Annotated in this window: 48 protein-coding genes and 1 pseudogene (2 of these 49 running past the window's edge); 32 read left to right on the forward strand and 17 right to left on the reverse strand. The window is 72.8% G+C overall.

All coding sequences use genetic code 11. From position 1 onward, the window contains the following. Positions 1–896, reverse strand: partial view of a sensor histidine kinase gene (locus tag ACFQO7_RS06070; RefSeq protein ID WP_376805475.1) — the 5' portion only. It extends 394 nt beyond the left edge of the window; 896 of the gene's 1,290 nt are visible here — the first part of the coding sequence; it begins with the start codon at positions 894–896; the stop codon falls past the left edge of the window. A 160-nt stretch (positions 897–1,056) separates the two neighbouring features. On the opposite strand from ACFQO7_RS06070, the gene ACFQO7_RS06075 reads away from it, so the two are divergent. After that, complete coding sequence (locus tag ACFQO7_RS06075; protein ID WP_376805476.1) at positions 1,057–1,851, forward strand: ABC transporter ATP-binding protein; 795 nt, start codon at positions 1,057–1,059, stop codon at positions 1,849–1,851. Next, positions 1,851–4,373, forward strand: a complete 2,523-nt coding sequence (locus ACFQO7_RS06080; RefSeq protein WP_376805477.1) for an ABC transporter permease — start codon at positions 1,851–1,853, stop codon at positions 4,371–4,373. The genes ACFQO7_RS06075 and ACFQO7_RS06080 overlap by 1 nt, the downstream gene beginning before the upstream one ends. A gap of 133 nt (positions 4,374–4,506) precedes the next feature. Here ACFQO7_RS06080 and ACFQO7_RS06085 read toward each other — a convergent pair whose 3' ends face one another. After that, complete coding sequence (locus tag ACFQO7_RS06085) at positions 4,507–5,850, reverse strand: RICIN domain-containing protein (protein WP_376805478.1); 1,344 nt, start codon at positions 5,848–5,850, stop codon at positions 4,507–4,509. A gap of 231 nt (positions 5,851–6,081) precedes the next feature. Here ACFQO7_RS06085 and ACFQO7_RS06090 point away from each other — a divergent pair, with 231 nt between their 5' ends. Together ACFQO7_RS06090 and trxA are read left to right on the forward strand one after the other, a co-directional pair. Further along, entirely contained in the window at positions 6,082–6,468 is a 387-nt protein-coding gene (locus ACFQO7_RS06090) for a MerR family transcriptional regulator (protein WP_361056477.1), read from the forward strand. Next, a complete protein-coding gene (gene trxA / locus ACFQO7_RS06095) occupies positions 6,444–6,785 on the forward strand; it encodes a thioredoxin (RefSeq protein WP_376805479.1) in 342 nt (113 codons plus the stop codon). Before ACFQO7_RS06090 ends, trxA begins: the two co-directional genes overlap by 25 nt. A 7-nt stretch (positions 6,786–6,792) precedes the next feature. On the opposite strand, the gene ACFQO7_RS06100 is transcribed toward trxA, so the two are convergent. Next, positions 6,793–7,248 (reverse strand): hypothetical protein, encoded by a 456-nt coding sequence (locus ACFQO7_RS06100; protein WP_376805480.1) that lies wholly within the window; start codon positions 7,246–7,248, stop codon positions 6,793–6,795. Positions 7,249–7,343: 95 nt separating this feature from the next. Between ACFQO7_RS06100 and ACFQO7_RS06105 the strand changes: the two genes are divergently transcribed. From ACFQO7_RS06105 to ACFQO7_RS06120, 4 genes are all read left to right on the forward strand, one after another. Further along, entirely contained in the window at positions 7,344–8,048 is a 705-nt protein-coding gene (locus ACFQO7_RS06105; protein ID WP_376805481.1) for a class I SAM-dependent methyltransferase, read from the forward strand. 60 nt (positions 8,049–8,108) lie between these two features. Continuing rightward, positions 8,109–8,618 carry a GNAT family N-acetyltransferase gene (locus ACFQO7_RS06110; RefSeq protein ID WP_376805482.1) on the forward strand — a complete coding sequence of 170 codons (510 nt, stop codon included), beginning with the start codon at positions 8,109–8,111 and terminating at the stop codon, positions 8,616–8,618. A 57-nt stretch (positions 8,619–8,675) separates the two neighbouring features. Next, positions 8,676–9,512: a PhzF family phenazine biosynthesis protein gene (locus ACFQO7_RS06115; RefSeq protein WP_376805483.1), complete on the forward strand. Its 837-nt coding sequence runs from the start codon at positions 8,676–8,678 to the stop codon at positions 9,510–9,512. Positions 9,513–9,613: 101 nt separating this feature from the next. Next, the gene (locus tag ACFQO7_RS06120; RefSeq protein ID WP_376805484.1) at positions 9,614–10,687 is read left to right on the forward strand and encodes a hypothetical protein; all 1,074 of its coding nucleotides are present in this window, start codon (positions 9,614–9,616) and stop codon (positions 10,685–10,687) included. A 121-nt stretch (positions 10,688–10,808) separates the two neighbouring features. On the opposite strand, the gene ACFQO7_RS06125 is transcribed toward ACFQO7_RS06120, so the two are convergent. After that, a complete protein-coding gene (locus ACFQO7_RS06125) occupies positions 10,809–11,648 on the reverse strand; it encodes a hypothetical protein (RefSeq protein WP_376805485.1) in 840 nt (279 codons plus the stop codon). Between the two features lie 263 nt (positions 11,649–11,911). Between ACFQO7_RS06125 and ACFQO7_RS06130 the strand changes: the two genes are divergently transcribed. Continuing rightward, positions 11,912–12,631 (forward strand): YcnI family copper-binding membrane protein, encoded by a 720-nt coding sequence (locus ACFQO7_RS06130; protein ID WP_376805486.1) that lies wholly within the window; start codon positions 11,912–11,914, stop codon positions 12,629–12,631. Positions 12,632–12,815: 184 nt separating this feature from the next. On the opposite strand, the gene ACFQO7_RS06135 is transcribed toward ACFQO7_RS06130, so the two are convergent. After that, entirely contained in the window at positions 12,816–13,400 is a 585-nt protein-coding gene (locus ACFQO7_RS06135; RefSeq protein ID WP_376805487.1) for a sigma-70 family RNA polymerase sigma factor, read from the reverse strand. Between the two features lie 127 nt (positions 13,401–13,527). Here ACFQO7_RS06135 and ACFQO7_RS06140 point away from each other — a divergent pair, with 127 nt between their 5' ends. From ACFQO7_RS06140 to ACFQO7_RS06165, 6 genes are all read left to right on the forward strand, one after another. Continuing rightward, a complete protein-coding gene (locus ACFQO7_RS06140) occupies positions 13,528–14,310 on the forward strand; it encodes a zf-HC2 domain-containing protein (RefSeq protein ID WP_376805488.1) in 783 nt (260 codons plus the stop codon). Between the two features lie 112 nt (positions 14,311–14,422). Then, positions 14,423–15,571 carry an RNA-guided endonuclease InsQ/TnpB family protein gene (locus ACFQO7_RS06145; protein WP_376805489.1) on the forward strand — a complete coding sequence of 383 codons (1,149 nt, stop codon included), beginning with the start codon at positions 14,423–14,425 and terminating at the stop codon, positions 15,569–15,571. Positions 15,572–15,710: 139 nt separating this feature from the next. Continuing rightward, complete coding sequence (locus tag ACFQO7_RS06150; RefSeq protein ID WP_376805490.1) at positions 15,711–17,588, forward strand: ABC transporter ATP-binding protein; 1,878 nt, start codon at positions 15,711–15,713, stop codon at positions 17,586–17,588. An 865-nt stretch (positions 17,589–18,453) separates the two neighbouring features. Continuing rightward, entirely contained in the window at positions 18,454–21,291 is a 2,838-nt protein-coding gene (locus tag ACFQO7_RS06155) for a PQQ-dependent sugar dehydrogenase (protein ID WP_376805491.1), read from the forward strand. A gap of 125 nt (positions 21,292–21,416) precedes the next feature. Continuing rightward, positions 21,417–23,456: a ThuA domain-containing protein gene (locus tag ACFQO7_RS06160; protein ID WP_376805560.1), complete on the forward strand. Its 2,040-nt coding sequence runs from the start codon at positions 21,417–21,419 to the stop codon at positions 23,454–23,456. Between the two features lie 130 nt (positions 23,457–23,586). Continuing rightward, positions 23,587–24,345 (forward strand): hypothetical protein, encoded by a 759-nt coding sequence (locus tag ACFQO7_RS06165; RefSeq protein WP_376805492.1) that lies wholly within the window; start codon positions 23,587–23,589, stop codon positions 24,343–24,345. A 123-nt stretch (positions 24,346–24,468) separates the two neighbouring features. Here the strand turns inward: ACFQO7_RS06165 and ACFQO7_RS06170 are convergent, their stop codons facing one another. Next, positions 24,469–25,650, reverse strand: coding sequence for a DUF6891 domain-containing protein (locus ACFQO7_RS06170; RefSeq protein ID WP_376805493.1), 1,182 nt, complete (start codon positions 25,648–25,650; stop codon positions 24,469–24,471). 110 nt (positions 25,651–25,760) lie between these two features. On the opposite strand from ACFQO7_RS06170, the gene ACFQO7_RS06175 reads away from it, so the two are divergent. Both ACFQO7_RS06175 and ACFQO7_RS06180 read left to right on the forward strand, forming a co-directional pair. Continuing rightward, positions 25,761–26,486 (forward strand): M23 family metallopeptidase, encoded by a 726-nt coding sequence (locus tag ACFQO7_RS06175; RefSeq protein ID WP_376805494.1) that lies wholly within the window; start codon positions 25,761–25,763, stop codon positions 26,484–26,486. Between the two features lie 120 nt (positions 26,487–26,606). Continuing rightward, positions 26,607–27,308 (forward strand): class I SAM-dependent methyltransferase, encoded by a 702-nt coding sequence (locus ACFQO7_RS06180; protein WP_376805495.1) that lies wholly within the window; start codon positions 26,607–26,609, stop codon positions 27,306–27,308. On the opposite strand, the gene ACFQO7_RS06185 is transcribed toward ACFQO7_RS06180, so the two are convergent. Next, positions 27,295–28,032: a TioE family transcriptional regulator gene (locus ACFQO7_RS06185; RefSeq protein WP_376805496.1), complete on the reverse strand. Its 738-nt coding sequence runs from the start codon at positions 28,030–28,032 to the stop codon at positions 27,295–27,297. The two genes, ACFQO7_RS06180 and ACFQO7_RS06185, sit on opposite strands and share 14 nt — an antisense overlap. Positions 28,033–28,150: 118 nt before the next feature. Between ACFQO7_RS06185 and ACFQO7_RS06190 the strand changes: the two genes are divergently transcribed. After that, positions 28,151–29,413, forward strand: coding sequence for an erythromycin esterase family protein (locus ACFQO7_RS06190; RefSeq protein ID WP_376805497.1), 1,263 nt, complete (start codon positions 28,151–28,153; stop codon positions 29,411–29,413). Positions 29,414–29,501: 88 nt separating this feature from the next. On the opposite strand, the gene ACFQO7_RS06195 is transcribed toward ACFQO7_RS06190, so the two are convergent. After that, positions 29,502–31,052 (reverse strand): DUF1349 domain-containing protein, encoded by a 1,551-nt coding sequence (locus tag ACFQO7_RS06195; protein ID WP_376805498.1) that lies wholly within the window; start codon positions 31,050–31,052, stop codon positions 29,502–29,504. A 109-nt stretch (positions 31,053–31,161) separates the two neighbouring features. Between ACFQO7_RS06195 and ACFQO7_RS06200 the strand changes: the two genes are divergently transcribed. Both ACFQO7_RS06200 and ACFQO7_RS06205 read left to right on the forward strand, forming a co-directional pair. Continuing rightward, a complete protein-coding gene (locus tag ACFQO7_RS06200; protein WP_376805499.1) occupies positions 31,162–32,322 on the forward strand; it encodes a sensor histidine kinase in 1,161 nt (386 codons plus the stop codon). Beyond that, on the forward strand, positions 32,319–32,987 hold the full coding sequence (locus ACFQO7_RS06205; RefSeq protein ID WP_376805500.1) for a response regulator transcription factor: 669 nt from the start codon (positions 32,319–32,321) through the stop codon (positions 32,985–32,987). Before ACFQO7_RS06200 ends, ACFQO7_RS06205 begins: the two co-directional genes overlap by 4 nt. A 21-nt stretch (positions 32,988–33,008) precedes the next feature. On the opposite strand, the gene ACFQO7_RS06210 is transcribed toward ACFQO7_RS06205, so the two are convergent. Beyond that, positions 33,009–33,512: a hypothetical protein gene (locus ACFQO7_RS06210; RefSeq protein WP_376805501.1), complete on the reverse strand. Its 504-nt coding sequence runs from the start codon at positions 33,510–33,512 to the stop codon at positions 33,009–33,011. 109 nt (positions 33,513–33,621) lie between these two features. After that, the gene (locus ACFQO7_RS06215) at positions 33,622–35,229 is read right to left on the reverse strand and encodes an ABC-F family ATP-binding cassette domain-containing protein (RefSeq protein WP_376805502.1); all 1,608 of its coding nucleotides are present in this window, start codon (positions 35,227–35,229) and stop codon (positions 33,622–33,624) included. A 240-nt stretch (positions 35,230–35,469) separates the two neighbouring features. Between ACFQO7_RS06215 and ACFQO7_RS06220 the strand changes: the two genes are divergently transcribed. Continuing rightward, the gene (locus tag ACFQO7_RS06220; protein WP_376805503.1) at positions 35,470–37,431 is read left to right on the forward strand and encodes a PASTA domain-containing protein; all 1,962 of its coding nucleotides are present in this window, start codon (positions 35,470–35,472) and stop codon (positions 37,429–37,431) included. Between the two features lie 3 nt (positions 37,432–37,434). Here ACFQO7_RS06220 and ACFQO7_RS06225 read toward each other — a convergent pair whose 3' ends face one another. Continuing rightward, the gene (locus ACFQO7_RS06225) at positions 37,435–37,974 is read right to left on the reverse strand and encodes a hypothetical protein (RefSeq protein WP_376805504.1); all 540 of its coding nucleotides are present in this window, start codon (positions 37,972–37,974) and stop codon (positions 37,435–37,437) included. 341 nt (positions 37,975–38,315) lie between these two features. Here ACFQO7_RS06225 and ACFQO7_RS06230 point away from each other — a divergent pair, with 341 nt between their 5' ends. The 6 genes and pseudogenes from ACFQO7_RS06230 (at position 38,316) to ACFQO7_RS06255 (ending at position 45,783) form a co-directional block, all read left to right on the forward strand. Continuing rightward, the gene (locus tag ACFQO7_RS06230; protein ID WP_376805505.1) at positions 38,316–40,730 is read left to right on the forward strand and encodes a hypothetical protein; all 2,415 of its coding nucleotides are present in this window, start codon (positions 38,316–38,318) and stop codon (positions 40,728–40,730) included. Then, positions 40,727–41,389 carry a hypothetical protein gene (locus tag ACFQO7_RS06235; RefSeq protein ID WP_376805506.1) on the forward strand — a complete coding sequence of 221 codons (663 nt, stop codon included), beginning with the start codon at positions 40,727–40,729 and terminating at the stop codon, positions 41,387–41,389. Before ACFQO7_RS06230 ends, ACFQO7_RS06235 begins: the two co-directional genes overlap by 4 nt. Continuing rightward, a complete protein-coding gene (locus ACFQO7_RS06240; RefSeq protein ID WP_376805507.1) occupies positions 41,386–42,333 on the forward strand; it encodes a hypothetical protein in 948 nt (315 codons plus the stop codon). Before ACFQO7_RS06235 ends, ACFQO7_RS06240 begins: the two co-directional genes overlap by 4 nt. A 93-nt stretch (positions 42,334–42,426) precedes the next feature. Further along, a pseudogene (locus tag ACFQO7_RS06245) lies at positions 42,427–42,537 on the forward strand (DNA-binding response regulator); the annotation flags it as partial. A gap of 91 nt (positions 42,538–42,628) precedes the next feature. Next, on the forward strand, positions 42,629–45,283 hold the full coding sequence (locus ACFQO7_RS06250) for a DUF4118 domain-containing protein (RefSeq protein ID WP_376805508.1): 2,655 nt from the start codon (positions 42,629–42,631) through the stop codon (positions 45,281–45,283). A gap of 47 nt (positions 45,284–45,330) precedes the next feature. Then, the gene (locus tag ACFQO7_RS06255) at positions 45,331–45,783 is read left to right on the forward strand and encodes a hypothetical protein (RefSeq protein ID WP_376805509.1); all 453 of its coding nucleotides are present in this window, start codon (positions 45,331–45,333) and stop codon (positions 45,781–45,783) included. Positions 45,784–45,808: 25 nt separating this feature from the next. Here the strand turns inward: ACFQO7_RS06255 and ACFQO7_RS06260 are convergent, their stop codons facing one another. After that, positions 45,809–46,414: a class I SAM-dependent methyltransferase gene (locus ACFQO7_RS06260; protein WP_376805510.1), complete on the reverse strand. Its 606-nt coding sequence runs from the start codon at positions 46,412–46,414 to the stop codon at positions 45,809–45,811. A 105-nt stretch (positions 46,415–46,519) separates the two neighbouring features. Next, the gene (locus ACFQO7_RS06265) at positions 46,520–47,035 is read right to left on the reverse strand and encodes a GbsR/MarR family transcriptional regulator (protein WP_376805511.1); all 516 of its coding nucleotides are present in this window, start codon (positions 47,033–47,035) and stop codon (positions 46,520–46,522) included. Positions 47,036–47,114: 79 nt separating this feature from the next. On the opposite strand from ACFQO7_RS06265, the gene ACFQO7_RS06270 reads away from it, so the two are divergent. Both ACFQO7_RS06270 and ACFQO7_RS06275 read left to right on the forward strand, forming a co-directional pair. Next, positions 47,115–48,008, forward strand: a complete 894-nt coding sequence (locus ACFQO7_RS06270) for an ABC transporter ATP-binding protein (protein ID WP_203692342.1) — start codon at positions 47,115–47,117, stop codon at positions 48,006–48,008. Then, positions 48,005–49,615: an ABC transporter permease gene (locus ACFQO7_RS06275; RefSeq protein ID WP_376805512.1), complete on the forward strand. Its 1,611-nt coding sequence runs from the start codon at positions 48,005–48,007 to the stop codon at positions 49,613–49,615. Before ACFQO7_RS06270 ends, ACFQO7_RS06275 begins: the two co-directional genes overlap by 4 nt. 156 nt (positions 49,616–49,771) lie before the next feature. Here ACFQO7_RS06275 and ACFQO7_RS06280 read toward each other — a convergent pair whose 3' ends face one another. The 3 genes from ACFQO7_RS06280 to ACFQO7_RS06290 all read right to left on the reverse strand — a co-directional run bounded on the left by ACFQO7_RS06280 (position 49,772) and on the right by ACFQO7_RS06290 (position 51,908). Next, the gene (locus ACFQO7_RS06280) at positions 49,772–50,452 is read right to left on the reverse strand and encodes a DUF4166 domain-containing protein (RefSeq protein ID WP_376805513.1); all 681 of its coding nucleotides are present in this window, start codon (positions 50,450–50,452) and stop codon (positions 49,772–49,774) included. Next, on the reverse strand, positions 50,449–51,012 hold the full coding sequence (locus tag ACFQO7_RS06285; protein WP_376805514.1) for an SRPBCC family protein: 564 nt from the start codon (positions 51,010–51,012) through the stop codon (positions 50,449–50,451). Before ACFQO7_RS06285 ends, ACFQO7_RS06280 begins: the two co-directional genes overlap by 4 nt. Positions 51,013–51,107: 95 nt before the next feature. Then, entirely contained in the window at positions 51,108–51,908 is an 801-nt protein-coding gene (locus tag ACFQO7_RS06290) for a DUF6597 domain-containing transcriptional factor (protein WP_376805515.1), read from the reverse strand. A gap of 42 nt (positions 51,909–51,950) precedes the next feature. On the opposite strand from ACFQO7_RS06290, the gene ACFQO7_RS06295 reads away from it, so the two are divergent. Further along, positions 51,951–52,517, forward strand: a complete 567-nt coding sequence (locus ACFQO7_RS06295) for a TIGR03086 family metal-binding protein (RefSeq protein WP_376805516.1) — start codon at positions 51,951–51,953, stop codon at positions 52,515–52,517. A gap of 45 nt (positions 52,518–52,562) precedes the next feature. On the opposite strand, the gene ACFQO7_RS06300 is transcribed toward ACFQO7_RS06295, so the two are convergent. After that, positions 52,563–54,626: an NPCBM/NEW2 domain-containing protein gene (locus ACFQO7_RS06300; protein WP_376805517.1), complete on the reverse strand. Its 2,064-nt coding sequence runs from the start codon at positions 54,624–54,626 to the stop codon at positions 52,563–52,565. 178 nt (positions 54,627–54,804) lie between these two features. On the opposite strand from ACFQO7_RS06300, the gene ACFQO7_RS06305 reads away from it, so the two are divergent. Together ACFQO7_RS06305 and ACFQO7_RS06310 are read left to right on the forward strand one after the other, a co-directional pair. After that, positions 54,805–55,491 carry a response regulator transcription factor gene (locus tag ACFQO7_RS06305; RefSeq protein WP_376805518.1) on the forward strand — a complete coding sequence of 229 codons (687 nt, stop codon included), beginning with the start codon at positions 54,805–54,807 and terminating at the stop codon, positions 55,489–55,491. After that, positions 55,488–56,766, forward strand: partial view of a sensor histidine kinase gene (locus ACFQO7_RS06310; protein ID WP_376805519.1) — the 5' portion only. It continues 362 nt past the right edge of the window; the window shows 1,279 of its 1,641 coding nt (coding positions 1–1,279); the start codon lies at positions 55,488–55,490; its stop codon lies off the right edge, out of view. Before ACFQO7_RS06305 ends, ACFQO7_RS06310 begins: the two co-directional genes overlap by 4 nt.

Raw genomic sequence — 56,766 nt, forward strand, 5'->3', positions numbered from 1 at the left:
CGGTCCAGGTCGGCGAGCGTGGGCTGGGGTGCGAGTTCCGGGGCCGTGCCGTCGGTCAGGTCCGGTGCGCGCAGCATGCCCAGCACCTCGCGCAGTTCCTGCATCGCCTCCCGGCCGGTGGTGCGGATCAGCGCGGCCTCCTCGGCGGTGCGCGGGTCGGCGGTGCTGACCTCCAGCGCCCCGGCGTGCAGCACCATCAGCGCCACCCGGTGCGCGACGACGTCGTGCATCTCCCGGGCGATGCGGCGGCGCTCGTCGGACCGGGCCCGCTCGGCGCGCTCATGCTGCTCACGTTCGAGCCGCTCGGCCCGCTCCCGCAGCTGCTCCACGACCTGCCGCCGGGCGCGCACCCACAGCCCGAAGACGAACGGGAGCACGACGGTCATGCCGACCCAGAACAGGGCGGTGAGGGTGCCGCCGAAGATGACGCCGCCGGTCATGCCCTCGTACAGCAGGTCGCTGTGCACCGCGCTCCAGCCGACCGGCACCCCGACGAGGATGCTCGCGACCAGGAAGAACGGCCAGGCGCGACCGGGGTTCTGCGGCCGGCCCGGACGGCCCGCGCCCGCGTAGTAGGACGCGACGAACAGCGCGGCCATCATGCTCAGGGAGAGCCACGTCACCAGCGCGACGACGAACAGCGGCCGGCGCGAGCGGCGGATCAGCGCCGCGCTGACGCCGGCGACCAGCATCATCAGCACGGTCAGTGCCCAGGGCGGCTCGCCCGGCAGGCCCTCGAACATGTAGATCGGCGGCCGCTGCGGGGTGGCCAGGGAGAAGAGAGTCACCGTGCAGCCGAGCGCGAACGGGTACAGCCAGCGCGCGAACCGGCGCAGCGGGCTGCCCGGCTGCAGCCACGACGGCAGGCCGGGGACCCGCGCCACGCTGTGCTCCACGCCCCACCTCCCGTTCCGCCACCGCGCCGGTGATGAGCTTAGGCAGGTGCACACCGGCGGCGGCCACTACTTCCGTCTTCGCCGCCTGCTACTTAAGTAGCGGGTGTTGATCTACTCCTGCCGGAGGGCACGGCCGCCGTCGGGCGGCAGCGTGTCGGCCATGACGAACTTCGACGCCGCGGTGAGCGCGGAAGACCTCACCAAACGGTACGGCTCGGGCGACGCGCAGGTGACCGCGCTGGACGCGGTCACGGTGGCCTTCGGCCGCGGCGAGCTCACCGCGATCATGGGACCGTCCGGGTCCGGCAAGTCCACCCTGATGCACTGCCTGGCCGGCCTGGACACACCGACCGCGGGCCGGGTGTGGCTGGACGGCTCCCGGCACGGCAGCGCCGACCGGGTCGAGCTGAGCGGCCTGCGTGACGACGCGCTGACCGCGCTGCGCCGCGACCGCATGGGATTCGTGTTCCAGGCGTTCAACCTGCTGCCGACGCTGACCGCGTGGGAGAACATCACCCTGCCGCTGGATCTGGCCGGACGCCGCCCCGACCAGGCGTTCGCCGACACCGTGATCGACGCGGTGGGGCTGCGCGACCGGCTGCACCACCGCCCGGCGCAGCTGTCCGGCGGCCAGCAGCAGCGGGTCGCCTGCGCCCGCGCGCTGATCAGCCGCCCGGACGTGGTCTTCGCCGACGAGCCGACCGGGGCCTTGGACTCCCGGGCCGGCGCGGAGGTGCTCGGCTTCCTGCGCCGCAGTGTCGACGAGCTGGCGCAGACCGTGGTCATGGTCACCCACGACGCGGTCGCGGCCTCGTACGCCGACCGGGTGCTGTTCCTGGCCGACGGGAGGATCGTCGACGAGCTGCGCGAGCCCTCCGCCGACCGGGTGCTCGACCGGATCCGCTCGCTGGAGTCCGTCGCGCGCGGCCGCACGGCCGTCGGGGCGGGTGCCTGATGCTGCGGGCGATGCTGCGCGACCTGCGCGCACACCTGGGCCGGGTCGCGATGACCCTGGCCGCGATCGTGCTCGGGGTGGCCTTCGTGGTCGCCACCTGGGTGGTGTCGGACTCCGCCGCGGCCACCGTCGGCAAGGGCTCGTCCCGCACCGATCTCGCCGCGCTCGTGCAGCCCAAGCCGACGGGCCCGCAGGACGCGGAGATCTCCGCCGACGTCGTCGGCCGGCTCGCCCGGCTGCCCGGGGTCACCCGGGCCGAGGGCGTCCGCGCGGGCTACGCGGCCCTGGTCGGCACCAGCGGCAAGATCGGGACCACGTCCTGGGCGGAGACCGCGGGCACCGACTGGGACGGCTCCCAGCGGTTCGCGCTCACCGCGGGCCGGGCGCCGTCGCGCGCCGGGGAGGTGGCGCTGGAGCAGCAGGCCGCCGCAGAGGCCGGGCTCTCCGTGGGTGACTCCGCCCGGGTGCTGCTCGGCGGTGACCGGTCGGACACCGCCACCGTCGTCGGTGTCTTCACCTACCGGGCGACGGGCTGGGGGTTCGACCCGGCGGTGGCGTACGACGCGGACACCGCGACCCGCCTGCTGCGCCACCGCGACGCCGTGCCCGGCGCGGAGCCGGGATTCGCTCGCGTCGAGCTGTCCGGGCCCGACGAGCAGGCGGTCGTCGCGGCCGCCCAGGCCGAACTCGGCGCGGGCTACTGGATCGACTCGGGCAGCGAACTGCGCGAGCAGCAGAAGAAGGAGGCGGCCGGCAGCGCCGACGTGATCCGCAAGGCGCTGCTGGCGTTCGCCGCCGTGGCGCTGATGGCGGGCGTGTTCGTTATCGCGAACACCTTCACCATGCTGGTCACCCAGCGCACCCGGCAGTTCGCCCTGCTGCGGGCCGTCGGCGCGCGGCGGGCCCAGGTGCGCCGGGCCGTGCTGACCGAGGCCGTCGTGCTGGGCCTGGTCGGCTCGACGGTGGGCGTCGCGTTCGGCGCCGGGCTCGGCCTGCTGGCGATGCGCCTGCTGCCGGTGGTCGGGGACGTCGCGTACGTGGTGTCGCCGTGGGCGGTGCTGCTCGGCTACGGCGTGGGCGTGGTGGTGACGGTCGTCGCCGCGTACGGGTCGGCGCGCCGGGCGGCGCGGGTGTCGCCGATGGCGGCGCTGCGCACGGACGCGGCCGTGCCGCGGCGCTCGCTGGTGCTGCGCAGCCTGCTCGGCCTGCTGGCCATCGCGGGCGGGGCGGCCATGGTCGCGGTGACCAGGCCGGAAGACCTGACCGAGCCGATGCGGATGCTGGCCATGGCCGGGGCGGTGCTGGCCTGGGTAGGTGTGCTGCTCACCGCACCGATCATGGTGTCGGCGGTGCTCGCGCCGCTGACCCGGCTGCTGCGCTCGCCCCGCCCGGTCACCCGCATCGCCCTGCGCAACGCGGTACGCGACCCGCGCCGCACCGCCGCCACCTCGTCCGCGCTGATGATCGGGCTGTCGCTGGTGTGCGCGTTCGCGACCGTGGGGCAGACGCTCAACGACGACCTGACCGAGCAGGTGCGCTCGGCGGTGCCCGAGAACGTGGTGGTGCTGCGCGCCGCGGCGTACGGCTACCTCGACGACCCGGCCCGCACCGCCGCGAAGGCCGTGCCCGGGGTGACCGCGCTGGCCGCGCCGCGATCCGGCGGGGTGGAGGTGGTCTCGGCGCGGGGCGCGTCGCAGGACACCGAGTTCACCAGCCTGGACCCGGCCGCGCTCGGCACGGCGCTCCGGCCCCGGATCGTCTCGGGCGGCGCCGACCTGCGGCAGGGGGTGCTGTTGGCCTCGCGGGTCGCCGACGAGCTGGGAGTGCAGGCCGGGGACCAGGTCCGGCTCCGGTTCCCGGTCGTCGGGCAGGCGGGCGAGGCCGCGCCGGTCGAGGTGCCGGTGACCGTCGCCGGCGTGCACGAGGGCAGCGACATGCTGCGCGGGCAGCTGATCGACGACGCACTGGTGCCCGCGGGGGTGTACCGGCAGGGCGACGTCATGTACGCCGTCGGGGCTGACGCGGGCCTGCGCGGCGCGCTGGAGAAGGCGTTCGCGTCGCGGCCGGACGTGCTGGTGCAGGATCGCGAGCAGCTGCTCGACGATCTGCTGGAGCCGTACCAGCTGGTGTTGGGTCTGGTGTATGTGCTGCTCGGGGCTGCGGTGGTGATCGCGGTGTTCGGGGTGGTCAACACGCTGGCGCTGTCGGTGCTGGAGCGGACCCGGGAGCTGGGGGTGTTCCGGGCGCTGGGGGCGTCGCGGGCGCTGGTGCGGCGCACGGTGCGCCGGGAGAGCGTGGTGATCTCGCTGTACGGCGGGGTGCTGGGGATCGGGGTCGGGGTGCTGCTGGGCGGGGTGATGCAGTACGTCATCCTGGCCAATCCGGTGTTCGGCATGTCGGTGCCGTGGTCGACCGCGGTGGTGGCGCTGGCGGGCATGGGGCTGGTCGGGGTGCTCGCCGCGCTGTGGCCGGCGCGCCGCGCCGCCCGCGCCGACATCCTGGCGGCGATCGCCACCGAGTGACCCGCGGCGGCGGCCTGCCGCGCCCCGTTTTCAACGACGTTGGCCTATCTCATCGACTCCGAGTCCCGGATTTTCGATGAGATAGGCCAACGTTTATGGAGGGCGGGGTGGGCGCCAGGGCTGGGTGGGCGGATCAGCGGGTCAGGCGCCAGCGCTGGTTGGCGCCGGTGCCGCAGGTCCACTGGATGGCGAGCGCGCCGTCGGCGGTGGAGGCGTTGCTGACGTCGACGCACTTGCCGCTGTGCACCGCGACGAGCTGGTAGATCCCCGTGCTCGACAGCCGCAGCGTGAACTGCTGGTTGGCGGTGCCGGTGCAGGTCCACTGGATGATCGCCGCGCCGTTGGCGGTGGACACCCCGTTGACGTCCAGGCACAGCCCGTTGGCGGTGTTGGTGATCGTGTACGTGTCCACGCCGACCGGATTGAACCGGAACGACTGCGCACCCTGGCCGTTGCAAGGCCACTGCCGCAGCTGGGTGCCGGTGGCGGTGGACCCGTTGGGCACGTCGAGGCACTTGCCGCTGTGCTGGGCGACGGCCGTGGAGGCGAACGCGTCACCCGTGGTGATCGTCTCGGACAGCACGGTGCCGTGCCGGATGAACCCGCTGAGCCCGCCGGGCACGTCCGAGCGGGCCGACCAGTTGTTGAGGTCGGTGCTGGTGGCCGTGTAGTAGTGCCCCGAGGTGTACCCGTCCATGTAGATGCGCCAGCTGCCGTCGGTCTGCCGGACCAGGGCCGGGCCCTCGACGCCGGAGCCCCAGCCGGCCCAGTTGCCGGTGCCGGTGAACGTCCACGGGCCATTGAGTGCCGATGCTGTGGCGTGCTCGATGTACTTGGTCGTCTCGTTCTTGGCGAACGCGTGGTAGGTGCTGCCGGAGCGGACGACGAAGGTGTCGATGTAGTTCGGCGCGATGCCCGACAGCGCGACCGGTGTCGCCCACGACGAGAACGCGGTGTTCAGGGCCCGGAAGCGGTACGGCCGGAAGTTCGCGTACGAGGTGGTGCTCAGCGACACGATGACGTTCACGCTGCCGTCGGCCGGGTCGACGAACCACTCGGGGGCCCAGGTGTTGACGATGCCGGAGATGCCGACCGGCACGTTGCGCACGAACGACCAGTTGATCAGGTCGGTGCTGGAGGCGATGCCGAACTCGGTGCCGGTCCAGTTGGTGGTGTAGACGACGTAGTAACGCCCGTCGCTGTGCTTGAGCACGCTGGGGTCGCGGATCAGGCCCGACGGCGGGGTGTACGCGGGGCCGCGCAGCAGGGTGAAGTCGCGCGCGTTGGTGGACGTGTAGACGTACAGGTTGCTCTCGCTGCTGTTGGTGAACGCGGTGAGCACGTAGCGGGTCACCGTGGCCGCGGCGGCGGGGCGTGCGCCGGTCAGGCCGGTGAGCAGGGCGAGCAGGACGGCCGCGGTGGCGGCGACGGCGCGGGCGGTGGGGGACAGCCTGGGGGACGGAATGCTGCCGAGCATGTGCTGCTCCTTGTCGCAGTCGGCAATGCATAGAGGTATGTTTATGTTAGCGCTAACATGACGCGCCCGGGCTTGCCCGGGTAGGCCGGACGCGATGCTCCACAGTGTCCGTACCCTCATCGAGAACTGTCAAGGTCACGGCCGCCCTCGGCACGGCGTGACCGGGGCCACGCTTGCCTTGACACCGGCGGCAACGTTTAGCGTGTTGCAAGGACAGGGAGGAGGACCCGGATGCTCATCGGCGAACTGGCGCAGCGCGCCGGCACCAGCACCCGCACGCTGCGCTACTACGAGCAGCACGGACTCATCCGGTCGCGGCGCGCGACCAACGGCTACCGGGCCTTCGACGAGGCCGAGCTGCGCGTCGTGCACGAGATCCGGGCCCTGCTCGCGGTCGGGTTCGACCTGGACGACATCCGCCCGTTCGTGGCCTGCCTGCGCGCCGGGCACGCGACCGGCGACGTCTGCCCCGACTCGGTCGCCGTGCTGCGGCGCAAACTCGACGAGGTCGACACCTGCCTCGCCCGCCTCAACACCGTCCGTGAAAAGCTCGACCACCAGCTCAACGAAGCCATCGCCCACCGGGAGAGAACATGTCTGAGAAGAACGGCCCCCTGATCGAGGTCACCGACGCCACGTTCGCCGACGTCGTGCTGAAGTCGGACCGGCCCGTGGTGGTCGACTTCTGGGCCGAGTGGTGCGCGCCCTGCAAGGTGCTGGAGCGCTCGCTGAACGAGCTGTCCGTGGAGTTCGGCGACCGGGTGGTGTTCACCAAGCTCGACTCCGACAACAACCCGGAGACGGCGCGGGCGTACAAGGTGATGTCGATGCCGACGCTGATCGTGTTCCGCAACGGCGAGGTCGTCGCCAGCCAGATCGGCAACCGCCCGAAGATGGCGCTGCGCCAGTTCCTGGAGACCGGCATCGCGGGCTGAGCCCGGATCAGGCCGCGGCGGGCGACGCCGCCGCGGCCCGCCGTCCCGCCGCGATGATCAGGACGGAGATCGTCAGCAGGTGCGCGGTGAGGCCGAGCACCCCACGGGTGTACGCGGTGACCGGGTCGATCGCCTCGCCCAGCTCTTCGCCGAGGGTGGCGAGCAGCTGCGCGTGCAGCGCGACCCCGAGCTCCAGAACGAGCAGGGCCACGGCCGCCACCCGGGCCGGGTGGGTGAGCCCCCTGAACATCCAGCGCCACAGGTCCCTCGCCTTCGTGCCGCCGGGCATCCCGTGCCGGGCCATCGTCCCGCCGATCGCGATCGCCAGGAAGATCACCCCCAGCGGCATCGTCAGCGTCACGACGGACTCGAAGTCGATCGACGTCGTGGGCAGGAATGTGGCGGCGGTGAGCAGCACCCACGCGGCGTTCACGGCGGCGGTCACCCGAAGCGTCCAGAGCATGCCAGCACCGTAGGAGCCGTCCGCAACCTTCGATGCCACGCCGGCCGCGGCCCTGTTCCGCGCCGGTCGGCGGGCTGCTTTGACATGATCGCCTCATGGGTCAGGCGTACGCCGTCACCGCCGAGTTCTACGACCTGCTGCAGGCCACCGAATACCTCGCGGTCACCGGACGGCTGCTGGACCGGTGGCTCGGCAGACCCGAGGTGGGTGTGCTGGACGTCGGCGCGGGCACCGGACTGGCCACCAACCTGCTGGCCCGCCGCTGCGCGGTGACCGTGCACGCCGTGGAACCCGCCGCGAGCATGCGCGCCGTGCTGCTGAGCCGCCTCGCCGGGCAGGCCGAGGTGCTGCCCCGGGTCCGCGTGCACGCCCGTTACGTCCAGGACCTGGGCCTGACCGGCGTCGCCGACTTCGCCTGGTGCCTGAACACCATGGCCGGGCTCGACCGGTCCGATCGGGCGGCGGCGCTGCGTGCCCTGGCGAGGGCCCTGGTGCCCGGGGGCAGGCTGGTGGTCCAGCGCCCGCCGACGCGCGCCGCGGCGGACCGCCGGGACCTGCCGTCGTGGCGGCTCGGCGGGGACCTGTACACCGGCGAGGTGTCCACCACGCCGGTCGGCGCGGACCGGGTCCGGTGGCGCTTCAGCTACCGGGTCAGCCGCGACGGCGCGCTGGTACGCGAGGAGACCGAGGTCTTCGACGGTCATCTCGCGACGGAGTCCGGATTCGACGCCGAGCTGGCCGCCGCCGGGTTCACCGTGGTCGGCACGGACGAGCCCGACATCGTCGTCGCCCGGCGCTGAGGCGAAGGACTGTGCCCTGACCGGCCGGTCCTGAGCGGCGCTTCGGTAGCGTGGTCGTTCATGAACGACAACGGGGTGACGATCCGCCTGGCCGGCGCGGAGGCCGTCGACGCGCTGGAGCCGCTGTGGCTGTCCCTGCACCGCCACCACCGCGAGGTTGCGCCGGAGCTGGCCATGTACCCCGACGAGCAGTCCTGGCGGTTGCGCCGGGAGCTGTACCGGCAGTGGATCACCGAGCCGGGTTCGTTCATCCTGCTCGCCGAGGACGGCGGGGAGCTGGTCGGGTATGCGTTCACGCACGTGTTCGCGGGCCCGGACGACACCTGGGTCTCCGGCGACCGGATCGCCGAACTGGAGTCGCTGTCGGTGGCGGCGAGCCACCGCGGCCGGGGCGTCGGCACCCGGCTGCTCGACGCCGTCGACGAGCGGCTCGCCGAGCTGGGCATCGGCGACCTGTACATCGGCACGCTGGCCGCCAATCTCGGCGCGCAGCGGGTGTACGAGAAGCGCGGCCTGCGCCCCTTGATGATCAAATACGCGCGGCTGGCCGCCTCGCCTCCCCGCGACTGAGCCACCCGTCGCGAATTGGCTGTGAGGGAGCGCGATCCCGCACCGTACGGTCGACGTGTGGAGATCTTGAGATATGCGGCGTTCAGCGCCGACCCGGCCGGCGGCAACCCCGCGGGCGTCGTGCTCGACGCGAGCACGCTCGACGACGCGGCCATGCTCGCCATCGCGGCGGACGTCGGCTACTCCGAGACCGCGTTCCTCGTGCCGCGCGGCGGCGGCCGGTTCACGGTCCGCTACTTCAGCCCGCTGGCCGAGGTGGACTTCTGCGGGCACGCGACCATCGCGTCCGCGGCGGCGTACGCCGAGCGGCACGGCGCGGGCCCGCTGACCTTCGACACGAACGCCGGCACCGTCGAGGTGTCCACCGCGATGGCCGCCGATGGCACCGCCACGGCCATCCTGACCAGCGTCGCACCGCGTACCGCGCCGATCGCCGAGTCCGATCTCGCCGCGCTGCTGGACGTGCTGGACTGGTCGGCCGCCGACCTGGACCCGGCCCTGCCGCCGCGGCTGGCGTACGCCGGGAACTGGCACCCGATCCTCGCCGCGGCGACCCGGCAGCGGCTGTCCGACCTGGACTACGACATGGCCGTGCTCGGCGAGCTGATGGCCCGGCGCGGCTGGACCACCGTCGACCTGGTGTGGCGGGAGTCCGCGGACGTGTTCCACGCCCGCAACCCGTTCCCGCCCGGCGGTGTGGTCGACGACCCGGCGACCGGCGCGGCCGCCGCGGCGTTCGGCGGCTACCTGCGCGAGCTGGGCACGGTGACGCCGCCCGCCACGATCACCGTGCACCAGGGCGTCGACATGGGACGGCCCAGCCTGCTGACGGTCGGGATCGGGCCCGACCCGTCGAGCGGCATCGCGGTCAGCGGCGCGGCCGTCGCCATGTAGTCCTGGCGACGGCTGTTTTCGCAGGTCACGGGCGTGGCGAAGATCGGTTCGGCGCAGTCGCCTCCGTAGGATCTGGTCGATCCTAGGAAAGGTGACATGTAGTGAAAAAGTCGTATCGAGTGGCGGCGCTGAGCGCGGCGCTGCTCGCCGGATCCGTCGTCGGCGGCGCGCCGTCCTGGAGCGCCGTCGCCGCCGGTGAGCAGGTCTACGACACCGCGGGCACGTACACGTTCGACGTGCCCGCCGGTGTCGAGGTGACGCTGGAGCTGTGGGGCGCGGGCGGCGGTGGCGGCGGCGGCAACGGCGGCGGAGCCGGCGGCGGCGGTGGCGGTGGCGGCAAGTCCCTGTTCGGCAGGGGCGGTGGCGGCGGGGCCGGTGGCAGCTCCGGCGGCGGCGGCGCGGGCGGCGGCTCGGGCGGTGCGGGGCAGTACGTCAAGTGCGTGCTGCCCGCCGGATTCCCTGCCACGCAGCTGTCCATCGTGGTCGGCCGCGGTGGCAGCGGGGGACGCGGCGCTGCCGCGGCGGTCGGCGGCGCGCCGAGTTCGCCCGGCGGCAACGGCAATGCCGGTCAGATCTCCCGGGCGGGCGCGGACGGGGCGGCGGGCGCGCTCACCGAGGTCAGCGTGCTGCTCAACGGAACCGAACTGCTGCTGACCCAGGCCGCGGGCGGTGCGGGCGGCCAGGGCAGCCCTGAGTTCTCCAACGGCGGCCCCGGCGGCATGGACGCCACCGGCAGCCGTCCGGGCAGCACCCGCCCCGGCGGGATCGGCAGCAGCGCACCCGGTGACGGCGGAGCGGGCGGCACGATGACGGTGCCCTCGGCGGCCCTGTGCACCGGCACTGACGGCGAGGCCGGGAACGCGGGCAAGGGCGGCGGCGACGGCGCGGGCGGCGGCTCCGGGGTCGACGGAGCGAGCAGCGGCACCGGCGGGGCCGGCGGCGCGGGCGCGACCGTGGTCGGCCTGGGCGGTGCGGGCGGCGTCGTGACCGACGGCGTCGAGCACGGCGTCGGCGGGGCCGGTGGCGCGGGCGGCAACGGCGGACGAGGTGGCGCGGGTGGTCGCGGGGGCTACTTCCGCAGCCTCGCCCCGAACGGCGGCCTCGCGGGCGGAAACTCCGCCGCGGGCGTGACCGGCAAACCCGGAACCGACGGGTACGCCCGCCTCACCTGGTGAGCTGAGGACCAGGGTGCCTGCCGACCGGTCAGCGGCCGGCCGGCACCCTGTCATTGCGCAGCGTGACCCGGTACCCCGCCCGACTTGCCGGCCGGTGCCGGCGGGCGGCCGCGGGCCAGGGCTAGGGCGTCGCGCAGACGGCGCGGCCGGTCAGGGTCCATTCGGCCAGGCCGGGCGCGTTGTTCATGAGGGCCACGGTGAGCACGCCCGTGGCGGACGGGGCGGCGGCGACCGGGAAGATCGAACCCGGGAACCGGGAGTTGACGTCCCAGCCGGTGCCGAGGGCTGCCGTGCCCGCCGGGCAGGCCGGGGACGCGCCCTGCTGGAAGCCGGTCGTCGGCGGGCTGGTCACCGTCGGCAGGGCCAGGCCGGGCAGCGCGGACGCGCAGATCGCGTACGCGGTCAGGGTCCAGGTGGCGGTGGTGCCGTCACTGTCCTCGTAGGCCGCCGCGGTGACCGTGGTCGTGGCGGGCATCATCGCGTCGATCACCACCTGGCCGAGCCCGCCGGTGACCGTCGCGCCGCCGCCGAGGGCCCGCTTGCCGGTGGGGCAGGCGGCGGTCGTCGAGCGCGCGGCCGAGCCGGGGGCGCTGACGGCGGTGACGATCTCCAGCCCCGGCACCGGGTCGGCGCAGACCGCGTACGCGCGGATCCACCAGCTCTCGGCCGTGCCGTCCTGGTCCTCGTAACCGGTGGCGGTCACCGCGCCCGCCGCCGGTATCAGGTCGTCGAGCACCACCTGCGCGGCCGCGCCGTCAAGGTAGAAGCCCGCGCCGACGACCCGCTTGCCGGCCGGGCACGTGGCCGTCACGCTCTTGGGCGAACCGCTGCCGCCCGCACTCGCCGTGGTCACGATCTGCAGGCCCGGCACCGCGGCCTGCGCCGGTGCGCCGGTCTGTGCCAGGCCGGTCGCCGCGGCGAGCGCGACGGCGGCCGCTGCCGCCCTGGTCCTGCCCCTCATCTGTGGCCTCCTCCGCCGGTGGTCCGTGCACTGTGCACGGTGCCGCATGAGCGGGCGCATCCGCGCGTTCTGTCACGGCTCCGACATGGAGCGGCGGCTCGGCGTCGCCGGGAAGGGTCAGGAAGTTCCCGGTGAATCGGTGAGAGTCCACACATACGTGCGGGAACCGGCGACCGGGTTCGCGCGACCTGTGTCGCGCGGTGACCCTGTCGCCGCCGGGCGTGCCGCGTGGTGCGCCAGGTCCCCGAGGTGAAGGACGCGAGATGAAGATCGGTGCGAGGGCACGGTGGCGGGCCGGCGTGGTGACGGTCGCGGCGGCGGCGATGATCGGCCTGTCGGCCGTGCCGGCGGCGGCGCATGTGACCGTGAACCCGAAGGAGGCGACGGTCGGCGGATACGCCCGGCTGACCTTCCGGGTGCCGAACGAGAAGGACAACGCCTCGACGGTGAAGGTGGAGGTCACGCTGCCCGAGGACGCCCCGTTCGCGAGCGTCTCGGTCAAGCCGACGCCGGGCTGGACGGCCGTGGTCGAGAAGCGCAAGCTGGCGACGCCGATCAAGAACCACGACCGGGAGATCACCGAGGCCGCCTCGAAGATCACGTGGACCGCGGACGCCGCGTCGGCCGTCAAGCCCGGCCAGTTCCAGGAGTTCGACGTGTCCGCCGGGCCGGTGCCGGAGGTCAGCCAGGTCGTGTTCAAGGCGCTGCAGACGTACTCCGACGGCGAGGTCGTGCGCTGGATCGAGGAGCCGAAGGAAGGCGCGGAGCTCGAGCACCCCGCGCCGGTGCTCAAGGTCGTGCCGAAGGCGGCCGCGGCCGCGTCCCCGGCCGCGGCCGGTAACAATGCGGCGTCGGGCGCTGCTCCGGCGTCCTCGGACGGCGGCAACGGCTGGCCGCTCGGCCTGAGCATCGCCGCGCTGGTCGTGGCCCTGGCCGCCCTCGGCCTGGCCCTGCGCGGCAAGCCCACCGCCGCCCAGCCCTGACCCGTCGCCGGGCGGGGCCGGCGCATCGTGCCGTGATCACGTGATCCGGCCGCGCTTCATAAACGGTGGCCTATCTCATCGAATGACACGAGATCGAACTCGATGAGATAGGCCACCGTTTATGCAAAACGGGGCGGCGGTCACCCGGCCGCCAGGCGCGGGTGGCGTGAGCGGGCGGAGCCGGTCAGACGGCCCGCAGGTGGCGTCGTGGGGCGGCGGTGGCGCTGTCGCCGAGCGCGGCGGCGAGGTCGTCGCGGGCGCGGGCGACCCGGGACCGGATGGTGCCGATCGGGCAGCCGATGACCTCGGCGGCCTCGCCGTACGACAGCCCCAGCACCTGCGTGGCGACGAACGCCTCCCGCCGGTCGGGGTCCAGCCCGGCGACCAGCCGGTCGAGCAGGATCTGCTCGTCGAAGCGCCCGGCCGCGCCGGCCGCGACGGTGTCGGCCACGGCGGCCCAGTCCGCCAGGTCCGCCGAGCGCGGTCGCCGGGCGAGCGCGCGCAGGTGGTCCACGACGGTGTGCCGGGCGATGGCCAGCAGCCAGGTGCGGGCCGAGGAGCGGCCCTCGAACGAGGGCAGGGCGCGCATCGCCCGCAGGTAGGTGTCCTGCGCGAGGTCGTCGGCGTCGGCGGCCCCGGCCAGGTGCGCCACGAAGCGCACCACGTCGCGCTGGGTCGCCGCCACGAAAGCCTCGACGGCGGCGCGGTCGCCGCCGCGGGCCGCCAGGGCCAGCGCCGTGATGCGCTCGTCGTCACCGCCGTAAGACATGACCGGAAGCGTATCGTTCGCCGCCCGTCGATGCGATCCCCCCGGTGCGCGACAGCGCCGCAGGTCACAGCGAGGTCCGGGAACCAACTCGCCGGTACGGGCGACAATGTGTCTCATGGGAGTGGGCATGGGGTGCGCACAGGCGCGTGAACTGCTGTCGGCCCGCCTGGACGGCGCGGACGAGCCGGGCGAGCGCGAGGCGGTCGACGCGCACGTCGATGGTTGTGCGCAGTGCGCGGACTGGTGGCAGCGGGCGGAGTCGGTGACCCGGCTGGCCCGGACCGCCGCCGCGCTGCCGGTGCCGGGGCTCAGCGAGCAGGCGCTGGCCGCGGTGCTCGCCGCCGCGCCGACCCCGCCGGTCCGGCACGCCCGGTTCGACGTCGCCGCCTGGCTGCGGCGGGCGCTGCTGGTCGTCGGGCTGGGCCAGTTCCTGCTCGGCGTGGCGCAGATCAGCAGCCTGGCCGCCGCGGAACGGCACGCGCACGGCGTGGTCGGCTCGGTGTCGTCGGGGCACCTCTGGCACGAGTCCGCCGCCTGGAACGTGGCGATCGGGGCGGCCCTGGCCTGGCTGGCCTGGCGGCGTACCCGCCCGGCGGCGCTGCTGCCGGTGATGACCGCGTTCGTGATCGTGCTCAGCCTGCTGACGGTCAACGACGCGCTCGCCGACCGGGTCGAGGCGGGCCGGGTGCTGTCGCACGGGCTGGTGCTGGCCGGATACGGGCTGCTGCTGGCACTGAACCATCCGCGCCTGCGCGGCGACGGGCCAACCGAGCGTGCGAGCCGTCCCGGCGGGACCTGGTCACTCCGTCGCGGCGGCGACGGAGACGGCCCGCTCGCGCCGGTGTACCCGTTCCCGGTCCGGGTGGCCGTCACCCAAACGGTGAGCGTGGAGGAGCGCCGCGCGGCGTGATTGTCGGACCCGTCCGGTAGAAGTCGAGTGTGACGTCAACTGTCCTGGCAGAGGACCGCGGGTCCTTCTCCACCATGCGTGAATGCGCCACAGGCGGCTGTGAGGACGTCAAGTGAAGATTGTTGTGCAGGTGCGTCTATTTCCAGACGCTGTTCAGCAGGCGGCCTTACGTGTGACGCTTGACCTGTGTAACGAAGCGGCGAATGTTGCGTCGCTGCTGGCCCATCAGAAGCGGGTGTTCGGCAAACAAGCGCTGCAGCGGCTTACCTACGGTCGGATGAAGGGTATGGGTCTGTCGGCGCAGCCTGCTATCCACGTCGCGCGGAAGGTGGCCGGAGCCTATGCCGCATTGAGGTCCAACATCGCGGCTGGCCACCTCGGTCGACCCGGATCGAGACGCCGTCAGGCGGTTGAAGGCAAGCCAATTCGGTTCCGTCGCGCGGCTGCGCAACCGTACGACGACCGGTGCCTGTCCTGGCAGCTGGCTAACCGCACGGTGTCGATCTGGACGGTGGCTGGCCGATCCGGTCCCGTCCCGTTCCGTTGCAGTGAGTCCCAATACGCCACCCTGGCCACGCACCGCCGTGGTGAGTCGGACCTCGTATACCGGGATGGCATGTGGTTCCTGTATGCCACTTGCGAAATTCCCGACGTCGCAGCTGCGGAACCGGACGGCTTCCTTGGGGTTGACCTCGGCATCGCCAACCTTGCCGCCGACTCGGATGACTTCCAGCATAGCGGCAAAGCTGTCAGCCGGGTCCGGCACCGCAACCAGCGACTGCGCGCAAAACTTCAGCGGATCGGTACGAAATCAGCCAAGCGGCTTCTGAAGAGACGGCGCCGCAAGGAGTCCCGATTCGCCGCCGACACCAACCACCGTATCGCCAAGACAATCGTGACCGAGGCCAAACGCACCGGCCGCGGAATCGCCCTGGAAGACCTGGGCGGCATCCGCGACCGGGTACGGCTCCGACGGCCCCGGCGGGTCACGCTTCACTCTTGGGCGTTCCACCAACTCGGCCAGCACATCGCGTACAAGGCCAAACGAGCAGGAGTGGCGGTCGCGTACGTCAATCCGGCGTACACCTCGCAGCAATGCTCTGCCTGCGGACACATCACCAGGGCCAACCGGCCCAACCAATCCACCTTCCATTGCCGGTCGTGCAGCTTCGCTGAGCACGCCGACCGCAACGCAGCCCGCAACATCGCCGCACGCGGTGCCAAGGACTGGGCAGCCGTCAGCCTGCCGAACGCGGCGTGACCTCGTGCTCATCACCACGAGCCGTCATGAACTGCAAGCTCGACCCTTCACGTCGAGAAGCTGACCCTCGCTTGAGGTTCTACGGTGGCGATGCACGCCTGGACCACCGCAACTGGGTCGTATGAAAGGCAGCAACTCGATGAGCATGGAAATGGCGGCGTGGAACTCCCTCTACCACGCCATGAACGCCCAGGACGAGCGGCGGCCGTTCTCGCTGGCGACGCTGCGGCGCATCCTCGGTTTCGCCCGGCCGCACCGCCGGCAGCTGCTGGCCTTCCTCGCGCTGAGCGTGGTCGGCGCGGTGCTGGCGGTGGCCACCCCGATCCTGGCCGGCCGGGTGATCGACACGATCACCAGCGGCGGGCCGGAGACCACGGTCGTCTGGCTGGCGGTGATCATTGCGGGACTGGCGCTGGCCGAGGCCGGGTTGAGCCTGGCCACCCGCTGGCTGTCGGCGACCATCGGGGAAGGGCTGATCCTCGACCTGCGCACCGCCGTGTTCGACCACGTGCAGCGGATGCCGGTCGCGTTCTTCACGCGTACCCGCACCGGCGCCCTGGTCAGCCGGCTCAACAACGACGTCATCGGCGCGCAGCGCGCGTTCAGCGACACCCTGTCCGGGGTGGTGGCGAACCTGGTCATGCTGGCACTGACCCTGGTCGTCATGATCCAGCTGTCCTGGCAGATCACCCTGCTGGCGCTGGTGCTGCTGCCGGTGTTCGTGCTGCCCGCCCGGCGGATGGGCAACAAGCTGGCCCGGCTGGAGCGCGAGGCGGCCGAGCACAACTCGGCCATGAGCACCAACATGACCGAACGTTTCTCCGCCCCCGGCGCGACGCTGGTCAAGCTGTTCGGGCAGCCGGAACGGGAGTCGGCCGAGTTCGCGTCGCGGGCCCGGCGGGTGCGCGACATCGGCGTGCGCACCGCGATGGTGCAGTGGGTCTTCGTGACCGCGCTGATGCTGGTCTCCTCGCTCGCGCTGGCCCTGGTGTACGGCCTGGGCGGCGTGTTCGCGCTGCGCGGCACGCTGGACGAGGGGGCGGTGGTGGCGCTGGCGCTGCTGCTGGCCCGCCTCTACGCCCCGCTGACCTCGCTGGCCAGCGCCCGGGTCGAGGTGATGAGCGCCCTGGTCAGCTTCGAGCGGGTGTTCGAGATCCTCGACCTCAAGCCGCTGATCGCCGAGCCCGAGCAGCCGCGGCCGATCCCTGACGGCCCGGTGTCGGTGCAGTTCGACGGCGTCGACTTCGGCTACCCGTCGGCGGACAAGGTGTCTCTGGCGTCGCTGGAGGAGGTCGCCGTGCTCGACACCCGCGGCGGCGCGCAGGTGCTGCACGACGTGTCGTTCACCGCCGAGCCGGGCCAGCTCGTGGCGCTGGTCGGCTCGTCCGGGGCGGGCAAGTCCACCATCGCACAGCTGCTGCCGCGGCTGTACGACACCGACGGCGGCACGATCCGGCTGGCCGGCGTGGACGTCCGCGACCTGGACGCCAAGACGATCCGGCAGACGCTGGGCATGGTCACCCAGGACGGCCACCTGTTCCACGAGTCGGTGCGGGCCAACCTGCTGCTGGCCCGGCCGGAGGCCACCGACGAGGAGCTGTGGGACGCGCTGCGCCGGGCGCGGCTCGCCGAGCTGGTCGAGGCGCTGCCCGACGGGCTGGACACGGTGGTCGGCGAGCGCGGCTACCGGCTGTCGGGCGGCGAGCGGCAGCGGCTGACCATCGCCCGGGTGCTGCTGGCCAGGCCGCGGGTGGTGGTGCTCGACGAGGCGACGGCGCACCTGGACTCGACGTCGGAGGCGGCGGTGCAGGAGGCGCTGGGCGAGGCTCTGGCCGGGCGCACCTCGGTGGTCATCGCGCACCGGCTGTCCACGGTGCGGCAGGCCGACCAGATCCTGGTGATCGAGGCCGGGCGAGTGGTCGAGCGCGGCACGCATCCGGACCTGCTGGCCCGCGACGGCCGCTACGCCGAGCTCTACCGCACCCAGTTCGACCAGCCGGTCGGCAGCGCCGCCTGACCTGCGGCGGAGCATGGTGAGTGTCAGGAAGGGCACCTTCTACAACGCGGAGCGTTGTAGAAGGTGCCCTTCCTTTCATTCGCGCAGGGCGCGCAGGAAGCCGTGGCGGTGCAGTGACCAGGCCAGGCGGCGGGCGGTGCGGTGGCGGGCGAGCAGCACGATCAGCCGGCGGGCCAGGGACCAGCGCCGCTCCTCGGCGCCGTCCGCTGCCGCGCGGAGCAGCAGGTCGCGTACCTGAGGGGGTTTGCAGGGCGTCGTGGAGCTGGGTGCGGACGCGGGGGTCGTTGAAAGCCGAGGCGATGGCGACGGCTAGGGCGGGGCGGTCGGGCATGCCTTCGGCGACCGCGGCGGCCAGTTGCAGCCGGATGTCGTCGGACTCGACGAGCAGCAGGACCGCCCGGCGGATCTCGGGGGAGTCCAGTGCCGAGCGCAGCAGCTCCATGGCGCGGCGTTCCTGCTCGTGGTCGCGGTCCTCGGTGGACAGTGCGGCCAGTAGCGCGGTCACCTGGTCGAGGTCGATCAGGTGCTGCAGGCCGGCGCGGAACTCGGGCCGTTCCCAGGCGTACAGCAGCGCCCGGATCAGGTTGCGGTTCATGGCGTCTGATACCCGCGGTCGCCGGGCGCTGAAACCGGTAGCCCGTGACCTGCACAGTCACTCCACTTTCGATCGTGGTGTCGTAACTTTTAGTTGACGCATCCGAAAGTATGGACACCTCGATGAAAAGTCCCTAGTGTGTCCGTCACAGCTCCACAATGTTTCATCGAAGTAACCGGCGGCGCGGTTACCCCCAAACCCACCCCGCCAACAGGCGCGACGGCGCGCGCCCTGCCTGGCGTACCCCTGGTCAGGAAGGGTTGGACGGCTATGTCCACTAGACATCCACGTAGATACATCAGACTATGGCGCGCGGTCGCCGCCGCGCTGTTGGCGACCGGGTCGGCCCTGACGGCCGTCGCCACCACGACCACCCCCGCGGCCGCGCACACCATCGACCCGACCAAGTTCCAGCAGATCGAGATGGCCCGCGGCGTCGCCGAGATGGGCGAGCCGATGTCGCTGGCCGTGCTGCCGGACCTGTCCGTGCTGCACACCGCCCGCAACGGCACCCTGCGCCGCACCAACGCCGCCGGGACCACGTCCGTGATCGGCACCATCCCCGTGTACCAGCACGACGAGGAGGGCCTGCAGGGCGTCGGCGTCGACCCGGGCTTCGCCACGAACCGCTACATCTACCTCTACTTCGCCCCGCCGCTGTCCACCCCGAGCGGGGACGCGCCCGCGACCGGCACCAGCTGGACCCAGTGGCAGGGCGTCAACCGGCTGGCCCGGTTCACCCTCAACGCCGACTTCACGGTGAACATGTCCAGCCAGGTCAACGTGCTGGACGTGCCCGCCGACCGGGGCCTGTGCTGCCACGTCGGCGGTGACATCGACTTCGACGCGGCGGGCAACCTGTACCTTTCCACCGGCGACGACTCGAACCCGTTCTCCTCGGACGGCTACTCGCCGCTCGACGAGCGCACCGACCGCAACCCCGCCTACGACGCGCAGCGCTCCGCGGGCAACACCAACGACCTGCGCGGCAAGATCCTGCGCATCAAGGTCAACGCGAACGGGTCGTACTCGATCCCGTCGGGCAACCTGTTCGCGCCCGGCACCGCGCAGACCCGCGCCGAGATCTACGCGATGGGCTTCCGCAACCCGTTCCGGATGAGCGTCGACAAGGCCACCGGCGTCGTGTACGTCGGCGACTACGGGCCGGACGCGGGCACTACCAACGCCAACCGGGGCCCCAGCGGGCAGGTCGAGTTCAACCGGATCACCTCGGCGGGCAACTACGGCTGGCCGTACTGCACCGGCGCGAACACCAGCACCGAGACCTACAACGAGTGGAACTTCGCGACCGCGTCCACCGGGCCGAAGTACAACTGCGCCGGCGGCCCGACCAACAACTCGTTCCGCAACACGGGCCTGTCCACGCTGCCCGCCGCCCGCCCGGCCTGGATCAAGTACGGCGGGGACAGCGGCACCCCGACCGAGTTCGGCGGCGGCTCCGAGTCGCCGATGGGCGGCCCGGTCTACCGGTACAACGCCTCGTCGACCTCGACGGTGAAGTTCCCGCAGGACATGGACGGGCAGTTCTTCGCGACCGAGTTCGGCCGCGGCTGGATCAAGCCGATCCACGTCAACGCCGACGGCTCGCGCGGCACCATCGACGCCTTCCCGTGGACCGGCAAGCAGGTCATGGACTCGGCGTTCGGCCCCGACGGCGCGCTGTACGTGCTCGACTACGGCACCGGCTACTTCAACGGCGACGCGAACTCGGCGCTGTACCGCTTCGAGTACATCGGCACCGGCAACCGGGCCCCGATCGCCAACGCGAACGGCACCCCGACCGCGGGCGCGGCCCCGCTGACCGTGGCGTTCTCGTCGGCCGGCTCGTCGGACCCGGAGGGCGGCGCGCTGACCTACTCGTGGGCGTTCGGCGACGGCACCACCTCGACGGCGGCCAACCCGAGCAAGACGTACAGCACCAACGGGACGTACACCGCGACCCTGACGGTGCGCGACCCGCAGGGCGCGACCGGCAGCGACTCGGTCGTCATCACGGTCGGCAACACCCCGCCCGCGGTGACCATCAACAGCCCCGGCAACGGCCAGCTGTTCGCGTTCGGCGACACGGTCAGCTACTCGCTGACGGTCACCGACGCCGGTGACGGCACGATCGACTGCAGCCGGGTGAAGCTGACCTACGTTCTCGGCCACGACCAGCACGGCCACCAGATCACCTCGAAGAACGGCTGCTCGGGCACCATCACCATCCCGGTCGACGGCGAGCACGACGACGCGGCGAACATCTTCGCGATCTTCGACGCGGAGTACACCGACAACCAGGGCCTGACCACGCACACGCAGCACACGCTGCAGCCGCGGCACCGCCAGGCCGAGCACTTCGGCACCTCGTCGGGCATCAACACGTTCACCAAGACCACCGCCGAGGGCGGCAAGACCGTCGGTGACATCCACAACGGGGACTGGATCTCGTTCACGCCGTACCGGCTGAGCAACGCGACCGGCTTCACCGCCCGGGTGTCCTCGGGCGGCGTGGGCGGCACGCTGCAGATCCGCGCCGGGTCGGCCACCGGCACCGTGCTCGGCTCGGCCACCGTCCCGGTGACCGGCGGCTGGGAGACGTTCACGACGGTCAGCGGGACCATCACCGGCGCTCCGAACAGCACCACCCCGCTGTACCTGACCTTCAGCGGCGGCACCGGGGCGCTGTACGACCTGGACTCGTTCACCTTCACCACCGCGGCGGGCGTCGGCCCGATCACGGGGCTGGCGGGCAAGTGCCTGGACGTGCGCAGCGGCGCGACGGCCGACGGCACCCAGATCCAGATCTACACCTGCAACGGCACCGGCTCGCAGACCTGGACGCGTAACGGCCAGACCCTGCGGGCATTCGGCAAGTGCCTGGACATCGCCGGCGGCGGCACCGCCGACGGCACCAAGATCCAGCTGTACACCTGCAACGGCTCCGGCGCGCAGAACTGGACCTACCAGGCCTCCGACCAGACGCTGCGCAACCCGCAGTCGGGCAAGTGCCTCGACGTGTCGGGCAACAACTCCGCCGACAGCACCATCGTCCACCTGTGGACCTGCGGCACCAACGCGGCGAACCAGAAGTGGACCCTGCCCTGATCGACCCGGTCCGGGCGGGGCAGCCCCGTTCCGCCCGGACCGCTCCCGTCCGAGAAAGGAGCAACATCGTGCGAATCCTTCGACCCGTGCTCGGTGCGGCAGCCGCCGCGCTGACCGTGGTGGCCATGACCGCCTGCCCGGCGGCGGCCGCCGACGCCCCGTACGACGTGCTGGTCTTCTCCAAGACCGCCGGCTTCCGGCACGACTCCATCGCCGTGGGCACCCAGGCCATCCGGGACCTGGGCTCGGCCAACAACTTCACCGTCACCGCCACCGAGGACGCGGCCCAGTTCAACGCGAGCAACCTGGCCCAGTACGAGGCCGTGGTCTTCCTCAACACCACCGGTGACGTGCTCGACGCGACCCAGCAGACCGCGTTCGAGAACTACATCCGCTCCGGCAAGGGCTACGTCGGCGTGCACGCCGCCGCCGACACCGAGTACTCCTGGCCCTGGTACGGCAACCTGGTCGGCGCGTGGTTCGCCTCGCACCCGGCGATCCAGCAGGCCAACGTCAAGGTCGAGGACCGCGGTCACGCCGCGACGGCGCACCTGCCGCAGACCTGGACCCGCACCGACGAGTGGTACAACTACCAGACCAACGCCCGCTCCACCGCGAAGGTGCTGGCCACCCTGGACGAGTCCTCGTACAGCGGCGGCGGCATGGGCGCCGACCACCCGCACGTCTGGTGCAAGGCGTACGACGGCGGCCGCTCCTTCTACACCGGCGGCGGCCACACCCAGGCCTCCTACAGCGAGGCGAACTTCCGCAACCACCTGCTCGGCGGCATCCGCTACGCGGCCGGCCGCAGCAAGGCCGACTGCCGCCCCGAGACCGGCTACACGCCGATCTTCAACGGCTCGACCACGGGCTGGTCGCAGGCCGGTCCGGGCAGCCTCACCAACTCCGACGCCACGCTGACCACGGTCGGCGGCATGGGCCTGTACTGGTACAGCGCCAAGCAGTACACCTCGTACTCGCTGAAGCTGGACTGGAAGCTCACCGGCGACTCGAACTCGGGCGTGTTCATCGGCTTCCCGCCGTCGACCGACCCGTGGTCGGCGGTCGACAACGGCTACGAGATCCAGATCGACGCCACCGACGCGGCCGACCGCACCACCGGCGCGGTGTACACGTTCCAGTCGGCCAACATCGCCGCCCGCGACGCGGCGCTCAACGCCGCCGGCGAGTGGAACACCTACGAACTGCTCGTCGAGGGCCAGCGCCTGCGGATCTACCTCAACGGCGTGCTGATCAACGACTTCACCAACACCAACGCCGCCCGTGACCTGGCCGGCCACATCGGCATCCAGAACCACGGCGCGGCCGACACCGCCCAGTTCCGCAACATCCGCATCAAGGAGCTGGGCACCCCGCCGACCGGTGACGTGACCGTGCAGGCCGAGTCGTTCAGCAGCCAGAGCGGCGTGCAGGCGTTCACCAAGGCGGGCGCGAACAACGGCCAGACGCTGGGCTACATCGAGCCGGGCGACTGGGCGGCGTACAACAACGTGAACGTCGGCGGTGCGATCACCTTCCGGGCACGCGTCGTGTCCGGCGGCGCGGGCGGCGGCATCCAGGTGCGCACCGGGTCCACCACCGGGCCGATCCTCGGCACGGTCGCGGTGCCCAACACGGGCGGCTGGTCCACGTTCGCCAACGTGCAGACCACGCTGACCGGGGTGCCCTCGGGCAACCAGAACGTGTACCTGACCTTCACCGGGACCGGGACCGGCCTGTTCGACGTCGACGACTTCACCTTCGTGAAGACCGCCACGCCGGGCACCGGGCCGATCAAGGGCCTGGCCGGCAAGTGCCTCGACGTGCGCAGCAGCGGCACCGCCGACGGCACGCAGATCCAGATCTACACCTGCAACGGCTCCACGGCGCAGACCTGGACCCAGAACGGGCAGACCCTGCGCGCGCTGGGCAAGTGCCTGGACATCTCCGGCGGCGGCAGCGCCAACGGCACGAAGATCCAGCTGTGGACCTGCAACGGCTCCGGCGCGCAGAACTGGACCTACCAGTCCTCCGACCAGACCCTGCGCAACCCGCAGTCGGGCAAGTGCCTGGACGTGTCGGGCAACAACTCCGCCGACAGCACCGTCGTGCACCTGTGGCAGTGCATCGCGGGCGCGGCCAACCAGAAGTGGACCATGCCGTAACGCAGGAAACGGCGGGTCGTCGGTTTGCCCGGCGGCCCGCCGCTCATATCCTGTTGCGACACCGGTCCCGGAGTGAGATCATCAGCGCCATGATCTCCTGTGTACGAAAGGGCGTGCGCGCCCTCGCGGTATGACCGCCCCGCGGCACGAACGTGCCGCCTCCTGGCAGCAGGCAGTCGCCGTCCGCGACGAATGGCGCGGCCACGGCACGGCCAGTGGACCGACCGAACAGGCCGCCGCCGAACAGGCCCTCACCGAGCTGTATCGCCGAGTCGGCCGCCCCCGGCCCGAGTTCGTCTGGGTCCGCTCTCCCCACGAGGCTCAACCGCTGGTCCGGCACCTGCCGACGCTGGAGGACCTCTACCTGTGGGCCACCGATCCGCCGCCGGGCCGACGCGCCCCACTGGCCAGCGACCTGGCCGCCTCCCTGTCCCGGCTGCGCGGGGCCATGGACGACAGGATCGCTCCGCCGCTGTTCGACCCCAAACCACCCAAGCGGGACAAGGGTCAACCGTGGCCGAACCAGACGGCCGAGGCGGCACTGGCGTACGGCGTCCCGTTCGTCGACATCGTGCGCCGCCACGTGCGCGAAGCCCTCTACACCTCACTCGCCCACGGCATCTACCTGCCCGGCAAGCGACTGCTGGGCGGCCCGAGCCCCGTCTGCTGGTACGGCCAGCAGGAGGCGCACTGGATCGCCTACTACGAGGTCTGGCGACGGCTCGGCCTGGCCGTCTACGGCACCGCCCTGGACGCCGAACTCGACGGCTGGCAGGCGCTGGCCCGCTCGGCCGGCTGGTTCTGGCCCGACGAACAGCGCTGCGTCATCTCCGCCCGCCCCGTCACCGGCACCACCTTCGCCGACGGCTGGACAATCCCCACCACCTGAAAGGAAGGGCACCTTCACATCGCTCCGCGATGTAGAAGGTGCCCTTCCCAACCTGCCGAGCGCTTGAGCAGCGCTGCGACGTGTCCGCCCGCCACGGGGGTGGGTGGGCACGCCGTCGTTGCTTCACCAGGGCCGGCGGGTCGCGCCTTCGAGTTCGGCCATCGCGGACCGGTCTTCGGTGGCGAGAACGGTAAGCATGCGTACGGCCTCGTCCAGGGTCGCGTATTTGCCGGTCGACGTGGCGTCCTCCGGATGCGGGGTCTCCAGCCACAGCCCGCAGTGCTCCCAGCGCATCTGCACCGCGACGTCCGAAGCGCTCGCCGCGCACAGCCAGGAGTTCGTCCGGGTCGGCAGGCGGCGCAGCACGTCCAGCGCCTCGGGCAGCATCATGGGCGCACTGGGGAACGCGCTCCCGCTGTTCGGCTGGCTCTCGTACGTCACCTCGAGCAGCCCCGGCTCGTCCGCCGCCCGCGGGTCGTCGCCGCCGTTCAGCAGCCGCAGCCCGTCGAAGCGGCCCGCGCTGCGGCCGTCGTCGCTGAACAGGCGTGAGCCCTCGCGGCGCAGCTCGACAGGCGCGGCACCGCCCTCGATCCGCACCGTCACGCCCTTGGGCAGCCAGGGCAGTTCCAGCGCGGCCAGCGCCGTGGCCGTCATCCGCGCGGCGATGGCGAGCCTCCGGCCCTTGGCGGACTGCACCGAGAGCTCCGGCTCGGCCGGGTCGTACGGGGCGCACGCGGCCATCCGGCCATGACGGCGGCGCGCCCAATCCACGCGTACGTGGATGCGCTGGCCGGGTGAGCCGCTCCAGTCGACCTGAAGGCCTTCGGCGCGCAGCGCGGCGACGACCTCCTCGCCGATCTCCGCGGTGGCGGGCTGGCCGATCAGTCCGTACGCCAGATACAGCCCGCCGCCCTCGGCGCAGCGCTCGGCGTCCTGCTGGTGATAGAAGACGTAACCGCGGGCCGGCATGGTGTCGTGCACCTGGTCGCCGATCTCGGTCGCGCCGCAGTTCTGGCAGCAGGTGAAGTCCTCCCGCGCCACGATCCCGGCCGCGTCGAGCGCTCGGAACGCATCGGTGAGCCGGTCGCTGTCGGTGCGCGCGGGCCAGTTCTGCTGCGCGTCGAGGTGTGCGGCGAACGCCGGTCCGACCAGCTCCCAGGCCAGCGCCCGCAGCTCACCAGGTTCCGCCTTGCCGTCCAGGTATTCCACGGTGTCGTCGACGATCGCCGCACATGGGAAAGCGCCCCGGGCCACGGCCCGGCGCACGTTGTCGGCGGCGGTCCGCGTCAGTTCCTCGCTCAGCACGCAGGGCACGGTAGCAGTGCGTCTTCGCCCACGGGCACCGGAGAGCCGGGGCCTTGCCCGAGCCCGGCACCTGCCGGACGGGCTGGCGCGCGGCGCCTAGGCTGGCGGGCGTGGCTGACGGGGCGCCCCGAGCGGGGCAGGCGGGGCGGGAGGTCGTGCTCGCGCTGCCGTTCACCGGGCTGTGGCTGGCCAGGAACAGCCCGGCACGGCGGGTGCCCAGCCACGGCACGGACCTGCTGGGCTCGCGGTACGCGATCGACTTCGTCGGGGTGGACGAGCGCGGTCGCAGTGCGGGCCACCGCGACTGGCGTACTTTGCTGGCCACCGAACCACCCGACCGCTACTTCGGCTTCGGCCGCCCGATCCTGGCCCCCACCGACGGTGTCGTCGTCGCGGCCCACGACGGCGAACCCGATCACGCCGGGCGGCGTTCGCAGCTGGCCCTGGTGCCGTACATGCTGGGCCAGGCCGGACGGCTGCGGCGGGGGGCGACGGCGATCGCCGGCAACCACGTGGTCATCGAGTTGCGGGACAGCGGCATGTTCGTGGCGCTCGTGCACCTGCGTGCGGGTTCCCTGCGCGTTTCCACCGGCACCTCGGTCGCCGCGGGTGAGCGGCTCGCCGACTGCGGCAACTCCGGCAACTCGACCCAGCCGCACGTACATCTGCAGGTCATGGACAACGCCGACCTGTCCGTCGCCCGCGGCGTGCCGATGACGTTCCGGCACTTCCGCGAACGGGCACGCGGCTCCGCGCAGTTCCTGATCAGACAGACCGGAGTGCCGGGCGAGGGCGCGATCGTCGCACCGCTGCCCGCCGCCGACGTGAATCGCTGACGCGCGAGCCGCATCAAGTCAGTATCATCGATGCGATGACGGGCAGCCTGACGGTGCGGAAAAGTCCGCGAAGGCGGCCTTCGCCCGCTTGCCGGGTGAGGGGGCCGATACGGTGGGCGCGTGACTGATCAGGACCTCAAGCCGCTGTTCGCCGCGGCCGCCGCCAACCTCGTCTACAACGCGCCGCTGAGCGAGGAGCGGGTGGCAGACCTCGTCCGGCGGCTGGCCCCGGCGGATGCCGACCGGCGCGTGCTGGATCTGGGCTGCGGCAGCGGCGAACTGCTCCGGCGGCTGTGCCGCACGCACGGCGTCGCGGGCGACGGGGTGGAGTACGACCCCGCGATCGCCGAGCGTGCCCGCGCCGCGGCCCCTGACCTCGACCAGGTCACCTTCCACACCGCCGACGCGACCACCTGGACGCGGCCCGCCGACGTCGTCGTCAACGTCGGCGGGAGCCACATCTGGGATGGGACCGCCCCGGCGCTCGCCGCGTTGCAGCGGCTCACCAGAGCCGGTGGGCGGCTGCTGTTCGGCGAGGGCTTCTACCGCACCGCACCCACCGACCAGATCCGCGAGGCGTTCGGTGACCTGCCCGATCTGGCCGGGCTCGCCCGGCTGGCCACGACCGCCGGATTCCGGCCGCTGCACGTCGCCGAGTCGACGCTCGCCGAGTGGGACGACTTCGAGTCCGACTGGCGGGCCGGGATCGAGCAGGTCGGCACGCCGCAGGCCCGCGCCTTCGCCGACCGGCGGCGCGAGGAGTACCTCGGCGGCTACCGCGGCGTGCTCGGCTTCGCGTGGCTGATCCTCATGCCCGCCTGACGTCGGGTGCCAGGCGGGACGCGGTGCGTTCGTGCAGGTAGGCGTCCAGGGCGGCGGCGCCGGACAGCATCGCGCGGCCGCGCCAGGCGAGCCGGTCGCGCCAGTCCGCCAGCATCGCCTCCAGCGGTGCGACGCCGCCGGCCGCCCGCACCTGATCCAGCACGGGTGCGATGTGTTCCAGCAGGTAGCCGCCGCGCCGGAGCTGGTGTGCCAGTCGGGCGTCGCGTACGTCGGCCGGGGTGTAGACGCGGTAGCCCGTCGCCGGGTCACGCGACGGGCGGACCACCCCCGCACGTTCCCATTTGCGCAGCGTCGCGGGTTTGACGCCGAGCTGCCGGGCGAGCGGCCCGACGAACGTGCCCGCCGACCGGGTCACCGCCGGCTCGGCGCCGGCCAGGTCGCGTAGCGCCTGCTCGACGGCGGTGAGGGTGCGCCGGTCCGTACGCAGTTGCAGGTGGCTGTCGTCGATGACGGCGAGCGCGTCCTCGACGGCGTCCTCGTTGACCGCCCGCATGATCGCCGTCGCGGTCTGGTGGCCGTGTGCCGGGGCCAGGGCCGCGAACGCCCGCAGCGCGTGCACGTGCAGTCCGGTGTAGACGCGGTAGCCGGACGGGGTGCGTTCGGCGGGCGGGAGGATGCCCGCCTCCTCGTAGTTGCGGATCGCCTGGGTGGACAGCCCCTGTCCCCGGGCGAGGTCGACGGGCCGTAGGCGCGCTTCGCTCATGGGTTGATCCATCGTTTGAGGGTTTGAAGCCTGGCCAAGCGCATTACGGCGGCAAAGTTTACACCATCGGTTCAACGATACGGTAAAAGGTGTCGACCCGACGAGAGGATCACGCCTGATGACCATCCACTCCGCCCTGTCCGACGCCTGCTGGGCGTTCACCGACGACGCCGGGCCTGCCGTGACCCGGCTGCTCGACACGCTGCCGGTGCGGCCGCGGCTGCTCGGCCTCGGCGAACCCCTGCACGGCGAGGACCTGTTCCTCCGGCTGCGCAACCGGCTGCTGCGCCACCTCGTGGAGCACGAGGGCTACCGGTCGGTCGCGCTGGAGAGCGACTGCCTGGGCGGGCTTCTCGTGGACGCGTACGTCGCGGGTGGCCCCGGCTCGCTCGACGACGTGACGGCCCGCGGCGTCAGCCACGGCTGGGGCGCGTTCGCGGGCAACCGGGAACTGGTCGCCTGGATGCGCGAGTACAACCTGGGCCGCCCGGAAGCGGACCGGCTGCGCTTCTACGGCTTCGACGCCCCGACGGAGATGATGTACGCCGCGAGCCCGCGTCAGTCCCTCATCGAGGTCCGCGACCACCTGGCGGCCTGGGGCGACCCGGGGCAGCTCCCGGACGACGCCGCCCTGATCGACGAGCTCGCCGGTGCGGACGACCGGTGGACCGACGAGGCGGCGGCGATGGACCCGGCGCGGTCGGTCGGCTCGTCGCCGGAGGCGGTGCGGCTCCGGCTGCTCGCCGACGACCTGCGGGCGCTGCTGTCGGCGCAGGCGCCGCGGCTGCTCGCCGCCGCACCGGAGGCGGACCGGTGGCGGGCGCGGCTGCACGCGAGCGCGGCTGCGGGCCTGCTGCGGTATCACGCGGTCATGGCAGCCGCCTCCCCGGCGCGGTACGCCCGGCTCATGATCACGCGCGACACGATGATGGCCGAGAACCTGCTCGCGATCGAGGCGCGGGAGGCCGACCGGGGGCCGACGCTGGTGTTCGCGCACAACGCGCACCTGCAGCGCGAGGAGGGCCACTGGCAGGCCGACTACCTCGACCAGACGCTGACCTGGTGGACCGCCGGGGCCATCGCCGCCGCCGACCTCGGCGAGCGCTACGCCTTCGTGGCCACGGCCGTCGGCGCGATACCCCATCGCGGCCTGGGTGCGCCGGCGGCCGAAACCTTGGAAGGCGTCCTGGCGGCCCTTCCGGACGACCGCTACCTGCTCGACGGCCGCCGCCTGGCCGCCGCGCTGCACGCCGCGGAGCTGGAGCCGGTGCGGCGGTCCGACAACACCGACGACCGCGGCTACTTCCCGCGCGACCCGGCCCACGTCGCCGACAGCGACGGCATCCTGTTCCTCCGCGACGTGCCCGCCGACAAGCCCTGACCTTCCCGCCCCACCACCCGTTGTTGGGAAGGGCACCTTCTACAACGCATGGCGATGTGAAGATGCCCTTCCTTTCCTGCGGTCGGGGTTAGCGCCAGTCGACCGGTGTCGCGTTCGGCGGCTCTGGCGCGCGGCGCAGGGCGAGTCCGAGCGCGAGGGCGGCGAACGCGCCGGTCACCGCGAGCCCGGCCCACCACGGTAGAGGGAAGTACCCGGCGTACGGCGCGTAGTGCATGGTGACCTGGGGGTATGCCGTCAGTGTCTGCAGCACCGCGAACCCGGCGGCGGGGGTGAGCCGCAGCAGCCAGTCCGCGACGGCGTCGGGCAGCAGCGGCACGACCACCAGCAGGTACGGCAGCACGAGCCCGGCCAGTAGTACGGTCACCGCGAGCCAGGCCCGCCGCAGCAGTGCGCCGAGCGCCAGCGCGAGCACGGCGACGAGTGCGAGCAGCACCGCGGTGCCGACGATGACGCGCAGTTCGGTCAGCGGCCCGGCCGGGACGACCGTGAGGCCGCGGTCGCGCAGCAGCTTCGTGCCGAGCGGCACGGCGACCGCCACGGCGGCGAGTCCGCTCGCGAACACGGCCCCGCCGAGCACCAGCCCTCGTGCCGCGAGCTGCCGCCCGCTGGGCGCGGTCCCGGTGGTGGTGCGCGCGACGGCGTACCGGGCCGCGGTCACGATCAGGACGATCACCGCCGCGAACAGGCCGACGAGGGTGTCCTTGGAGGTACGGCCGCCTTCGGTGCCGACCGGGCCGATGTCGCCGGACCCGGTCACGGTGAGCGTGCCGCCGTCGGAGACCAGGCCGGGCGCGCGGTGGAACTTCTCCCAGTCCGTGTGGCCGAGTTCGCCGACGGTGTCGGCGCTCCACGGGCCGGCCGCCACCCCGCCGGTCGTGCTGACGCTGTCGAACGAGCCGACGGCCTGGGTGAACCGCACCTGGCCGACGCTGCCGCCGAGGCCGACCGGCGCGAGGGTGAGGTCGCCCGGCGAGGTGGCGAACAGGCCGATCCGCGCGGTGGCGGGCAGGCCCGCGAGCCGGGCGGTGCCGACCGGTGTCCACGAGACGCCGTCGGTCGACTCCTCGCCGGTGATCGTGTCACCGGTGCGGGTGAGCCGCAGCCAGCGCGGCGACTGTGCGGATACGCCGCCGGGCCGGCCGGCCGTGTCGTGGGTGTAGTCGTGCTGCATCCGTACGCCGTGGGAGCCGGTCATCATCAGCGCGGCGTAGGAGGAGCCCTGCCCGAGGCCGTCCTTGATGATGATCCCGGTCTTCGCCCACGGCACCACCCCGGCGACGATCTCGTCGTGGTCCGGCGGGGGATAGGTGATGGTCCCGGTCAGCGAGGTCAGCCGCACCGTGAGGCTGCCGTCGCCGGTCAGCGGCCGGTGCGCGAAGAAGAACAGGTCGGATACGGGCCGGCCGTCGGGAGCCAGCGGGTCGGTCGGGCAGGGCACCTCGACCGGGCCTTGGCTGCACGAGCCGTGGCTGCCGAGCGCGGGCAGCACGGCCAGCGCGATGACGGACAGCGCCGCCACGAGCAGGGCGGCCATCCGGCCGCGGGACCGGAACGCGGACCATTCGGCCCGGACCAGCGCCGCCAGGCCGGGAGTGGTGCTTTCGTCGGGGGTACTCATGGCCGATGTTCTACGGAGCACGCGGTGACACGGGCCGAAGCGACGCTGTCATGCCGCTGTTAGGCCGGCCGGGGCATGCTGGTCACCGGCACGACGGCGGGAGGCGCTCATGAGATGGCCGGGCAGGACGGTGGGGTGGCGGTTCACGCTGCTCTACGCGTCGGTGTTCCTGGCGTCCGGGTTCGGGCTGCTGGTCCTCACCAACCTGCTGGCCGCCGGCAAGAACACCCAGATCGCCCCCGGACAGCTCCCGCAGAACCAGTCCGACCTAGCCGCGGCCCGGCAGCAGATCCACGACCTGCAGGCCCGGCTGGCGGAGGCCGAGGCGCTGCAGTCCCGGCGGCTGCTGGTCGGCTCGCTGATCGCGCTGGTGGTGATGGGTCTGGTATCGCTCCTGCTGGGCCGGGTGATCTCGGGCCGGGTGCTGCGCCCGCTGCGCACGGTCACCGCGGCGACCCGCCGGATCTCCGCCGAGAACCTGCACGAGCGGCTCGCCGTGGCCGGGCCCGAGGACGAGGTCAAGGACCTCGCCGACACCATCGACGGGCTGCTGGCCAGGCTGGAGGCGTCGTTCGCCGCGCAGCGCCGCTTCGTCGCGAACGCCTCGCACGAGCTGCGCACCCCGCTGGCCACCATGCGCGCCGCGCTGGACGTCGCCGAAGCCAAGCCGGGGCCGCTGCCCGCGCAGACCGCCGCGCTCGGCGGGCGCGTACGCACCGAACTCGACCGGGTGGACCGGCTGCTCGACGGCCTGCTCGTGCTGGCCCGCACGCAGCACGGCGCGCTCGGTGACCAGGCCCCGGTGGCGCTCGGCGACCTCGCCGGCGGGGCGCTGGCCGCCCGCGCCGCCGACATCCGGGCCGCAGGCCTGACCGTCGACACCGCCGACGTCGCGCCGCACGCCTGGACCGAGGGCAACGCCACGCTGCTGGCCCGGCTGGCGCAGAACCTCGTCGACAACGCGGTGCTGCACAACGTGGACGGCGGGTGGCTGCGGGTCGCGGTCACCGCCGCCGACGGCACGGTCGCCCTGGTCGTGGAGTCCGGCGGACCGGTGCTGGAACAGGCGCAGGTCGACCGGCTCGCCGCGCCGTTCCAGCGCCTCGGCGCGGACCGTGTCGGCTCCGACGACGGCTCCGGCCTCGGGCTGTCGATCGTCGCGGCCGTCGCCGAAGCACACGGCGGCCGGCTGGAGCTGCGGGCACGCCCGGCCGGCGGACTGCGTGCCACGGTGACGCTGCCGCGCTCACGGCAGGAGGCCGCGGCGTGAGGGTGCTCGTGGTCGAGGACGCCCGCGCGCTCGCCGAGGTGGTGGCCGAAGGGCTGCGGGACCAGGGCATGGCCGTGGACCTGGCGCACGACGGCCTGGCCGCCGCGGCGAAACTGGACGTCAACGCGTACGACGTGGTGGTCCTCGACCGTGACCTGCCCGGCATCCACGGCGACACGCTGTGCCAGATGATCACCGAGCGGGATGAACGGCCCATGGTGCTGATGCTGACCGCGGCCGTCGCGCCCGGCGACCGGGTCAGCGGTCTCACCCTGGGCGCGGACGACTACCTGGGCAAGCCGTTCCACTTCCCGGAGCTGGTGCTGCGGGTGCGCGCGCTGGCGCGCAGGCGCCCCACGGCACGGGCCCGGACGCTGCGCGCCGCCGGTGTCGAACTCGACCCGGTACGCCGCACCGCCACCCGCGACGGCCGGCCGCTCGACCTGTCGGTGAAGGAGTTCGCACTGCTGGAAGCCCTGCTGTCGGCGAGCCCAGCGTTCCTGAGCACGGAGGAACTGCTCGAACGGGTCTGGGACGAGCACGCCGACCCGTTCACCAACACGGTCACCGTCACCATCGGACGGCTGCGCCGCAAACTGGGCAGCCCACCGGTCGTCACGACGACACCCGGTGTCGGCTACCGCATCGCCGACGACGCGGGCTGAACGCGCCGCACCGGGATGGCGTCACCGCGCGGGTGGCTGCCACCGCTTACGCCGCAGGCCGCGCTGGGCCGCCGTGCGCGCCGCCCGCGCCGCCCGCAGGTCGCGCACCAGGACGGCGGCGCCGATCGCGGCGAACCCCAGCCCCCACGGCATGCCCATCCAGGTGTTGAAGAAGGCGAGGGAGTCGTCGGTGCTGCCGTTGTGGGCGACGAACTCGGCCGGGTCGGCCGGGCCGAGCCACAGCCACATGCTCTCGCCGACCGCCGCGTCACCCTTGATCCATTGCTGGTACGAAAGCCCCTGGACCTGATAGGCGACCTGGATCTGCTCCGCGACCCGGCCGCTGCCGTCCTTGTGGCCGGTGACCACAGCGATGACCGCGGTCCCATCCGCCCGCAGCCGCTTCTGCTTGTCCAGGTCGCCGAACTTCGTCACCGCCGTCATCGTGGCCAACCCCAGCCCGGCGACCAGGAACAACCACCACACCGCGACCGAGCGTGGTCTGAGCAGTTCCACCTTGGCCATACCGTATCCGTCCCGTCGCCCGTCGAGAGCCGGGACGCCTGACCTCGCCGCCCCGTGCGGAGCAGGCTAGGTCAACGGCGCAACGCCGTGGGGGCGCCGGTTTCCGCTGTCACAGCCGCAGCTCGCGGCCGGGCCAGCGGGAGCGCAGCCAGCGGTCGTGGCTGGCCACCACGATCGCGCCCGGTCCGGTGCCCAGCGCCTCCTCCAGCTCGTCGGCAAGCCTCGGCGACAGGTGGTTGGTCGGCTCGTCGAGCAGCAGCAGCTCCGGCGGGTTCGCCACCAGCAGCGCGAGGGCGAGCCGGCGGCGCTGCCCGACCGACAGGTCGCCGACCCGGGTGCCCTGGTCGCGCGGGGCGAGCAGGCCGAGCTCGCCCAGCGGCACGGCCTCGGCGCGGGCGGTGCCCAGCGTCAGCTCGTAGGTCTCCCGGGCGGTGCGGTCGGGCCGCTCGAACACGCTGTCCTGGGTCAGCAGCCCCACGGTCAGCCCGCGCCGCCGGTGCACCTCGCCCGCGGCGTCGAGCCTTCCGGCCAGCACCGCGAGCAGCGTCGACTTGCCCGCGCCGTTGGCCCCGGTGACCAGCAGCCGGTCCGTGGACGACAGGTCCAGCCGGTCCAGGGCGAGCCGGCCCGGCACGTGCACGTCGCGCAGCGACAGCAGGGTGCCGTCGGCCGACGTGCCCGCGAGCCGGGTCGCCCGGAAGCGCAGCGGCTCCGGCGGGCGGCGCACCTGCTCGCGTTCCAGCTCGTCGAGGCGGCGGGAGGCGTTGCGCACCCGGCGCGAGATCTGGTTCTGCACCCGGCCGGTGGTGTGGCCGTAGCCCATCTTCTCGCTGTCGCGCTTGGCCCGGCCGGGCGCGACCTGGTGCGCGGTGACCGACACGGCCTGGCGCAGGTCGTCGAGCTCCTCCTGTTCCTGCTCGAACCGGCGCTGCCAGCGGGCCCGCTCGGCCTGCTTCTCGGCCTGGTACGCGGTGTAGCCGCCGCCGTAGCGGGTCGGGCCGTCGACGGCGGGGTCGAGGTCGATCAGGTCGGTGCACACGGCGTCGAGGAACGCCCGGTCGTGGCTGGCCACCACGACCACCCCGGGCAGCCCGCGCAGCTGCTCCTCCAGGAACGCGGCCGCGGCGTCGTCGAGGTGGTTGGTCGGCTCGTCGAGCAGCAGCGCCGAGGGCCGCCGGGCCAGCAGCGCGGCCAGCGCGAGCCGCCCGCGCTGCCCGCCGGACAGCGACCCGAGCGCACGCTCGTGCGCGATGCCGCCCAGGCCGAGCCCGGCCAGGACGATCTCCGCGCGCCGGTCGGCGTCCCAGGCCTCGTGCTCCTGGGCCCGGTCCAGCCGCTCGCCGTACGCGGCGAGCAGGGCGGGGTAGCCGTCGGACTCCGGTGCCACGGCGGCCAGCTCGGCGGTGAGCCGGTCGAGTTCGGCAAGATCCTCCCGGGCCTCGCGCAGGGCGTCGTCGATCACGTCGGCGACGGTCGCCGCGGCGTCGAACGGCATCTCCTGGTGCAGGAAGCCGAGGTCGTCCGGGCGGGTGACGGTGCCGGAGTCGGGCTCGTCGGTCCCGGCGAGCAGCCGCAGCAGGGTGGACTTGCCGACGCCGTTCTCGCCGATCAGCCCGATCCGGTGACCGGGGGACGCGGTGAGACTGACGCCGTCGAGCACCCGGCGCGTGCCGAGGGTACGGACGAGATCTTGGGCAAGCAGGGCGGAATAGGACATGGAACACCACCGACAGGATCGACTCTTCCGCCCGCCGGGCAGTGCCTCGGTCGCGGGCGCGGGAAGGTGTCAGTGGCTCACATCGCCGTCGACCATACGTCGGCCGCCGATGATCGGCAAACCGGTATCGGGCGCGCCGCTGCCGGACGACCGGCCGGGGTTCCGGCGCTGCCGCAGGTCGAAGGCGGTCCCGGCAGCGGGCGAGCCACCTCGTCCGCGACTGCCCTAGACTGCGCTGCCATGGACGCTCAGCTCGCCGATCCCCTCCTGGGCTCGCTCGTCGACGGGCGCTTCCGCATCCGCGGAAGCGTGGCGCGTGGCGGCATGACGACGGTGTACGCGGCGGTGGACGAGCGCCTCGGCCGTACCGTCGCGCTCAAGATGATCCACCCGCCGCAGCCGCGCCGGGGCCAGGCCGCGGCCTTCCACGCGGACCGGTTCGCCGAGGAGGCGACGGGGCTGGCCCGGCTGACGCACCCGAACGTGGCCGCGTTCTACGGCCAGGGCCTGCACGGCGGTGTGCCGTACCTGGTGACGGAGTTCGTCCGCGGGCGCACGCTGCGCGACATCCTCGACGAGCGCCGCCGGCTCGCCCCGGCCGAGGCGCTCGCGGTGACCGAGCAGGTCCTGGCGGCGCTGGCCGCGGCGCACCGCACCAACCTGGTGCACCGCGCGGTCAAGCCGGAGAACATCATGGTGGCCGAGGCGCCCGGCGGCGGCCACGACCTGAGCGAAGCCGTGGTCAAGGTGACCGACCTCGGGCTCGCCGACGCCGTCGAGGCCGGCGGGGCGGAGCCGTCGATCAGCGCCGCGTACGTCGCGCCGGAGTTCGTGGCCGACGGCCACGTCGACCCGCGCGGCGACGTGTACGGCGCCGGGATCCTGCTGTTCGAGCTGCTCACCGGCCGTGTGCCGTACCAGGGTGAGCGGCCCGTCGAGGTGGCCTGGCAGCACGTCGAGCGCGACGTGCCGCCGCCCTCGCAGCTCGTGGGCGGGCTGCCGCCGGTGCTGGACGACCTCGTCGCCTCCGCCACCCGCCGCGCGCCGGGCGCGCGGTTCATGGACGCGGGCGCGATGCTGTCGGCGGTGCAGTCGGCCCGCCACGGTCTGGCCGACGCGACCACGCGGATGCGCCAGGTGGCGCAGGAGACGATGATGGTCGACCAGGTGCGGCCCGCCGACCGCCCGTCCTGGGCCCGGCTGCACGAGGAGCCCGCCGAGCCGCGTACGCGCACCATGACGGCGTCGGCACCCTCGGTCGCGGGCCTGGTGGAGCAGGCCAAGCAGCACTACACACGGCTGATGGGCGATCCGCGCGGGCGCATGGCGCTGATGGCCGGCGCGGTGGTGCTGGGCCTGCTGGTGCTGACCGGCGGCTACTACCTGGCCTTCGGCCGCTACGAGACGACGCCGCAGGTGACGAACCTGACCAAGGAGCAGGCCGAGTCCGCCCTGCGGGGCCTGGGCCTGGAGGTCGCCTACGCCAAGCCGCTGTTCCGGGAGGACGTGCCCAAGGACGTCGTGCTGGTGCAGGACCCGCCGGCCGGCGAGGACGTGGTGAGCGGCGGCACGGTGACCCTGACCCTGTCCGCCGGTCCCGAGCGCTACGTGGTGCCCGACGTGTCCGGCGTGCCGTGGGACCAGGCGCTGGTCGACCTGCAGGCCGAACCGCTGAAGCTCAAGCCGGTGAAGGCCGGGGAGAAGTACAGCGACCTCGTCCCGAAGGGCTCGGTCCTGGAGACCCTGCCCAAGGCCGGCGAGGAGGTCGAGGTCGGCGCCGAGATCAAGGTGACCCTCAGCAAGGGCCGCGCCCCGGTGACCGTGCCGTCGGTCGAGGGCAAGCCGCTGGCCGAGGCCAGGTCGATCCTGGAGAACCTGGGCCTGCGGGTCGAGGTCGAGCAGGTCGACTCGGACAAGCCCTTCGAGACCGTGGTCAAGCAGACCCCGGCGCTGGGCACCGGGGTCGAGCGCAACTCCGTGGTCAAGCTGCAGGTGAGCAAGAACCCGCAGGGCGGCGCCATGCCGGACCTGAACAACTGGAACTGCCAGGACGCCGAGAACCACCTCACCGCGATGGGCCTGCGCGTCGACGTGCGCGGGGTCCGCGGGGACAAGCGCCAGTACCGGGTGGACCGGCAGCTCCCGGGTCCGGGCAGCCCGCTCCAGCCGGGTCAGCGGGTCGTGATCAGGTGCGAGCGCTGAGGCTCACGCGGCGGCGGTGAGCACACCACACACGGTGCAGCGGTCCCGGTCCGACCAGTCGGGCCGGTCCAGGGCAGCCGGCGTGAGACCCGGCTGCCCGAGGTCGGTGCGCACCGCGAGCCGAAAGCGCCACAGCGCGTCCGCGAAGCCGTGGTACGCCTCGTGGTAGGCCGGGGAGTCCAGCGCCGCGCCGCCGCGTACCGCGTCGCGGACCTCGACGAGGCGGTGGAACACGGCCTCGCCCGCGGTCAGCAGCGCCGGCGTGCCCGCCAGCAGCAGCTGTTCCCGGGCCCCGTAGACCCCGGAGGTGGCCACGGCCCGGGTCGCCGCCTCCACACGCTCGTCGGCGGGGACGCGGGCGGCCTCGCGCAGCCCGCCGAGCGCGGCGTTCAGTGCCAGCGTGAACTCCACGCAGTACTTGCGCCGCTCGATGTCGTGGTCGCGTTCGCGCTGGCGGCGGTCGCGGCGCAGGTCGGCCAGCAGCGTGCCGGACAGCGCGATGACCGCGCCGATGGCGGCGCTCAGCAGTGCTTCCCAGGTCATGCGGCACATCATCGCACCCACGCGCCGTCCTGTTGGGACACCGTCCATTGACGACGGCCGGGCGGGGTCAGGCCGTGCGGCGGCGCACGATCCAGACCGCGGCGGTCGGCAGGACGGCCGCCAGGCCGCGGAACGCCGCCGCCTCGACCAACTGCAGGGCAGGCGTACAGATGGATGGCGAAGTGGTGGCTGCCCGCCCGCCGACCGGCCACACTGGACCGACCGGAGGGCGGAGTCGGGCCTGTGGCCAGGGGTGATGCCGCCGGTGGGGGAGCCGGCCGGGACCGTCGGAATGACGACCGTCAACGGATAGGCGGCACCGCCGCGTTCAGACTCCTGCCATGACACAGCGTGTGACATTCACGGTGCCGGTGGACGCCCTGCAAGGGGCACCCGGCTCCGGCGACCGTTTCGTGTACTCCTACCGGTACGCGGCCCTGAGCAACACCGGCAGCAACGGCCGTCCCGTCCTCACCCGCGCGCAGTGGGTGTACCTGGCCAAGGCGGCCGGCCTCACCGGCGAGGCCACCGCCGAGTGGGCCGAGTGGCACGGCGGCTCGGGCAAGACCGTCGCCGCCTCCGCCCCGGTCACCCGGGCGGACGGGCCGGAGGGCGAGGCGACCATGCGGATGCGCCTGACCCACGGCGTGCCGGGCGTCGACCCGGCGGAGGCCGCCGTGCCGCTTCCCCTGATGAAGCTGGCCAACCTGCTGCGCAAGGGCACCGAGCCGGTCATCGTCGGCCCGGGCGGCGGCACCGGCACCGGCACGGGCGGCACCGGCACGGGCACCGGCGGTCCGAGCACGCACATGCCGCCGAAGGGCGACGGGACCCGCACCGGCACGGTGCTGGACCGCACCCCCGAGCAGGTGCTGCTCGACCTGGCCCGGTCGGAGATCGGCCTGCTGTTCCTCGACCGCACCCGGCTGCGCCCGGCCGGCTTCGTGGTCGGCGAGCACCTGCACACCATGGGCCTGGCCCCGGCCGAGGAGGTGGTGCTGGAGCAGCGCTCGTTCGTGCAGCGCGACGTCCTGTCCGAGTCCAGCTCGGAGACCGAGGGCAACGCCGAGAGCGAGCAGTCGTCGTCGACGACCATCGACCACGCCGAGGTGATCGCCGGTTCGCTGACCACGACCCGCACCGACGGCTTCACCGCCGGCGGCACGGTCGGCTTCGAGTACGGCATCAAGGCCCAGGTCAACGGCGGGGTGTCGGACACCACGACGCAGGCCGACAACGACACCCGCACCGACTCGGTCAAGGAGGTCGCCGCCCGGACCTCGAAGAACGTGGCCAAGATGCGCGACGTGCACAAGACCGTGTTCCGGGTGTCGGAGTCGGACCGCTTCGAGCGGGCGGCCCGCCGCACGATCCGCAACCCCAACCAGTTCACCCCGATCGACCTGCACTTCTACAAGGTGCTTCAGCGGATGCGGTTCTCCCACGAGCGGTTCGGGGTGCGGCTGTGCTGGACGCCGTTCGTCCGGGACCCCGCGGGTGACTTCTACGCCGCCGAGAGCGCGATGCGCGAGCAGCTGCTCAAGGCGGCCCGGGACTCGGTCCCGGCGGCGGTGCTGCCCCCGCAGCCGAACGTCGCCGAGGTGCCCGGTGCGCGGCTGGTCGGGCTCGACCCGCCGCTGACCGAGCTGACCCAGTGGGGCGGCTGGCCGGGCAGCGACATGAGCGCCGACTACACCCTGCCGATCAACGTGCCCCGCGGGATGAAGTGGGACGGCGACATCGCGAGCCTGCAGGGCAGCCTGCGCTCGACGATGACCGGCGCGCCGCGCGGGTACGGCGTGTACACCGTCGGCGACCCCTGGGAGGTCATGAACTCGGCGGGCGACCGTACCGTCTTCCAGATCATCCACTGCGGCGCGGGCTGGCGGCTGACCGGCTCGTCGCAGATCTGGGTGTCGCTGTCGGCCCGGGTCATCCCGGACGCGACCTCGCTCAGCCAGGCGCAGGCGGAGGCGGCCGCGGCGTGGGAGGCGCAGTGCGCGGTCCTGATCGCCCAGCGGGCGGCGAAGGTGGCCGCGGCCGAGGCGGTCGCGCTGGCCGAGTTCGAGGCGTGGCGGATCGCGCACCGGGCGAGCCTGAATCCGGCGCAGGAGCTGATGCGCCGGTTCATCAACGCGATGTTCCCGGCCGACGCCCGCGACGAGATCGCCGAGCTGGACGTCTGGGAGCAGGTCTTCGACTGGGAGCTGGCCGCGGCGCGGACCTACTCCGGCACCTGGAGCGGCGACGGCAGCCTGCGCGACCCGGCCCGCCCGGCCGGCGACTTCGTCAACGCCTCCTGGGCGCGGCTGTTCCTGCCGGTGCGCACCGGATACGAGGAGATCGCGCTGCGCTGGATCTTCCTGCGCTCGCAGCAGGGCACCGGCCCGGCGGGCATCGAGGACCTGGTCCGTAAGGTGCTCAAGGAGCTGACCGACTGGCGGGTGACCCACCTGGGCGGTCCGTCGGAGGTCGAGCTGGTCCCGGGCAACCCGTGCCCGGAGGTGGTGCAGAAGCACGTGTGCCTGGGCACCTGGTCGGAGGACCTGCCGACCGACGGGGTGCACACCGAGGTGACGCTGGCCGGCACCACCGCGGCCGACCCGTTCACCGAGAGCGTGGCGCAGGGCGAGGCGGGCCGCACCGCGGCGGTGTCGGCCGCGCTGCTGGCTCAGGGCAAGGTGAGCGAGGCGGTGGCGGCCGGCAACCTGACGGCGGCGGAAGTGGCGGTACACCTCACCGAGCCGCGGCCGTGACCGGCCTGTCCGGACAGCTCAGCGCCGCCGACCAGGCGGCGCTGGGCACGGGCCTGATCCAGGCGGTGACCGCGCAGGCGCCCCGGTCGGCGGGCGTCGCCGACGTGGCCGCGTACCTGCGGATGGTCAGCGCCCCGACGTATCCGCTGCCGGCCACGGCGGGCTTCGTGGACGGGTTCGCCGACGGCTTCCTGGAGGGCGCCGCCGCCTGGAAGCAGGACCTGCAGGCACTGTTCAAGCTGGTCGGGGTCGGGGTCACGGTGAGCCTGGCCGAGTTCTTCGTCCGCCCGATCGTCGAGGAGACGCCGCAGGGGCTGTCCCCGCAGGTCAAGGCGGAGCTGGAGACGCTGCGCGCGATGCAGCGCATGGGCGCGGTGTTCCGCTGGCTGGACCAGGTGGGGCCGGTCGAGGCGGCGAAGGCGCTGCGCGACATCATCCCCGACGCCGAGGACATCGCCACCATGATCGGCCGGGCCAGCCTGGAGTGGTGGTCCGAGCAGGTGCGCACCGCCCCCGACGCCGCCGCGTCCGGCCGGCACCTGGGCCGCCTGGTCGGCCGGATCGCGCTCGAACTGATCCGGGCGTTCTGCGAACCGGACAGCTTCGCCATCGGCGAGGCCCTCGAAGTGTCCTACGACGAGTCGGAGGCTACGCCGTGAGCAAGGTGGTGGCACTGATCCGGCTCGGGCACGGCACGAAGTTCGCCCGCGGCGTCAAGCGGCTCAGCCTGCAGATCTTCGGCAAGCAGGTGGTGCGGTACGAGATCCGGGCCGCGCCGAGGGCGCTCGCCGCCGCGAGCATGCGCGACCTGGAGCGCATGGTCAAACTGATCACCGGAGCCGTCGTGGCCGAGGCGCTGAAGCTCTACGACCGCTTCCTGTCCCGCTTCCCGAGCATCCTGACCGGGGTGGAGCGGGCCACCTTCGCCGACATCGTCGCCCAGGCGATGGGCCGCGGCGAGATGAGCCCGCAGTCGCTGCGCGGCCTGATCGTGGAGCGGCTGGCCCGCTCGCTGCCCGAGCTGGAGGACATGATGTCCGCCCTGGACAAGGTGCGGGTGCGGGCCTCGGCGAAGCTGTCGAAGAAGTGGGGCAAGGTGCAGCTGGTCGGCGGGGTCACCGACGGCCAGGGCAAGCAGCTCGGCGACCTGCTGGCGATCTCGGTGCACCCGGACGGCCGGGTCTGGGTGCTGGCCGTGTTCGAGTCCAAGTCGATCTCCAACCTGGACGACCTGACCCGGCTGAAGGAACTGCCCGTGGGCCAGCACCTGTGGGACTACGTACGGGCCAAGGGGCACGGATTGATGATCGACGGCCGGCACTTCAAGCCGGAGAAGGTGGTGCTCGAACCCGTCCCGGTCGGGGCTCGCACCGGCAGCGCGGCGGTGGTCGGGCCGAAGGACGCGGCCCAGCGGCTGGCCGAGATGGACGGCTACTACACCCAGTTCATCGGCTTCGCGCCCAAGGAGATGTCGAACAATCAGGCGCAGCGCATCGCCGCCCAGGGCATCCAGCTCGAACTGTGGCGCTGGCCGTTCGACCTGACCGAGTACGGCAAGTTCCAGCAGGCCCTGATCGACGCCCTCGACGCCCGCCTCAAATAGCCCTGGCAGAAGGAAGGGCACCTTCTTAACGGACGTCCGTGTAGAAGGTGCCTTTCCTTCGGGAGGGGAGGGGGGCGGTAGGGTGAGGGGAGCATGGCGAAGATCTTGATCGTGGACGACGAGCCGCAGATCCTGCGGGCGTTGCGGATCAACCTGAAGGCCCGCGGCTACGACGTGGAAACCGCCGCCGACGGCGCGGGGGCCGACGACTACGTCACGAAGCCGTTCGCCGAGCCCGGCATGGGATACCGGTTCGTGCCGCACGACGCCCCCGACCATGGGGGATGATCCGGTCATGGCACGCGGACAGCTACGCATCTACCTGGGCGCCGCGCCGGGCGTGGGCAAGACCTACGCCGTACTGGAGGAGGCCCAGCGCCGCCGCGGCCGGGGCACCGACATCGTGATCGGCTTCGTCGAGACCCACGGCCGCCAGCACACCGCCGAGATGCTCGACGGACTGGAGGTCGTGCCCCGCCGGTCGGTGGACTACCGCGGCGCGGCGTTCACCGAGATGGACGTCGATGCGGTGCTCGCCCGCGCGCCGCAGGTCGCCGTCGTCGACGAGCTGGCCCACACCAACGTGCCCGGCAGCCGCAACGCCAAGCGCTGGCAGGACGTCCAGGAGCTGCTCGACGCCGGCATCAACGTGCTGTCGACGGTCAACATCCAGCACCTGGAGTCCCTCAACGACGTCGTCGAGCAGATCACCGGCATCGTCCAGCGCGAGACGGTCCCCGACCAGGTGGTGCGCCAGGCCGACCAGGTCGAGCTGATCGACATGACGCCGGAGGCGCTGCGGCGGCGGATGGCCCACGGCAACGTGTACCAGCCCGACAAGATCGATGCCGCGCTGGGCAACTACTTCCGGGTCGGCAACCTCACCGCGCTGCGCGAGCTGGCGCTGCTCTGGCTGGCCGACAAGGTCGACGAGCAGCTCGACCGGTACCGGGCCGACCACGACATCGCCAAGCAGTGGGAGACCCGGGAACGGGTCGTCGTCGCCGTCACCGGCGGACCCGAGGGGGAGACGCTGATCCGCCGCGCCGCCCGGATCGCGGGCCGGAGCAAGGGCGCCGACCTGCTGGCCCTGCACGTGCCCCGCTCCGACGGGCTGGCCGGGGCCGACCCCGCGCTGCTGGCCAAGCACCGGGTGCTGGTGGAGAGCCTCGGTGGCACGTACCACCAGGTCGCGGGCGCGGACGTGCCGCGGGCGCTGCTCGACTTCGCCCGGGGCGCCAACGCCACCCAGCTCGTGCTCGGCGCGAGCCGCCGCGGCCGGCTGGCGCAGCTGCTCTCGCCCGGGGTCGGGGTGACCACCACGGCCCTGTCCGGCGCGATCGACGTGCACCTCGTGCCGCACGAACGGATCGGCCGGGGCAGGCTTCCCGCCCTGGGCGGGGTATCAGCACTGTCCCCGGCCCGGCGGCTGAGCGGTTTCGCGCTCGCCGTGCTCGGCCTGCCGCTGCTGACCCTGCTGCTGCGCACCCTGGGCGAGGACCTCTCGCTGGCCAGCGACATCCTGCTGTTCCTGGCCATGGTGATCGTGGTCGCGCTGGTCGGCGGCCTGTGGCCCGCGCTGCTGGCGGCGGTCGCCGGCTCGCTGCTGCTGAACTTCTTCTTCACCCCGCCGCTGCGCACGTTCAACGTCGCCAACCGGGAGAACGTGCTCGCGCTGGCCGTGTTCATCCTGGTCGGGGTCGCGGTCAGCGCGGTGGTGGACCTGGCGGCCCGCCGCACCCGCGAAGCCGCCCGCGCCTCGGCCGACGCCGGCACGCTGGCCATCGTCGCGGGCAGCGTGCTGCGCGGCGCGAGCCCGCTGCAGGCACTGCTGGAGAACCTGCGCGAGACCTTCCAGCTCGACGCGGTCACTGTGCTGGAGCGGCGCGACGACGTGCCGCCCGCGCCCGACTGCCAGGGCGATCCCAGCGCCTGGCGGGTGGCCGCCGCGGTCGGCGGGCCGCCCTGCGTCACGCCGGGCCAGGGCGACACAGTGGTGGCCGTCGACGACCAGGTCACCGTGGTGCTGCGCGGTCCGGTGCCCGCGGCCGCCGACCGGCGGATCATCGAGGCGTTCGCCGCCCAGGCCGCGATCGCGCTGCGCCAGGAGCGGCTGGCCGCCGAGGCCGCCAAGGCCAAGCCGCTGGCCGAGGCCGACAAGATGCGCACGGCGCTGCTCGCCGCGGTCAGCCACGACCTGCGTACGCCGCTGGCCTCGGCCGTCGCCGCCGTGGAGGGTCTGCGCAGCGACGACGTGGCGTTCAGCGACGAGGACCGGCGCGAGCTGCTGGCCACCGCCGCCGAGTCGCTGGACCGGCTGTCCCGGCTGGTCGCGAACCTGTTGGACATGAGCCGGCTGCAGGCGGGGGCGCTGGGCGTGGCCGCCGTCGACGTCTGGCTCGACGAGGCGGTGCCCACGGCGCTCGACGAGCTGGGCGCGCCGGGCCGGGCGGTGCGGGTGCGCATCCCGGACGACCTGTCTGCCGTACGCGCCGACCCGGGTCTGCTGCAGCGGGTACTGGTCAACGTCGTCAGCAACGCCCTGCGGTTCAGCCCGCCGGACCGCCCGCCGCTGGTCACCGCGAGCGAGCACGGTGAGCTGGTCGAGCTGCGCGTGGTCGACCACGGGCCGGGCATCCCCGAGGAGCAGCGCGACCAGGTGTTCCTGCCGTTCCAGCGGCTCGGCGACCGCGACAACGAGAGCGGCGTCGGCCTCGGCCTGGCCCTGTCCCGGGGCCTGATCGAGGCGATGGGCGGCACCCTGCTGCCGGAGACGACCCCCGGCGGCGGCCTGACGATGGTGCTCAACCTGCCGGCGGTGCCGACTCCGGCGGGCCTGACCTCGGCCGAGGCCGCCGCCGCCGACCGTGCCTTCGCCGAGGGCCTGCACCGGCCCGCCGAGGGCGAGCGCACCGGTGACCCGGCGGAACCGACCCGGCCGGACCGGTGACGGTTTCGGCTCGTCCCTTGTCGTACCGCCGTGGTGGGGTGTCGGCCATGGGTGTGCTGACCGACTACTTCCGCGCGGCCGATGACGCCGCCGCGGTGAAAATGATCGAGGACAACGACGGGAGCCCGGGGTCGTTCAGCGACGGCACCGCGCTGGACCTGCTCTACTTCAAACACCTCGACGCCGATGTCACGCTGGGCCACCTGGTGAGTTTCGCCCGGGATGTCGAGTGGACCGTCGACACCGTCGACAGCCGCATGCTGTGGAGTGCGGAGGAGACCGGTCCCTGGCTGGCGTCCGTCGACGACGCCACCCGCGACACCCTGGCCGGAATCGCCCCGGAGCGCATGCTCGAACTGTCGGCGCGCTGGCAGCGGATCGAGGAGATCGACTCCGACGGGCCGGACGACGACCACGTGCCGACCATCGAGGCGCTGCAGGGCCTCGCCCAGCGAGCCCGTGACGCGGGCGAGCACCTGTACTACTGGATCTGCGTGTGAGCGCTCGCCCGCCGGCCCGGTGACCTCAGCCGGCCGGCCTGCGCAGCACCGTCACCGCGAAGTCGGCGTCGTCCCGCCACGGCCGCAGATCCCAGGTGGCGAAACGCTGCTCGACCAGCAGCCCGGCCTGTGCTGCGTGGGCGTCGAAGTCGGCCACGGCGTATCCGCGCCCGGTCCCGAAACCGACCACCACCGGCCCGTCGGGTCGCACGTGCGCGGCGACCCGGCGCAGCACCTCGGCCTCGGTGTCCGGCGCGAGATAGAGCATGACGTTGCCGGCCAGGATCGCGGCGTCGAACAGCCGCCGCTGCCCGCCCGATGTCAGGTCGAGTTCGGTGAGGTCGCCCACCAGCCACTCGATCTCGGGGAAGTCCTCGCGCGCCGCCGCGATCAGCGTCTCGTCGGCGTCCACGCCGAGCACCGTGTGCCCGCGTACGGCCAGCGCCGCGCCGACCCGGCCGCTGCCGCAGCCCGCGTCGAGCACGGCCGACCCGGGCGCGACGATCGCGTCGAGTGTGCGCGCCTCGCCCGCGAGGTCGTGGCCCTCGGCCGCCATCTGCCGGAACCGGTCGGCCATCCGCTGGGCGTGCCCCCGCTCGGTCTCGGTCGCCCACCGCGTCTGCCGTGCCATGACCATCCCTTCCTCGCTCGCTCACCGCCACCCTGCCAGGTCGCGGTTCCGGCGCGGAACCGGGTCCGCCCCGGTTCGGCCGCCGGAGAAGCGACGCGGATCCGGTCAGCGAGGGCCGGTGTCGGGGGCGGATTCGCGCAGCCGGGCCTTGTGCTCGGCCCACTGGTTCAGCAGCGAGGGCATGTTCTCCTGCACCCAGGCGTAGAAGTCGCGCATCCCGGCGAGCTTCGCCCCGGCGGGGGTGCCCTCCCCGCCCGCGGCGGCGACGCCCTGGTCAGCCGCGTCGCTGATGGTCTTGAGCAGGCCCATCTTGGCGACGGTCACCTCATACCAGGAGTCGTCGACCATGCGGTAGCGGTCGCGGCGCGAGCCCGGCACCGGCTCCCTGGCGACCATGTTCAGGTGGACCAGGTAGCGGATCGCCCCGGAGATGCCCGCCGGGCTCACGCCGAGGCGTTCGGCAAGCTCGGCGGCGGTCAGCGCCTGCTCGTCGGCGGCCATCAGGGTGAAGACCACGCGTCCGGCCATGCGTGGGAAGCCCCAGTCGGCGAGCGTCCGGGCCATGTATTCGACGAAGCCGCGCATCGCCTGCTCGTCGCGCTGCGGCGGGGAGTGTGCCACGTGACCTCCGTCAAGATTTCGTCAAGACTATAGCTTTCGTACTTTCACAAACTTGTGAAATGAGTGTAGCGTCCAAAACATGGACAACGCCATTTCAGTGGTCGGCCTGACCAAGAGTTTCGGCCAGGCCAAGGCCCTCGACGGGCTGGATCTGACTGTCGCACGCGGCGAGGTGCACGGCTTCCTCGGACCGAACGGCGCCGGCAAGACCACCACGATCCGCATCCTGCTCGGCCTGCTCCGGGCCGACGGAGGCACCGCCACGCTGCTCGGCGGCGACCCCTGGCGCGACGCCGTCGCGCTGCACCGCCGCCTGGCCTACGTGCCCGGCGACGTCACCCTCTGGCCCAACCTCTCCGGCGGCGAGGTCATCGACCTGCTCGGCCGCCTGCGCGGCGGCCTCAACGCCGCCAAGCGCAAGGACCTGCTGGAACGCTTCGACCTGGACCCGAGGAAGAAGGGCCGCGCCTACTCCAAGGGCAACCGGCAGAAGGTCGGGCTCATCGCCGCGCTCGCCTCCGACGTCGAGCTGCTGCTGCTCGACGAGCCGACCTCGGGCCTGGACCCGCTGATGGAGGAGGTCTTCCGGCAGGTCGTCGCCGAGGAGACCCGCAACGGCCGCACCGTGCTGCTGTCCAGCCACATCCTGTCCGAGGTCGAGGCACTGTGCGACCGGGTCAGCATCATCCGGCAGGGCCGCACCGTGGAGACCGGCACCCTGGCCGAGCTGCGCCACCTGACCCGCACCCACATCACCGCCGAGCTGGCCACCCCGCCGAACGGCCTGGCCCAGCTGCCCGGGGTGCACGACCTGAAGACCGACGGGGCCACCGTGCGTTTCCAGGTCGACCAGGCCGAGCTCGACGCGGTGCTGCGCCAGCTCACCACCCATGGCGTACGCGGCCTGGTCAGCCAGCCGCCGACGCTGGAGGAGCTGTTCCTGCGCCACTACGAGACGGAGCCGGTGCGATGACCTCCCTCACCGGAACCGGCACGCTGGTCCGGCTGATCCTGCGCCGCGACCGGGTGCTGATGCCGATCTGGATGCTGTGCATGTCGCTGCTGCCGCTGGGCCTGGCCTCTGGCACGGCGAGCCTCTACCCGACCGACGCCGGCCGCCAGGGTTACATCGACTCCCTGGCCGCCAGCCCGATGCTGCTGCTGTTCTACGGCCAGAAGCCGGCCGAGCCCAGCCTCGGCGCGCTGATCTTCTGGCGGTCCGCCACCGGCATCGTCATCATGGGCCTGATCGGCCTGCTCGTCGTCATCCGGCACACCCGGGTCGAGGAGGAGGCCGGCCGCCGGGAGCTGCTCGGCTCCGCGGTCGTCGGCCGCCACGCCCCGCTGGCCGCCGCGATGCTCACCGTCTCCGGGGCGAGCCTGGTCGTCGGCGTGCTGGTGGCGCTCGGCATGATCAGCCAGCAGACGCCCGCTTCGGGCGCGTTCGCGATGGGCTTCGCGTGGGCGTTCGCGGGCATCCTGTACGCCGGCATCGGCGCGCTCGCCGCGCAGCTCACCACCGGTGCCGGCACTGCCCGGGGCATCGCCGGCGCGGTGCTCGGCCTCGACTTCCTGCTCCGCGGCGTCGGTGACGTCAGCGGCGGCGGCCTGACCTGGCTGGCCTGGGCCACCCCGCTGAGCTGGGTGTACAAGGTGCACGCCTACACCGACGACCGCTGGTGGCTGTTCGCGGTCTGCGTGGCCGTCGCGCTGGCCCTGGCGTACGCCGCGCTGCGCCTGTCGGCCCGGCGGGACCTCGGCGCGGGCCTGCTGCCCCCACGGCTCGGCCCCGCCACCGCCCCCGCCTCGCTGGGCAGCCCGTTCGGCCTGGCCTGGCGGCTGCACCGCGGCTCGCTGATCGGCTGGACGATCGGGCTCGGCGTCGTCGGCGGCGTCCTGTTCGGCGGCGTCGCCAAGACGGCGAGCAGCCTGCTCGAAGGCAACGGCCAGCTCACCGAGATCATGGAACGCATCGGTGGTAAGTCGGTGGCCTCCGACATCTTCGTCGGCGGCTCGCTCGGCATCGGCGCGATCGCGGTGGCCGCGTACGGCATCTCGGCGGCGCTGCGCATGCGCACCGAGGAGGCGGCCCTGCGTAGCGAGCCCGTGCTGAGCGCCGGGGTCGGCCGGCTGCGCTGGGCGGCCGGGCACCTGACGTTCGCGCTGCTCGGTCCGACCGTGGTCATGGCGGTCACCGGGTTGTCCGCGGGACTGGTGTACGGCTCCAGCACCGGGGAGATCGGCCGCCAGGTGCCCCGGGTCATCGGCGCCGCGCTGGTGCAGATGCCCGCGATCTGGCTGCTGACCGGGCTGACCGTGGCCGCGTACGGCCTGCTGCCGCGGCTGTCGCCCGCCGTCGGCTGGGTGGCGCTGTCGCTGTGCGTGCTGCTCGGCCAGGTCGGCGCAGCACTACAGCTGGACCAGCTCGTGCTGGACGTGTCCCCGTTCACGCACATCCCGCACCTGCCCGGCCCGGCCGCCGTCCCGGCGACACCCCTGCTGGTGCTGACCGCGCTCGCCGCCGCCCTCACCGCAGCCGGCCTGACCGCCCTCCGCAACCGCGACATCCCCGTCACCTGACCCACCCACCCGCGCGACGGCCCACGGCCCACCGCCCGCTTCCCCGCGCAACTCTTAAAAAGTCGCGCCCTCAGACAGCTGCTGAGGGCGCGACTTTTTAAGAGTTGCGGCAGAGGGGCGGGGCGCGGGCGAGGTGGGGCGGGTGTGGTCGGCGCGTCAGAAGCGGGATTGTTCGCGGTAGGGCTTGACGGAGGCGGGGACCGGGGCGGACTCGGTGTCGACGAAGCGGGCCGTGAAGGCGCCGGTGTAACCGAACACGGGGCCGAACCACGGGTTGACCACCCGTACGTCGATGCGGAACACGTCGGCCGCGTCGTCGTAGCGTTCGTGGACCTCGGCGACCGCGGTGACGGCCGGGGGCAGTGCGGTGTCGATCCCGGGGCCGCGGAAGCGCATCTGCCCGCTGCGCAGCCGCAGGCCGCCCTGGTCGTCGACGCTGAGGTGCAGGTCGGCGGCGATGTGCTGGTGGGTGCCGAGGTAGTCGACGATGACCTCGCGGTGCGGGTCCCAGACCATCGTGGCGTCGAAGCGGCGACGCCGCCGGGGCAACTCGAAGGTGCGGACGAAGGTGAGGGTCTCGCGGCCGTAGGAGTCGGGGTAGGCGTAGTTCTCGATGGTGAAGGGCACGTTGCGGCCCTGCTCCGGGAACATGATGTTGCGCATGGTGCCCAGCGCCAGGAACGGCCGGGTGTACGCCGGCCCGCGCCAGATGCGGTCCATGACGCCGTGGCCGACGCAGCCGCGCCCGTCGGTGCTGGTGAAACCGAAGCGCTCCCGCAGACGGGGGTGCAGGCGGTCGAAGTCGTCACCGAGTGCGGTGTGGAACAGCGAGTTCACAGTGTCTCCAAGAGGGACGGGGCGCGGCCGGCGGTCCGGTCGGGCGGGGTGCGCAGGCAGCGGCGGGCGGACGGCGCGCCCCAGCGGGGGAGCAGCCGCAGCGGGGAGCGGCGCGGTGGCACGCCGTCCTCCAGCCAGATGCGCAGGCGGTCGAAGGACCAGGCGGTGGCCCAGCCCATCAGCGGTCGCAGCAGGAGGCGGTCGAGCAGGGCGAAGCGCGGCGTGTAGTCGTAGCCGGTGAGGAAGCGGACCCCGGTGGGGGTCGGCACGTACCGCCAGTAACCGGCTCCGGTCATCAGCCAGGAGTGGAAGCGCAGCGCCGAGGTGCGCGTGCCGTCCGGGCGGGTGCGCTCGCCCGCGGTGACGCCGACGCCTGCGAGCACGAGGCCGGGCGCGAGCCGGGTCTCGTAGCGGAAGCGCTGCGGGCTGGTCCCCGGCAGGTACTCGATGGTGGTGAACCGGGCGTCCCAACGCTGGTGCAGCGCCGGGTCCTGCGTGAACGCCCACACCTTGTCGAGGTCGGCGCGGATGTGGACCTCGATGTACAGCTGCCGTCCCATCAGTCGCCACCCCTCCCGGAACCGGTGTTGAGCGATCGCTCAAACAGACTGTACGGCTGTTTGAGCGATCGCTCAAGGGGTGAATTTCGGGGTGCTCAGCGCAGCGAGGCCGCGTACGCGGCGGGGGAGACCCCGATCGCGGCCGTGACCTCGCGGACCAGGTGCGCCTGGTCGCTGTAGCCCAGCTCCGCGGCGACCGCCGCCCAGTCCACCTCGCCCTCGGCGAGTTCGATCGCCCCGTGCACCCGGTAGCGCAGGATCACCTGCTTCGGGCCGATGCCCACGTACTCGGTGAACAGGCGCTGCAGCGAGCGCACCGACATGCCCGCCTGCTGCGAGAGCTCCTCGACCCGGCGCAGCCCGCGGTCGTGGCGGACCCGGTCCACCAGCCGCATCGCGAGCCGTACCGCATCGTCGAGGTCTGGCCGCAGGCCCAGCAGCAGCTTGTCGAAGACCGCGGCAGCGGCCTCGTCCGTCGCCGCGGCGGCCAGCCGGTCACCGGGGTCGGCCACCGGCAGGACCTGCGCCAGCGGCACCCGCCGACCGGTCAGCTCCGCCGGTGAGCGGCGGGAGAACGCCCGGAACGCGCCCGGCCGGAACTGCACGCCCCGGACCCAGCCCCGCTCCGCCAGCTTGATCGAGAACAGCTCGCGGGCGGCGCCGGACACCTCGGCGGTGACCGGGTCGCTCAGGGTCGGGCGCAGCACGACGAGGTTCACCGCCGGGTGCCCGACGACGTGCTGCTCGAACGGCTGGTCGAGGTCCCAGTCGATGAACCAGTAGTGCTCGACCAGCTCGGCCAGCTCGGCGGCGGGGGCGAGCCGCCGGAACCGCGCCTGCCGCAGCAGCGCGGCCGGGTCGACGATGCCCCGGGTGTCCCGGCGTGGCTGTCGCATTTGTTCAAGACCTCCCCGCACGCCGCTGGCTAGCGTGGCCGTATGACCACGATCTCGAAACTACTGCGCGAGTCCGCCGACGTGGCTGTGCCCGTGCTCCAGGGTGTCACCGACGATCAGCTCGCCGCCGCCACGCCGTGCGCCGAGTTCCGGGTCGGGGACCTGGTCAACCACCTGTTCCAGGTCGTCGTCAACTTCCAGGCCCTGGCCCGCCGGGAGCCCGCGGACTTCTCCGGGACCCCGGACGTGCTCGGCACGGACTGGCGTGCCCGCTTCGCGACCGAGACGGAGAAGCTGATCGCGGCCTGGTCGGACGAGTCGGCGCTGGAGGGCGTCTCGCCCGGCATGGGACTGCCGCAGCCCGCGGTGGGCCGGATGGCGCTGCTCGACCTGACCCTGCACCCGTGGGACCTGGCGGTGGCGACGGGGCGGCCGTACGCGCCGAGCCCGGCGGCGGTCGAGGAGCTGCTGGTGATGGTCGACGAGATGGGGCCGATGGCCCGGGAGTGGAAGGTCTTCGGCGAGCCCGTGCCGACGGCCGCCGACGCGGATCCGTTCACGCGCCTGCTCGGCCAGGCCGGCCGCGACCTTGGCTGGCGGCGTCCGTGACGTACGCGGCCGCACCCGGGTCACCCGGGTGCGGCCGCGCGCGTTTCAGCAGGTGGCGGTCAGGCCCGCCCAGTTGGCGCGGTCGTTGTAGCCGCCGTCCCCGCCGTCGCCGACGACCAGGTCGAGCACCCGTACGCCGGTCAGGTCGATGGTGATCTGCCGGGTGTCGTCACGGGTCAGCAGCCCGCTGTCGTACAGCGTGCGGCCGTCGCCGATCACCTGGAACGTCGACGTCGCGCCTTCGGGGCCGACGTTGCGCACCGCGTCGTCCAGGCCGATGGTCGTGGCCAGCCCGCTGCACTTCGCGCCGACGTAGTAGCGGATCGTCGACGGCGAGGCGACGCCGATGCCGGTCGGGTACACCGTGCCGAGCATGCTGATCGGCGACCAGCCGCCGACGCTCAGATCGACGGTCGGGCTCATCCAGCCGCTGGTGGCGCTGATCCAGGTGTGGTGCGACAGGACGACCGACCCGGTCGGCGGGGCCGGGGCCACCACGACCGCCGAGGCGGTCGTCTGCCGCAGCCGCCCGTGCCCGAGCACGTCGTACGAGGTGGTGGCGGTCAGCGTGCCGTCACCCGGAGCGGCGCCGGCCGGTACCGTCACCGTGAAGGCGAGGACCGTGCTGCCACCGGGCGCGATCAGCACCGGTGCCTGGCCCGCGGCGCGTACCGTCCAGCCGGCCGGACCGGCCAGTTGGGCCTTGGGCTGCAGCACCGGCAGCAGCCCGTCGTTGCGGACGGCCACTTCGACCCGTGCCTGGTCGCCGCCCGCGAGCACCGGCGCGGCGCCGGCCGGCAGGGTCGCGCCGTTGACCTGCGTCACCTGCGGGATCCCGGCGGTCACGTGCGGCACGCCCGGCACGCCGCGGGCTGGGGTGACCCGCAGCAGGGCGGCACCGTGCGCGGGCACCGCCGCGCTCAGCGTGCCCGCGCTCTCGGTGACCTGCCCGGTCCACGCGTTCTTGACGGTGAACCGCGAGCCGGTCAGACCGGTGGCGGTGGCCTGCGCGGTCAGCGTGCGCGGGCTGTCACCCCGGTTCAGCAGGACCACGGCCCGGCCGCCGTCGGCCAGACGCTTGACCCACGTCTCGGTCGTGCCCGCCGGTCCGACCCGGACCGCCTGCACGGCGGCGCGGTCCTGGTTGATCGCCAGCACGTCGCGGTTGGTCAGGATGTCCACCGAGGTCTGGCTGAGCTTGCGGATGTCGCTGCCGACGACCAGCGGCGCGGCGGCCGCCGCCCACAGCGTCATCTGCGTGCGGAACTCCTCGTCGGACATGCCGAGCTGCGGCGCGAGGTAGTCGGGGTCGTTGTAGTGGCCGGGGCCGGTCGCCTCGGGGTGGCGGGCGTTCGCGTCGTAGTTGCGCAGCACGTCCTTGAACTTGATGTCACCGACGAAGCCCACGTCGGTGTACGTCCGCCAGGACTGGGCGATGCCCGGCGCGTAGCTCCACGAGTACGTGGACTGCTGCTCCTCGGGGTAGTCGCCCCAGTCCGGGGAGGTCACCGGGTTGCACAGGTTGAAGATGATCGGCCGGCCGCTGGCGTTGTCCCGCAGCGCCTGGGCGAACTCGGTGTAGACCGTCTTCGGGTCCAGGTTCGCGGCGATACCGCAGAGGAAGTCCACCTTGACCGCGTCGAACTTCCAGGCCGCGAACTGGTCGGCGTCGCGCTGGTAGTAGCCGCCGCCGCTGCCGAGGCCGCACTTGCCCGGGATGTACGGGCCCGCGTCGGTGTAGATGCCGGCCTTGAGGCCCTTGCCGTGGATGTAGTCCACCAGGGGCTGCAGCCCGGCGGGGAAGCGGGTCCGGTCGGCCTGCAGGTCGCCCGCGGCGGTCCGCGGCTGCGGGTCCTGCCAGCCGCCGTCGAGCCACACGATGTCGTAGCCGGCCTTGGCGAGCCCGCGCTCGACCATGGCGTCGGCGACCTCCCGCACCGACTGCTCGGAGAAGTCGCCGCCGAGGCCGAAGTAGGTGTTCCAGCCCTGGTAGGGGGTCGGGCTCAGCACTTCCTGGCGGGTCGGCGCCGGGGCCGCGGTGGCGGGCGCCGGGACGGTCAGCAGGCCGGTGGCGAGGCAGAGCAAGCCGGTGAGCACGCGTCGTTTCACATCGGATTCCTTGCTGCGAAAGGGGTTTCCCCGATCTTGTGCGCTGTTACAGCCGTGTGTCAAGAATAATTCATAATTTATGTACTGAGCTGAGGCAGCCGTGAAGAACCGATGAAGGACCGAGACCCCGTGCCGGCCGGCGGTTAAGGTCGGAAACTCGCCGAACAGGGAGGCCGGAGTGAGCGCGCGGGTGCTGATCGCCGAGGACGACCCCAAGCAGGCCCACCTGCTGCGGGTCTACCTCGAACGCGAAGGCCACAGCGTCCAGGTCGTCGGCGACGGCCTCGCCGCGCTGGAGCGCTGCCGGGCGTACCGGCCGGACCTGGTCGTGCTCGACGTGATGATGCCGACCCTCGGCGGCCTCGACGTGTGCCGCATCCTGCGGGCCGAGTCGGATGTGGCGATCCTGCTGCTCACCGCCCGCAGCACCGAGGACGACATCCTCGTCGGCCTCGACCTCGGCGCGGACGACTACGTCACCAAGCCGTACAGCCCGCGGCAGCTCGCCGCCCGGGTGCGGGCCCTGCTGCGCCGCGCCCGGCCGGGCACCGCCAAGGAGGAGGTGCTCCGGGTCGGCGACCTGGAGATCGACGAGGGCAGGTTCGAGGTGCGGGTCGCCGGCCGCCTCGTCGCGCTCACCGCCAAGGAGTTCGGCATCCTCGCCACCCTCGCCGCGTCCCCCGGCCGCGTGTTCTCCCGTGCGCAGATCATCGACCGGGCCTTCGGCTTCGACAACCACGTCGAGGAGCGCACCGTCGACGCGCACGTGATGAACCTGCGCCGCAAGATCGAGGACGACCCGGCCGAGTCCCGCTACGTGCAGACCGTCTACGGCCGCGGGTACCGCCTGGTGGAGAAGGCGTGAGCTTTCGGCTGCGGGTCGTCGCGCTGGTCATGTTCATCGCGGTCACGGCGACCGCCGCGACCGCCTGGCTCACCCTGCAGCAGGCGTCGCGGGAGTTCGACCGCACCGTCAGCGCCAGCGCGGAGCAGCAGGCCCTGATCACAGGCGAGCTGGCCGACTACGCCCGCACCCGCGGCGGCTGGGACGGCGTCGCCGACCGGGTACGCGAGCTGTCCCTGCAGACCGGGCAGCGCATCCAGGTGACCACCGTCTCCGGCGCGGTCGTGGTCGACTCGGACGTGCTCGCCGGCAGCCCGGCCCGCGGCGTCACCGGCCCGCCGCTGCTGGTCGATCCACGCCCGACCTGGCGGCCGCTGCCCAAGAACGGCGCGCCCGCCGGCGCGAAGACCGTGCTGCTGGCCACGTTCGAGTACCAGGTCGGGCTGCGCCTGGCGGCCTGCCTGACCGAGGCCGGGATCGGGGTGCGGCTCGCCGACTCCCGGGTGGGCATCCCCATGCCGCAGCCCGTCGAGTACACCGCGCAGTCGAAGTCGTGCGAGGTCCGGTCGCGGGAGCAGTCCTCTTCGGACATCGACCGGGTGTTCGAGGCCGAACTGCTGGCCTGCCGGCATCAGGCCGAGCAGGCGGTGGTGCCGTGCCTGCAGGACGCGTTCTCGCGAGCCGTCGGCGCGTACGCGCCCGCGCAGATGCGGGTGTACCTCGGCGCGGCCGAGCAGCCCGCGCCACGGCTGCCGGTCGACTCGATCGTGCTCACCGCGGCCGTCGTCGCGCTCACCGCCGTCGGCGCGTCCTGGCTGCTCAGCCGCCGGGTGCTGCGACCCATCGGCGCGCTGACCGCGGCGTCGGCGCGGGTCGGCGAGGGCAAGCTCACCGAACGTGTTCCGGTACGCGGCCACGATGAGCTCGCCGGGCTGGCCCGCTCGTTCAACCGCATGGCCGACTCCCTGCAGCGCAGCGAGGAGCTGCAACGCCGCATGATCTCCGACGTGGCGCACGAGCTGCGCACACCGCTGGCGAACCTGCGCGGCTACCTGGAGGCGCTCAAGGACGGGGTGCTGCCGCCGACGCCCGAGCTGTTCGACTCCCTGCACGACGAGGCCGTGCTGCAGCAGCGCATCGTCGACGACCTGCAGGACCTGGCGCTGGCCGAGGCGGGCGTGCTGACGTACCAGAAGACCCGCCTCGACCTGGGTGAACTCGTCGCGGCCTGCCGGACGGCGCACGCCGCGCTCGCCTCCGCCGCCGGGGTGGTCCTGGCGGCCGAGGGCGACGGCC

Source organism: Catellatospora aurea (assembly GCF_042663325.1).
Classification (GTDB): Bacteria; Actinomycetota; Actinomycetes; order Mycobacteriales; family Micromonosporaceae; genus Catellatospora; species Catellatospora aurea.

Bases quoted from the DNA above. Each gene is read 5' to 3' on its own strand.
- ACFQO7_RS06135 (WP_376805487.1), bottom strand. From the start codon at position 13,400: ATGTCTTACGGCGGTGACGACGAGCGCATCACGGCGCTGGCCCTGGCG.
- ACFQO7_RS06160 (WP_376805560.1), top strand. From the start codon at position 21,417: ATGACCGCCTGCCCGGCGGCGGCCGCCGACGCCCCGTACGACGTGCTG.
- ACFQO7_RS06075 (WP_376805476.1), top strand. From the start codon at position 1,057: ATGACGAACTTCGACGCCGCGGTGAGCGCGGAAGACCTCACCAAACGG.
- ACFQO7_RS06255 (WP_376805509.1), top strand. From the start codon at position 45,331: ATGGGTGTGCTGACCGACTACTTCCGCGCGGCCGATGACGCCGCCGCG.
- ACFQO7_RS06285 (WP_376805514.1), bottom strand. From the start codon at position 51,012: ATGGGACGGCAGCTGTACATCGAGGTCCACATCCGCGCCGACCTCGAC.
- ACFQO7_RS06210 (WP_376805501.1), bottom strand. From the start codon at position 33,512: ATGGCCAAGGTGGAACTGCTCAGACCACGCTCGGTCGCGGTGTGGTGG.
- ACFQO7_RS06275 (WP_376805512.1), top strand. From the start codon at position 48,005: ATGACCTCCCTCACCGGAACCGGCACGCTGGTCCGGCTGATCCTGCGC.
- trxA (WP_376805479.1), top strand. From the start codon at position 6,444: ATGTCTGAGAAGAACGGCCCCCTGATCGAGGTCACCGACGCCACGTTC.
- ACFQO7_RS06185 (WP_376805496.1), bottom strand. From the start codon at position 28,032: ATGAGCGAAGCGCGCCTACGGCCCGTCGACCTCGCCCGGGGACAGGGG.
- ACFQO7_RS06195 (WP_376805498.1), bottom strand. From the start codon at position 31,052: ATGAGTACCCCCGACGAAAGCACCACTCCCGGCCTGGCGGCGCTGGTC.
- ACFQO7_RS06190 (WP_376805497.1), top strand. From the start codon at position 28,151: ATGACCATCCACTCCGCCCTGTCCGACGCCTGCTGGGCGTTCACCGAC.
- ACFQO7_RS06155 (WP_376805491.1), top strand. From the start codon at position 18,454: ATGTCCACTAGACATCCACGTAGATACATCAGACTATGGCGCGCGGTC.
- ACFQO7_RS06140 (WP_376805488.1), top strand. From the start codon at position 13,528: ATGGGGTGCGCACAGGCGCGTGAACTGCTGTCGGCCCGCCTGGACGGC.
- ACFQO7_RS06105 (WP_376805481.1), top strand. From the start codon at position 7,344: ATGGGTCAGGCGTACGCCGTCACCGCCGAGTTCTACGACCTGCTGCAG.
- ACFQO7_RS06225 (WP_376805504.1), bottom strand. From the start codon at position 37,974: ATGACCTGGGAAGCACTGCTGAGCGCCGCCATCGGCGCGGTCATCGCG.
- ACFQO7_RS06260 (WP_376805510.1), bottom strand. From the start codon at position 46,414: ATGGCACGGCAGACGCGGTGGGCGACCGAGACCGAGCGGGGGCACGCC.
- ACFQO7_RS06220 (WP_376805503.1), top strand. From the start codon at position 35,470: ATGGACGCTCAGCTCGCCGATCCCCTCCTGGGCTCGCTCGTCGACGGG.
- ACFQO7_RS06090 (WP_361056477.1), top strand. From the start codon at position 6,082: ATGCTCATCGGCGAACTGGCGCAGCGCGCCGGCACCAGCACCCGCACG.
- ACFQO7_RS06230 (WP_376805505.1), top strand. From the start codon at position 38,316: ATGACACAGCGTGTGACATTCACGGTGCCGGTGGACGCCCTGCAAGGG.
- ACFQO7_RS06085 (WP_376805478.1), bottom strand. From the start codon at position 5,850: ATGCTCGGCAGCATTCCGTCCCCCAGGCTGTCCCCCACCGCCCGCGCC.
- ACFQO7_RS06125 (WP_376805485.1), bottom strand. From the start codon at position 11,648: ATGAGGGGCAGGACCAGGGCGGCAGCGGCCGCCGTCGCGCTCGCCGCG.
- ACFQO7_RS06130 (WP_376805486.1), top strand. From the start codon at position 11,912: ATGAAGATCGGTGCGAGGGCACGGTGGCGGGCCGGCGTGGTGACGGTC.
- ACFQO7_RS06250 (WP_376805508.1), top strand. From the start codon at position 42,629: ATGGCACGCGGACAGCTACGCATCTACCTGGGCGCCGCGCCGGGCGTG.
- ACFQO7_RS06200 (WP_376805499.1), top strand. From the start codon at position 31,162: ATGAGATGGCCGGGCAGGACGGTGGGGTGGCGGTTCACGCTGCTCTAC.
- ACFQO7_RS06150 (WP_376805490.1), top strand. From the start codon at position 15,711: ATGAGCATGGAAATGGCGGCGTGGAACTCCCTCTACCACGCCATGAAC.
- ACFQO7_RS06215 (WP_376805502.1), bottom strand. From the start codon at position 35,229: ATGTCCTATTCCGCCCTGCTTGCCCAAGATCTCGTCCGTACCCTCGGC.
- ACFQO7_RS06100 (WP_376805480.1), bottom strand. From the start codon at position 7,248: ATGCTCTGGACGCTTCGGGTGACCGCCGCCGTGAACGCCGCGTGGGTG.
- ACFQO7_RS06165 (WP_376805492.1), top strand. From the start codon at position 23,587: ATGACCGCCCCGCGGCACGAACGTGCCGCCTCCTGGCAGCAGGCAGTC.
- ACFQO7_RS06110 (WP_376805482.1), top strand. From the start codon at position 8,109: ATGAACGACAACGGGGTGACGATCCGCCTGGCCGGCGCGGAGGCCGTC.
- ACFQO7_RS06295 (WP_376805516.1), top strand. From the start codon at position 51,951: ATGACCACGATCTCGAAACTACTGCGCGAGTCCGCCGACGTGGCTGTG.
- ACFQO7_RS06290 (WP_376805515.1), bottom strand. From the start codon at position 51,908: ATGCGACAGCCACGCCGGGACACCCGGGGCATCGTCGACCCGGCCGCG.
- ACFQO7_RS06270 (WP_203692342.1), top strand. From the start codon at position 47,115: ATGGACAACGCCATTTCAGTGGTCGGCCTGACCAAGAGTTTCGGCCAG.
- ACFQO7_RS06080 (WP_376805477.1), top strand. From the start codon at position 1,851: ATGCTGCGGGCGATGCTGCGCGACCTGCGCGCACACCTGGGCCGGGTC.